General features: G+C 64.7%; 54 protein-coding genes and 5 pseudogenes (1 of these 59 running past the window's edge). 27 read left to right on the top strand and 32 right to left on the bottom strand.

What is annotated here, in order from left to right; genetic code table 11:
• The 6 genes from ACK41U_RS02955 to ACK41U_RS02930 form a co-directional block, all read right to left on the bottom strand.
• A protein-coding gene (locus ACK41U_RS02955; RefSeq protein ID WP_409675887.1) for an ABC transporter ATP-binding protein crosses the window boundary here: on the bottom strand, window positions 1-950 show its 5' portion. 43 nt of this gene lie to the left of the window's left edge; 950 of the gene's 993 nt are visible here — the first part of the coding sequence; it begins with the start codon at window positions 948-950; the stop codon falls past the left edge of the window.
• An 8-nt stretch (window positions 951-958) separates the two neighbouring features.
• Window positions 959-1858, bottom strand: coding sequence for an ABC transporter permease (locus tag ACK41U_RS02950; protein ID WP_409675700.1), 900 nt, complete (start codon window positions 1856-1858; stop codon window positions 959-961).
• Entirely contained in the window at window positions 1830-2744 is a 915-nt protein-coding gene (locus ACK41U_RS02945) for an ABC transporter permease (RefSeq protein ID WP_409675697.1), read from the bottom strand. The genes ACK41U_RS02950 and ACK41U_RS02945 overlap by 29 nt, the downstream gene beginning before the upstream one ends.
• Window positions 2745-2796: 52 nt before the next feature.
• The gene (locus ACK41U_RS02940) at window positions 2797-4392 is read right to left on the bottom strand and encodes an ABC transporter substrate-binding protein (protein ID WP_409675694.1); all 1596 of its coding nucleotides are present in this window, start codon (window positions 4390-4392) and stop codon (window positions 2797-2799) included.
• Window positions 4393-5305: 913 nt separating this feature from the next.
• Window positions 5306-5701: a PIN domain-containing protein gene (locus ACK41U_RS02935; RefSeq protein WP_409675691.1), complete on the bottom strand. Its 396-nt coding sequence runs from the start codon at window positions 5699-5701 to the stop codon at window positions 5306-5308.
• Window positions 5691-5918: an AbrB/MazE/SpoVT family DNA-binding domain-containing protein gene (locus ACK41U_RS02930; RefSeq protein ID WP_409675688.1), complete on the bottom strand. Its 228-nt coding sequence runs from the start codon at window positions 5916-5918 to the stop codon at window positions 5691-5693. Before ACK41U_RS02930 ends, ACK41U_RS02935 begins: the two co-directional genes overlap by 11 nt.
• 217 nt (window positions 5919-6135) lie before the next feature.
• Here ACK41U_RS02930 and repA point away from each other — a divergent pair, with 217 nt between their 5' ends.
• The 3 genes from repA to repC all read left to right on the top strand — a co-directional run bounded on the left by repA (window position 6136) and on the right by repC (window position 9579).
• Window positions 6136-7320, top strand: coding sequence for a plasmid partitioning protein RepA (gene repA / locus ACK41U_RS02925; protein ID WP_409675685.1), 1185 nt, complete (start codon window positions 6136-6138; stop codon window positions 7318-7320).
• Window positions 7320-8231: a plasmid partitioning protein RepB gene (gene repB, locus ACK41U_RS02920; protein ID WP_409675682.1), complete on the top strand. Its 912-nt coding sequence runs from the start codon at window positions 7320-7322 to the stop codon at window positions 8229-8231. Before repA ends, repB begins: the two co-directional genes overlap by 1 nt.
• 184 nt (window positions 8232-8415) lie before the next feature.
• Window positions 8416-9579, top strand: coding sequence for a plasmid replication protein RepC (gene repC / locus ACK41U_RS02915; protein ID WP_409675884.1), 1164 nt, complete (start codon window positions 8416-8418; stop codon window positions 9577-9579).
• A gap of 89 nt (window positions 9580-9668) precedes the next feature.
• On the opposite strand, the gene ACK41U_RS02910 is transcribed toward repC, so the two are convergent.
• Window positions 9669-10631: an AraC family transcriptional regulator gene (locus tag ACK41U_RS02910; protein WP_409675679.1), complete on the bottom strand. Its 963-nt coding sequence runs from the start codon at window positions 10629-10631 to the stop codon at window positions 9669-9671.
• 221 nt (window positions 10632-10852) lie between these two features.
• Between ACK41U_RS02910 and ACK41U_RS02905 the strand changes: the two genes are divergently transcribed.
• The 3 genes from ACK41U_RS02905 to ACK41U_RS02895 all read left to right on the top strand — a co-directional run bounded on the left by ACK41U_RS02905 (window position 10853) and on the right by ACK41U_RS02895 (window position 14311).
• Entirely contained in the window at window positions 10853-12292 is a 1440-nt protein-coding gene (locus ACK41U_RS02905) for an APC family permease (protein WP_409675676.1), read from the top strand.
• Between the two features lie 31 nt (window positions 12293-12323).
• Window positions 12324-13694, top strand: a complete 1371-nt coding sequence (locus ACK41U_RS02900; RefSeq protein ID WP_409675673.1) for an aminotransferase class III-fold pyridoxal phosphate-dependent enzyme — start codon at window positions 12324-12326, stop codon at window positions 13692-13694.
• Between the two features lie 194 nt (window positions 13695-13888).
• On the top strand, window positions 13889-14311 hold the full coding sequence (locus tag ACK41U_RS02895) for a MarR family winged helix-turn-helix transcriptional regulator (RefSeq protein ID WP_409675670.1): 423 nt from the start codon (window positions 13889-13891) through the stop codon (window positions 14309-14311).
• Here the strand turns inward: ACK41U_RS02895 and ACK41U_RS02890 are convergent.
• The 8 genes from ACK41U_RS02890 to ACK41U_RS02855 are packed head-to-tail and all read right to left on the bottom strand — an operon-like array spanning window position 14308 to window position 21018.
• Window positions 14308-14799 carry a flavin reductase gene (locus tag ACK41U_RS02890; protein WP_409675667.1) on the bottom strand — a complete coding sequence of 164 codons (492 nt, stop codon included), beginning with the start codon at window positions 14797-14799 and terminating at the stop codon, window positions 14308-14310. The two genes, ACK41U_RS02895 and ACK41U_RS02890, sit on opposite strands and share 4 nt — an antisense overlap.
• A 16-nt stretch (window positions 14800-14815) precedes the next feature.
• The gene (locus ACK41U_RS02885; protein WP_409675664.1) at window positions 14816-15790 is read right to left on the bottom strand and encodes a PDR/VanB family oxidoreductase; all 975 of its coding nucleotides are present in this window, start codon (window positions 15788-15790) and stop codon (window positions 14816-14818) included.
• The gene (locus tag ACK41U_RS02880; RefSeq protein ID WP_409675661.1) at window positions 15787-16548 is read right to left on the bottom strand and encodes an SDR family NAD(P)-dependent oxidoreductase; all 762 of its coding nucleotides are present in this window, start codon (window positions 16546-16548) and stop codon (window positions 15787-15789) included. Before ACK41U_RS02880 ends, ACK41U_RS02885 begins: the two co-directional genes overlap by 4 nt.
• Window positions 16548-17036, bottom strand: a complete 489-nt coding sequence (locus ACK41U_RS02875; protein ID WP_409675658.1) for an aromatic-ring-hydroxylating dioxygenase subunit beta — start codon at window positions 17034-17036, stop codon at window positions 16548-16550. The genes ACK41U_RS02880 and ACK41U_RS02875 overlap by 1 nt, the downstream gene beginning before the upstream one ends.
• Window positions 17033-18307, bottom strand: coding sequence for an aromatic ring-hydroxylating oxygenase subunit alpha (locus tag ACK41U_RS02870; RefSeq protein ID WP_409675655.1), 1275 nt, complete (start codon window positions 18305-18307; stop codon window positions 17033-17035). The genes ACK41U_RS02875 and ACK41U_RS02870 overlap by 4 nt, the downstream gene beginning before the upstream one ends.
• 38 nt (window positions 18308-18345) lie before the next feature.
• Window positions 18346-18708 carry a hypothetical protein gene (locus ACK41U_RS02865; RefSeq protein ID WP_409675652.1) on the bottom strand — a complete coding sequence of 121 codons (363 nt, stop codon included), beginning with the start codon at window positions 18706-18708 and terminating at the stop codon, window positions 18346-18348.
• A 20-nt stretch (window positions 18709-18728) separates the two neighbouring features.
• The gene (locus ACK41U_RS02860; protein WP_409675649.1) at window positions 18729-19859 is read right to left on the bottom strand and encodes an acyl-CoA dehydrogenase family protein; all 1131 of its coding nucleotides are present in this window, start codon (window positions 19857-19859) and stop codon (window positions 18729-18731) included.
• Window positions 19860-19863: 4 nt separating this feature from the next.
• Window positions 19864-21018, bottom strand: coding sequence for an amidase (locus ACK41U_RS02855; RefSeq protein ID WP_409675646.1), 1155 nt, complete (start codon window positions 21016-21018; stop codon window positions 19864-19866).
• Window positions 21019-21433: 415 nt separating this feature from the next.
• Here ACK41U_RS02855 and ACK41U_RS02850 point away from each other — a divergent pair, with 415 nt between their 5' ends.
• A complete protein-coding gene (locus ACK41U_RS02850) occupies window positions 21434-21994 on the top strand; it encodes a nuclear transport factor 2 family protein (RefSeq protein WP_409675643.1) in 561 nt (186 codons plus the stop codon).
• Between the two features lie 67 nt (window positions 21995-22061).
• On the opposite strand, the gene ACK41U_RS02845 is transcribed toward ACK41U_RS02850, so the two are convergent.
• Genes ACK41U_RS02845 through ACK41U_RS02830 form a run of 4 tightly spaced genes read right to left on the bottom strand, consistent with a single transcriptional unit; the run spans window position 22062 to window position 25848 of the window.
• Window positions 22062-23570, bottom strand: coding sequence for an aldehyde dehydrogenase family protein (locus ACK41U_RS02845; protein WP_409675640.1), 1509 nt, complete (start codon window positions 23568-23570; stop codon window positions 22062-22064).
• A 25-nt stretch (window positions 23571-23595) separates the two neighbouring features.
• Window positions 23596-24453, bottom strand: coding sequence for an intradiol ring-cleavage dioxygenase (locus ACK41U_RS02840; RefSeq protein WP_409675637.1), 858 nt, complete (start codon window positions 24451-24453; stop codon window positions 23596-23598).
• On the bottom strand, window positions 24450-25523 hold the full coding sequence (locus ACK41U_RS02835; protein WP_409675634.1) for a maleylacetate reductase: 1074 nt from the start codon (window positions 25521-25523) through the stop codon (window positions 24450-24452). The genes ACK41U_RS02840 and ACK41U_RS02835 overlap by 4 nt, the downstream gene beginning before the upstream one ends.
• Window positions 25516-25848, bottom strand: coding sequence for a Dabb family protein (locus tag ACK41U_RS02830; protein WP_409675631.1), 333 nt, complete (start codon window positions 25846-25848; stop codon window positions 25516-25518). Before ACK41U_RS02830 ends, ACK41U_RS02835 begins: the two co-directional genes overlap by 8 nt.
• A gap of 187 nt (window positions 25849-26035) precedes the next feature.
• On the opposite strand from ACK41U_RS02830, the gene ACK41U_RS02825 reads away from it, so the two are divergent.
• Entirely contained in the window at window positions 26036-26968 is a 933-nt protein-coding gene (locus ACK41U_RS02825) for a LysR family transcriptional regulator (protein ID WP_409675628.1), read from the top strand.
• 69 nt (window positions 26969-27037) lie between these two features.
• Window positions 27038-27214: pseudogene (locus ACK41U_RS02820) on the top strand (transposase); the annotation flags it as partial.
• 148 nt (window positions 27215-27362) lie between these two features.
• Here the strand turns inward: ACK41U_RS02820 and ACK41U_RS02815 are convergent.
• From ACK41U_RS02815 to ACK41U_RS02790, 6 genes are all read right to left on the bottom strand, one after another.
• Complete coding sequence (locus ACK41U_RS02815) at window positions 27363-27905, bottom strand: murein L,D-transpeptidase family protein (RefSeq protein WP_409675625.1); 543 nt, start codon at window positions 27903-27905, stop codon at window positions 27363-27365.
• A 33-nt stretch (window positions 27906-27938) separates the two neighbouring features.
• Window positions 27939-28418: a DUF411 domain-containing protein gene (locus ACK41U_RS02810; protein WP_409675622.1), complete on the bottom strand. Its 480-nt coding sequence runs from the start codon at window positions 28416-28418 to the stop codon at window positions 27939-27941.
• Between the two features lie 94 nt (window positions 28419-28512).
• Window positions 28513-29097 carry a L,D-transpeptidase gene (locus tag ACK41U_RS02805; RefSeq protein ID WP_409675619.1) on the bottom strand — a complete coding sequence of 195 codons (585 nt, stop codon included), beginning with the start codon at window positions 29095-29097 and terminating at the stop codon, window positions 28513-28515.
• 12 nt (window positions 29098-29109) lie between these two features.
• Window positions 29110-29676, bottom strand: coding sequence for a CAP domain-containing protein (locus ACK41U_RS02800; protein WP_409675616.1), 567 nt, complete (start codon window positions 29674-29676; stop codon window positions 29110-29112).
• A 57-nt stretch (window positions 29677-29733) separates the two neighbouring features.
• The gene (locus ACK41U_RS02795; protein WP_409675613.1) at window positions 29734-30918 is read right to left on the bottom strand and encodes a M23 family metallopeptidase; all 1185 of its coding nucleotides are present in this window, start codon (window positions 30916-30918) and stop codon (window positions 29734-29736) included.
• 513 nt (window positions 30919-31431) lie between these two features.
• Window positions 31432-31869: a MerR family transcriptional regulator gene (locus tag ACK41U_RS02790; RefSeq protein WP_409675611.1), complete on the bottom strand. Its 438-nt coding sequence runs from the start codon at window positions 31867-31869 to the stop codon at window positions 31432-31434.
• An 89-nt stretch (window positions 31870-31958) separates the two neighbouring features.
• Here ACK41U_RS02790 and ACK41U_RS02785 point away from each other — a divergent pair, with 89 nt between their 5' ends.
• From ACK41U_RS02785 to ACK41U_RS02765, 5 genes are read left to right on the top strand one after another with little or no spacing between them, the layout of a single operon-like run.
• Window positions 31959-34199, top strand: a complete 2241-nt coding sequence (locus ACK41U_RS02785; protein WP_409675608.1) for a heavy metal translocating P-type ATPase — start codon at window positions 31959-31961, stop codon at window positions 34197-34199.
• 4 nt (window positions 34200-34203) lie between these two features.
• A complete protein-coding gene (locus ACK41U_RS02780; protein WP_409675605.1) occupies window positions 34204-34827 on the top strand; it encodes a methyltransferase family protein in 624 nt (207 codons plus the stop codon).
• A complete protein-coding gene (gene lspA, locus ACK41U_RS02775) occupies window positions 34824-35309 on the top strand; it encodes a signal peptidase II (protein WP_409675602.1) in 486 nt (161 codons plus the stop codon). Before ACK41U_RS02780 ends, lspA begins: the two co-directional genes overlap by 4 nt.
• A gap of 37 nt (window positions 35310-35346) precedes the next feature.
• Window positions 35347-35733 (top strand): disulfide bond formation protein B, encoded by a 387-nt coding sequence (locus tag ACK41U_RS02770; RefSeq protein ID WP_409675881.1) that lies wholly within the window; start codon window positions 35347-35349, stop codon window positions 35731-35733.
• Window positions 35730-36389, top strand: coding sequence for a DsbA family protein (locus tag ACK41U_RS02765; RefSeq protein WP_409675598.1), 660 nt, complete (start codon window positions 35730-35732; stop codon window positions 36387-36389). Before ACK41U_RS02770 ends, ACK41U_RS02765 begins: the two co-directional genes overlap by 4 nt.
• 38 nt (window positions 36390-36427) lie before the next feature.
• On the opposite strand, the gene mntR is transcribed toward ACK41U_RS02765, so the two are convergent.
• Window positions 36428-36877 carry a manganese-binding transcriptional regulator MntR gene (gene mntR / locus ACK41U_RS02760; RefSeq protein WP_409675595.1) on the bottom strand — a complete coding sequence of 150 codons (450 nt, stop codon included), beginning with the start codon at window positions 36875-36877 and terminating at the stop codon, window positions 36428-36430.
• Window positions 36878-36972: 95 nt separating this feature from the next.
• Between mntR and ACK41U_RS02755 the strand changes: the two genes are divergently transcribed.
• From ACK41U_RS02755 to ACK41U_RS02735, 5 genes and pseudogenes are all read left to right on the top strand, one after another.
• A complete protein-coding gene (locus ACK41U_RS02755; RefSeq protein ID WP_409675592.1) occupies window positions 36973-38298 on the top strand; it encodes an Nramp family divalent metal transporter in 1326 nt (441 codons plus the stop codon).
• Between the two features lie 147 nt (window positions 38299-38445).
• Window positions 38446-38985, top strand: a complete 540-nt coding sequence (locus ACK41U_RS02750; protein ID WP_409675878.1) for an SCO family protein — start codon at window positions 38446-38448, stop codon at window positions 38983-38985.
• Between the two features lie 5 nt (window positions 38986-38990).
• Entirely contained in the window at window positions 38991-39464 is a 474-nt protein-coding gene (locus ACK41U_RS02745) for a copper chaperone PCu(A)C (protein WP_409675589.1), read from the top strand.
• Entirely contained in the window at window positions 39461-40132 is a 672-nt protein-coding gene (locus ACK41U_RS02740; RefSeq protein WP_409675586.1) for an SCO family protein, read from the top strand. The genes ACK41U_RS02745 and ACK41U_RS02740 overlap by 4 nt, the downstream gene beginning before the upstream one ends.
• Window positions 40133-40849: 717 nt before the next feature.
• Window positions 40850-41229, top strand: a pseudogene (locus tag ACK41U_RS02735) (transposase); the annotation flags it as partial.
• Here ACK41U_RS02735 and ACK41U_RS02730 read toward each other — a convergent pair.
• Window positions 41206-42234 (bottom strand): annotated as a pseudogene (locus tag ACK41U_RS02730) (IS110 family transposase); the annotation flags it as partial. The pseudogenes ACK41U_RS02735 and ACK41U_RS02730 sit on opposite strands and share 24 nt — an antisense overlap.
• A 136-nt stretch (window positions 42235-42370) precedes the next feature.
• Between ACK41U_RS02730 and ACK41U_RS02725 the strand changes: the two are divergent.
• Window positions 42371-42753: pseudogene (locus tag ACK41U_RS02725) on the top strand (integrase core domain-containing protein); the annotation flags it as partial.
• A gap of 145 nt (window positions 42754-42898) precedes the next feature.
• On the opposite strand, the gene ACK41U_RS02720 reads toward ACK41U_RS02725, so the two are convergent.
• The 3 genes from ACK41U_RS02720 to denD are packed head-to-tail and all read right to left on the bottom strand — an operon-like array spanning window position 42899 to window position 46544.
• Window positions 42899-44677, bottom strand: coding sequence for an IlvD/Edd family dehydratase (locus tag ACK41U_RS02720; protein WP_409675583.1), 1779 nt, complete (start codon window positions 44675-44677; stop codon window positions 42899-42901).
• Window positions 44674-45564: an NAD(P)-dependent oxidoreductase gene (locus ACK41U_RS02715; RefSeq protein WP_409675580.1), complete on the bottom strand. Its 891-nt coding sequence runs from the start codon at window positions 45562-45564 to the stop codon at window positions 44674-44676. The genes ACK41U_RS02720 and ACK41U_RS02715 overlap by 4 nt, the downstream gene beginning before the upstream one ends.
• Window positions 45561-46544: a D-erythronate dehydrogenase gene (gene denD / locus ACK41U_RS02710; RefSeq protein WP_409675577.1), complete on the bottom strand. Its 984-nt coding sequence runs from the start codon at window positions 46542-46544 to the stop codon at window positions 45561-45563. The genes ACK41U_RS02715 and denD overlap by 4 nt, the downstream gene beginning before the upstream one ends.
• A 113-nt stretch (window positions 46545-46657) precedes the next feature.
• Here denD and ACK41U_RS02705 point away from each other — a divergent pair, with 113 nt between their 5' ends.
• The 7 genes from ACK41U_RS02705 (at window position 46658) to ACK41U_RS02675 (ending at window position 53987) form a co-directional block, all read left to right on the top strand.
• The gene (locus ACK41U_RS02705; RefSeq protein ID WP_409675574.1) at window positions 46658-48109 is read left to right on the top strand and encodes an FAD-binding oxidoreductase; all 1452 of its coding nucleotides are present in this window, start codon (window positions 46658-46660) and stop codon (window positions 48107-48109) included.
• Between the two features lie 12 nt (window positions 48110-48121).
• Window positions 48122-48838, top strand: a complete 717-nt coding sequence (locus tag ACK41U_RS02700; RefSeq protein ID WP_409675571.1) for a FadR/GntR family transcriptional regulator — start codon at window positions 48122-48124, stop codon at window positions 48836-48838.
• 154 nt (window positions 48839-48992) lie between these two features.
• The gene (locus tag ACK41U_RS02695; RefSeq protein ID WP_409675568.1) at window positions 48993-50141 is read left to right on the top strand and encodes a fumarylacetoacetate hydrolase family protein; all 1149 of its coding nucleotides are present in this window, start codon (window positions 48993-48995) and stop codon (window positions 50139-50141) included.
• 2 nt (window positions 50142-50143) lie between these two features.
• Window positions 50144-50704, top strand: coding sequence for a TRAP transporter small permease (locus tag ACK41U_RS02690; RefSeq protein WP_409675565.1), 561 nt, complete (start codon window positions 50144-50146; stop codon window positions 50702-50704).
• Complete coding sequence (locus ACK41U_RS02685) at window positions 50701-51978, top strand: TRAP transporter large permease (RefSeq protein WP_409675562.1); 1278 nt, start codon at window positions 50701-50703, stop codon at window positions 51976-51978. The genes ACK41U_RS02690 and ACK41U_RS02685 overlap by 4 nt, the downstream gene beginning before the upstream one ends.
• Before the next feature lie 25 nt (window positions 51979-52003).
• Window positions 52004-53014, top strand: coding sequence for a DctP family TRAP transporter solute-binding subunit (locus ACK41U_RS02680; protein ID WP_409675559.1), 1011 nt, complete (start codon window positions 52004-52006; stop codon window positions 53012-53014).
• A 61-nt stretch (window positions 53015-53075) separates the two neighbouring features.
• Window positions 53076-53987 carry a DMT family transporter gene (locus ACK41U_RS02675; protein ID WP_409675556.1) on the top strand — a complete coding sequence of 304 codons (912 nt, stop codon included), beginning with the start codon at window positions 53076-53078 and terminating at the stop codon, window positions 53985-53987.
• A 138-nt stretch (window positions 53988-54125) separates the two neighbouring features.
• Here the strand turns inward: ACK41U_RS02675 and ACK41U_RS02670 are convergent.
• Together ACK41U_RS02670 and ACK41U_RS02665 are read right to left on the bottom strand one after the other, a co-directional pair.
• A pseudogene (locus ACK41U_RS02670) lies at window positions 54126-54359 on the bottom strand (ATP-binding protein); the annotation flags it as partial.
• A 163-nt stretch (window positions 54360-54522) separates the two neighbouring features.
• Window positions 54523-54840 (bottom strand): EamA family transporter, encoded by a 318-nt coding sequence (locus ACK41U_RS02665; protein ID WP_409675553.1) that lies wholly within the window; start codon window positions 54838-54840, stop codon window positions 54523-54525.
• Window positions 54841-55055: the final 215 nt, after the last annotated feature.

Here is a 55055-nt window from a genome sequence, read left to right as displayed (position 1 = left end):
CGTCCCTCGCCCCCCAGATGCGTCACCGGAGGTTGCTGGCTGTGGCATCGGTCATTCGCAAAGGGGCAGCGCGGGGCGAAACGGCAGCCTTCAGGCTTGGCCCACAGCGCGGGCGGCTGACCCTCGATGGCGGGCAACCGTCCCTGATGGCCATTGAGCCGGGGCACCGACGCCAAAAGTGCCTGCGTGTAAGGGTGTGAGGGGCGGTCGAACACGCTTTTGACCGGGCCGGTCTCGATCACCTGGCCCGCATACATCACGGCCAGCCGATGGCAGACGCGGGCGATGATCCCGAAATCATGGGTGATGAACAGGATGCCCATCCCCGTCTGTTCCTGCAGCTCGCGCAGCAGGCGCAGATACTGGGCCTGAACCGTGACATCCAGCGAGGTTGTCGGTTCGTCCGCGATGATGACTTTGGGTTGGCACGAAATCGCGATGGCCCCGACTGCGCGTTGCCGCATGCCGCCGCTCATCTGATGGGGATAGGCATGAACGCGCATCTCGGGCGCGGCCACCCGCACCTTGCGCAGCGTGTCGATCGCCATCTGCATGAAGCCCTGCGGTTCGGCTGTGCGGTGCAGACGCATCGCCTCGACGATCTGATCACCGATGGTAAAGGACGGGTTCAGCGATGTCTGTGGGTCCTGCAGGATCATAGCGATGTCGCGCCCACGAACCTTGCGCATTTCGGCGTCGGACACGGTGGTCAGATCCGTGCCCGCCAGATAAACCTGCCCGCCCGAGATGCGGCCGACGTCACGAGGCAAAAGCCGCATCAGCGACAGGCCGGTCAGCGACTTGCCACTGCCGGATTCCCCAACGATGCCCAACGTCTCGGCCGGGTAAAGATCAAAGCTGACGCCATCCACCGCGGCAAATTCTCCGCGCTTTGTCTCGATCATGGTTTCGAGGTTGCGCACCGACAGGATCGGTTGGTTCTCGTTCATGCTCACGGTCAGACTTTCCTTGATTTCGGGTCGATCTTTTCGCGCAGCCAGTCACCGAACAGATTGACAGACAGCACGGTCAGCACGATTGCCACGCCCGGAAAGAACGAGATCCACCACGCGCTGGTCAGCAACTGACGCCCATCTGCCACCATCAGCCCCCACGTCGGGGTCGGTCGCGGAATGCCGATGCCCAGAAAGCTGAGCGATGCCTCCAACGTGATGACGATGCCGACCTGAAGGGTCGCCAGAACGACGATGGTGTTGACGACATTGGGCAGGATATGCCGCCGCAGAATGGCCAGGTGCGAGCTGCCCGCGACCACGGCCCGGGCCACAAAGTCACGTTCGCGCAGTCCCAGCACCTCGGCCCGGACCTGCCGGGCGAAATAGGCCCACAGCACGAAGGCCACGACGATGATGACCGACTGAAAGCTGGGCCCCGACAACGCAGCCAGCGCCAGCGCCAGCAGCATGGCCGGAAGCGCCAGAGAGATATCCACCAGCCGCATGATGATCGTATCCCACCAGCCACGGAAGTATCCCGCGACAAGGCCAAGCGCCGAGCCGATCACCACGCCGACAAAGATCCCCACTGCGGAAATCGACAGCGCATACCATGCGCCGTGCATCGTCCGGCTGAGGATGTCGCGGCCCAGCCTGTCGGTGCCGAACGGGTGATCCCAGCTACCGCCGAAGAACACCGGGGGGCGCAGCCTGGCCCGCAGATCCGTGGCCTCGGGGCCATAGGGCGCCAGCCAGTGCGAAAACAACGCCGGGATGATCAGCGCGATCATCAGGATGGCAATCGGCACGACCGGATAGCCGCCCGGCCGCAGGATCGCCTTGCGCCGCTTGCGGGCTGCCGGGGCCGCGCGGTCAGCGGATGCGGGGGTCAACAAAGGCATAAAGCAGATCCACCAGAAGGTTTGCGAGGATGAAGATGATCGCAAAGACGATCACGACGGACTGGACGACCGGGAAATCACGGGCCTTGATCGCCTCGATGGCAGTCCAGCCCAGTCCCGGCCATGAAAAGACGGTCTCGATCACGACAGAACCGGTCAGCACCGATCCTGCAAGAACCCCGAAATAGGTCAGCGGTACGACAGCGGCGTTCCGCAGCGCATGCTTCCAGACGATCACGGGCTCGGATACGCCCTTGGCGCGCGCCAGCTTGACGTATTCGGCGTCCAGCACCTCCAGCATGGCCGAGCGGGTCAGCCGCGTCAGCGCCGAGATCTGGAACCACGCAATCGAAATCGCGGGCAGGACCAGATGCAGCCATGTCCCGCTGCCCGAAGTCGGGAACATGCCAAGACCTACTGCAAACACCCAGATCAGAATGATCCCCAGCCAGAAGCTGGGCATCGACTGGCCGATCAGCGCGATGCCCTGCGCGATGCTGTCAATCAGCGTGCCCTTGCGCGCCGCCGAGGCGACGCCAAGCGGGATCGCGACCACGACGCTGATCAGCATTGCCACCCCGCCAAGCACCAGTGTCGCGGGCAGCCGGCTGAGCACCACCCCCATTGCGGATTCGCCCGGCCATTTCATCGACATTCCGAAATCGCCCTGCAGGGCGTTGCCCAGAAAGCGCAGATACTGGATGTGGATCGGCTGATCGAGGCCCAGCTTGGCAACCAGAAACGCGATCTGCTCGGGCGAGGCATCATCAGGCAGCAATGCGCCCACCGGGTTGCCGGAGAAATGGGTCAGTCCGAAAACGATCATCGTGATCACCCACAGGGCAATCGCCGCCTCGGCCGACTTGATGAGAAAGAAGCGTTGCATGAGTTGCTCCGTGGCATGCCCGGACCGGTTGGCCTGTCCGGGCAGCGGCGTGTCAGTCTGCGGTGTCAATCAGCTCGAAATGGCTGAAACCACTTGAGGACGATCCCGGAAAGGTCCAACCGGCGACCCGCTCGGGATTGACGACAATCTCGGCCGAGATGGTTGCGATGGGCATGTGGACATGGTTGTCGAAGATATAGGTAAACATGTCACGGATCAGGGTCGCGCGCTCGTCCAGGCTATTCGTCTGGATCAGAGCATCGCCCATCGCGTTCAGTTCGCTGCTGCCGATGCTGTAGGCCGGGCTGAGCTGCTCGGTATACGAGGCCAGCACCCCGATGCCGTTGGGCCGCACGGGCGCATTGCGCATCGGATGCACAAAGTCAGCGGCAAAGCCCAAACGCGCGTTCTGCAGCGTCGGCCAGTCCATCTCACGGATCTCGGTCTGCAGGCCGATATCGGCAAACATCGCCTGCACCAGTTCGGCCATCAGCCCGAATTCGGGGTTGCCGCCCAAAGCGGTCGCGGCGATCGGAATCACGGGGTTCGGAAAGGCCGCAGGGTAATCCGCCTCGGCCAGCAGTTCGCGCGCGCGTTCGGGATCAAACCCGTATTCCGCCTCGAGCCGTCCGGCCAGTTCAGGTACATATCCGTCAAAGCGGGGGTCCATGGAAAAGACGACCAGCGGTTCGGCACGTCCCTCATAGAGAATGTCGATCATCGCTTCGCGGTCCAGCGCCCGGTTCATCGCTTCGCGGATGCGGATATCCTGCCACGGCAGGTTCATCTGCGCGCCTGCACCTTCGGGATCCATGAACAGTCCCGACATCACCAATGCGGTCTGGACCGAAGCTTGGGCCGAACTGATTGTCTGATGCCCCTGCCCTTCTGCCTCGGGCTGCAATTCACGGGGCAAGCTGGCGATATCGGCCTCGCCTGCCAACAGCATGGCCAGCCGGGTGGCGGCCTCACCGACAAAGCGCAGTTCCAGCGTGTCGTAATCCGCGGACATGCCGCTCCAATGGTCCTTGTTGACGGCATAGTTCAAGGTATTGCCAAGATCGCGGCTGACAAATGTGAACGGCCCGCTGCCAGCAGGGTTGCGGACATAGCCGTCAAGTCCCTCGGCGTCATATTGGGCCTTGGAATAGATCACCAGAACCGCGCGTCCGCCATGCAGGAACAGAAAGTCCGGGTCCGGTGCAGGCAGATCGAAATGGACCGTGCGGTCGTCCTCGGCGGTGACGGTGGCAGCCCGAAGGCTCTGGATGCCACTGAGCCGTGAATCGTCCCCGACATGCAGCGCTGCGCTGTGGACGACATCCGCAGCAGTGACGGGTCCCCAATCGCCGCTGAAGACCGCATCCGGCTTGATGCGAAACGTCCAGCGCGTGAAATCGTCGTTATGCTCCCAGGATTCGGCCAGAGCCGAGGTATCATAGACGCCGGTCACGGGATCGTTGCCGACCAGCGACTGCATGTTCGGCGGAATCAGCCCCCCGATTGTTTCCCAATAAAGGTTTGACTCCGCCGAACCGGGATCAATGGCCACGACAACATTCTGCGCGGCGGCGGTTCCGATGCAGATGACGGACGTGATGGCGCAGGCCATCAAAGCCCGGCGAGTGGCCGAACGGATGTGAGACATGTTTGCTCCCTGTTTAGGACGATGGTTTGACCGCTATTCGGTTCTTGGTTCAATGTTCTGGCCGTGCGTTTCGCCGGTCCGATAGATCCAGTTTGCATCTATTCGCGTGCAGCACAAAGACGAACCGGGACTGTCGTAATAAGAAAATTGCATGGCTTATGGCCGACTTCCCGGTGTTTGAACCATTCCTGACGATTGGCAAAGACAAGGCTGCCGCCGCGCGATCCGCGGATGACTTTCGGGTGCCGGGCGCGGACAGCATTCGTCGCTTACTGCGTCCGGGAAGCGGTCGCCGCCCGCCGCATCGGCCTGCCGGCAGTCGGCGGCCTCATCGGGTTCCGTCGCTCCGGGGCCGGGCAGCAGATCCGGTTCGACAGGGGCAAGACGTGGGAACCAGAGGACGTCCAGATCCCCCGGAGGGCTTGTCTTGCGAAACAACCGTTCCTGTCTGATTGTCTATATAATCAAATATATTATCTGCCATATCATCATAATTAACTAATTTTGATTGTTACCTCCGGGTTTCTTAGATGGCATTTTTTGCCCGCCTCCCGAACATCGCGGCGGATGCTCTGCACCGACGCCCTGCGATGCCCAACACCAGCAGGCGCAGGAATCTCGCGTCAGCAAAGCCACAGCACCGGGCCTTGCATCATTTTACAAACGGTCGTTTATTGACGGCATCACAAATTGCAAAGACGCCCTCCCCATGCCCCGGATCGGCTATGCCCGCGTCTCGACCGAGGATCAGCCCCCTGCCCCGGGTGCAGACCCTGAAATCTGCGGGCGATCTGCGCGCGGCTGGAAGCCATGCGAGAACGCACCCCGCGCGGGCGGACAAGCTGGCAGCCCTCGTCCGTCAGGATGCTGCTGGAGAGGGCTGTGAGGCTGGGGCTGCTGGCCGAGACAACCGTCATGCGAAGGGATTGATCAGCCGCAGCTGTCCTTCGACCAGCAGGCCCGCATGCATGTCCTCGGTCCACAGGGTCGTGCATCCGGCGATCAGGGCTGCCGCGACGATCATCGCGTCATAGACCGAAAACCCGTAACGCTCGGCCAGCGCGCGACCGACCTCATGCGTGCGCAGGCTCAGATCCTCGACCGGGCACAGCGCCCGCACCCCGGCCAGAAAGCTTGCGGTTTCATCCCAGTCAAGTCCGGCCTTGCGACGGCAATTCACCATCGCCTCGTTCAGCACCTGCACGCTGATGCGGGGGCCGCGCGCCAGAATTTCCTCGGCGCGGTCGGCCTTGGGGCCGTCGTCCAGCAGATAGAGAACGACATTCGTATCGACGAATTCAGCGCTCATGCGCGGCGTCGCGGCCTAGCCGGTCGGCGGCGGGCAGCCTGCCGCGAAAGCGCCGCAGCCCGTCCAGCACTTCGTCGGCGCGGGGAAGACGCCGGATTCTGAGAGGGCCGTCGTCGGGCAGCAGGTCGATCTGATCGCCCTCCTTCAGACCCATATCCCGGACCAGTTCCGCAGGCAGGCGAACGGCCAGCGAATTGCCCCATTTTGCGACCTGCATCTGCGTCTCCGATGTGGTGTATATCCATTTTGGAATGTAGATCATCGCCGCCGCGAATGCAAGCGCCAGTCTCTGCGCCCCGGGCATGCCATCCGCCTGCCGCGGGTCAGAACACGGAGATGTCAAAATCTATTGCAGGAATCGATGGACTGCGTTTTACTTACGGAACAAACAGAATAAGACGCCGCAAAGCGTAACACCATCGGGCAGATTCGGAATGAGAGTACAAGAACGGATCGACCAGCTGGTCGGCGACCATGCTGCACGCCTGTCAGAGCGTCTGCAAGCCCATCGCGCCCAGCTGTTTCCGCCCGATGCACGGCGGGAATTGCGCAAATTCACCTCGGGCGAGGTGGCTGACCTGCTGGGGGTCAAGGATGCCTATCTGCGCAAGCTGAGCCTTGACGGGCGCGGCCCCTCGCCCGAGACGCGGGCCGGGGGGCGGCGCTATTATTCGCCCGCTGACATTCAGGCGCTGCGCGAAATGCTTGAAAAAGGGGCGAAAAGTCCGGGCACCTATCTGCCGGGGCGGCGCGCGGGCGACCATATGCAGGTCATTGCCGTGATCAACTTCAAGGGCGGCTCGGGCAAGACCACCACGGCGGCCCATCTGGCGCAGAAACTGGCGCTGGACGGCTATCGCGTGCTTGGGATTGATCTGGACCCGCAGGCCAGCCTGTCGGCGCTGCACGGTTTTCAGCCCGAGTTTGACCTGCTGGACGGCGGCACCCTCTATGACGCGATCCGCTATGACGATCCGGTGCCGTTGCGCCGCGTGATCCAGCAGACGTATTTCACCAATCTGGACCTGATTCCCGGCAATCTGGACCTGATGGAGTTTGAACACGACACCCCCCGCGCATTGATGGAACGGTCCGGTCATCTTTTCTTTACCCGGATTGGCGACAAGCTGGCCGAGGTTCAGGATGATTATGATGTGGTCGTGATCGACTGTCCGCCGCAACTGGGGTTTCTGACCATGTCCGCGCTGTCTGCCGCCACCGCCATTCTTGTGACGGTGCATCCGCAGATGCTGGACGTGATGTCGATGTGCCAGTTCCTGCTGATGACCTCGAACCTGCTGGGCGTCGTGGCCGAGGCGGGGGGCGACATGACCTATGACTGGCTGCGCTATGTCGTGACCCGATACGAGCCCGGCGACGGGCCGCAGAACCAGATGGTCAGTTTCATGCGGTCGCTGTTCGGGGATCATGTGCTGAACCATCCGGTGTTGAAATCAACGGCAATTTCGGATGCGGGCATTACCAAGCAGACCCTCTACGAGGTCGAGAAAAGCCAGTTCACGCGCGGCACCTATGAACGCGCGATGGAAAGCCTGAACGCCGTCAACGGCGAGATCGAGGGCCTGATACAGGCCGCATGGGGCCGGGGAGGACGCTGATGGCACGCAAGAATCTGCTCAAGGATCTGATGGCTCAGGCCCCTGCGGGTCAGGAACCCCCGGCTGCCGCCCTGCCCCGCTCGCAGCGCGGCGCGATTGGGGCGGTCAGCCAGTCCATCGCCGATCTGAAGTCGCGCGCGCTGGTCGAGGTTCCGGCCGAGATGATCGACATGGCGGGTCTCAGCGACCGGCTGGACGCCGACCCCGACGGGATCGAGGCGCTGAAGGCCTCGATTTCGGAATACGGCCAGCAGGTTCCGGTGCTGCTGCGCCACAGCGCCACCCAAGACGGGCGGTTCGACATCGTCTTTGGTCGCAGGCGCGTGCAGGCCCTCAAAGAGTTGCGGCTGCCCGTCAAGGCGATGGTGCGCAACCTGAACGACCACGATCTGGTCATCGCGCAGGGTCAGGAAAACAGCGCCCGCAAGGATCTGAGCTTTATCGAAAAGGCCAATTTCGCGGCCCAGATGCAGCAGGGCGGCTATGACCGCAAGGTCATCTGCGATGCCCTGTCGATCGACAAGACGGTGATTTCGCGGATGTTGTCGATTGTTGACGCTCTGCCTGCCGGGTTGATTCGCGCCATCGGCGCCGCACCCGCCGCGGGCCGCGACCGCTGGCTGGCATTGGCCGACAAGGCGCAGGGCCACGCGCCCGAAGCGCTGATCGCGGCGGCCAAGGGGCCGGATTCCGACGCGCGCTTTCTGGCCGTGCTGGCCGCGCTGGCACAGCCCAGGCAAGCGACTGACGCCCGACCGCTGCAGACAGCAGACGGTCGTGCCCTGGGCCATGCCCGGAAATCAAAAGGAAAAACCGTGATCGAGCTGTCCGGCCAGGGTCGGGCCTTTGCCGACTGGCTGGTTGATCACATCGAAGACCTTCACCGCGACTGGTCAGACAAGAACCGGTAACGGCGCGAAGACGAGCAGGAAAAAACAAGGAGGCACGACGGGACAGACCAAAAGAAAAGCCCCTCAGGACATACATCCCGAAGGGCCGCTTCTCGAACTCGCACCTCGAAGATAGCGGCTTTCGTTGACAGCTGTCAACAGCGTCCTGTCGGGCGACCGATGGTTTTTACCCTGTGATGATCACATGAGGCATATTTCAATGACGCCCTTTGGGCGGCAACCGGTGACGGCTGGCCTGTTGGCAACCCACGCGCTGGCCGAGGCCCCTGCCCCGGTGCAGGCTTGCGACAAATGGGCCGTGCTGCGGGATCTGACCGTCGCGCGCCGGTCCTTTGGGGTCAGCGACCGCGATCTGGTTGTGCTGGCGGCGCTGCTGTCCTGTCATCCTGCGGCCCAGCTGTCCGACGACGCGGCTCTGATCGTGTTCCCGTCCAATGCGACCCTGTCGGATCGTGCGCATGGCATGCCCGAAAGCACGTTACGTCGTCACATCGCGGCGCTGGTGCAATCCGGGCTGATCCTGCGGCGCGACAGCCCGAATGGCAAACGCTATGCCCGCCGGGGCGCAGGCGGCAGGATCGACCGCGCCTTTGGGTTTGATCTGCGCCCTCTCGCGCTGCGGGCCGCTGAGATCGCCATGAAGGCTGACGAGGCCCGGAACGCCGCCGATGAACTGCGCGGGCAGCGCGAGACCGTCGTGATCGGTCTGCGCGACCTGACGAAACTGGTGATCTGGGGCACTGAGCAGATCACCGCAGACTGGGCGGACCTGAAGAAGGCCTGCGCGGAGCTCCAACGCTGTCTTCGGCGCAAGCTGGACCTGTCGCAGCTGCAACGGCTGGAGCAGGGCATCCGCCTGCTGACCACCCGTGCACAGGCCCTCATCGCCCCAGCGGAAGCAACCGAAACACCTGAAATGAGCGGCAGTGTCAGCCAAATTGAGCGCCACCATCAGAGTTCAAATAAAGATTGCTTTGAATCTGAAGAAGGCGATGAGGAAAGGAAGGCGGCGGCGCAGAGCATTCCGCTTGGCCTGGTGCTAAAAGCTGCGCCGGATATCTGCGACTATGCCCCTGATGCCATCCGCACATGGGACGATCTGGTAGAGACTGCCGATCTGGTGCGGCCAATGCTGGGGATCACGCTGGACGCGTGGCGACGTGCGTGCCGCATCATGGGGCGGGAAAGTGCTGCGGTCACATTGGCCTGCATCCTGCAACGACACGACACCATCCTGCGTCCCGGCGGATATCTTCGTAGCCTGACGGACAAGGCAGAAGGGCAGGGGTTCTCTCCGGGACCGATGGTCATGGCCTTGCTGCGTTGTGAAAACCGGCGGCAGGTCTGATGGTTGACAGCTGTCAACTCGATGGACGGGCGCGTTCTGCCGCTGAACCAGTGATCGCTGCGAGCCTGCAACCGGCTGGCCCCTGGGCGTCATTCGTCAGTGATGGGTGCGCCCCTGCGCAGGGTGTGCGGCGGGACCGTTCCGTCCTCTGCGGTCCAGCTTCGCATGGCGCGGCGCAGCACTGTGCCGTCCGCATAACCCAGCGCGCTGGCGATGTCGGCGACGCGTTGCCCGCCCTCGCGCATCTGGATCCCGGCCAGCTCTTCGCGATGCGCGCGCAGCAGGGCGCGCAGGCTGGTGCCCTGACCGGCCAGATGGCGCTGCAGGCTGCGCGGCGACATGCGCAGTTCCTGCGCCAGCGCGGTCAGCGTCACCGGACGCTGGCCCAGCATCGGACCGATCAACTGGCGCACCTGACCGACGACGCCTTCGGGGCGGGGGGCGTTGCGGGTCAGATCGGCAATGTGGCGTTCCAGAATGCGGGTCAGCCCGGTATCCTCGCTGCGATGGATGCGGTCGGCAGAGGCGGCGTCCAGCACGATCCGGTTGGCCGATTGCCCGAACAGGACGGGCGCGCGAAAGACGCGGCTCAGCAGGGGGCGGTGGCCTGCCTCGGCATGTTCCAGATGGATCTCCTGTGGGGTCCAGCCGGGCGAAAAGCCGCTGCGGACGAGCTGGCAGACCGCCGCCAGCGTGTATTCCGCATCCTGCCGCCGCGGCCAGATCGACAGATCCGCGATGCGATAGGTCCAGACCAGATCAGAGCCCACCTCGAAGACGCTGCTCTGCGTGCCGCCCTGCAGCGCGCGGACATGAGCCGACAGGCGCGTAAAGCCCTTGCGCAGGGTGGGGGACAGCGAAAACAGCACACCCATCGGCCCCAGATCGGCGGCGCGGATGTTCGTGCCGACGCGCAGCCCCAGATCCGGGAGGTTCAGATGCCGGGCCAGATCTTCGAAGGTGGCGACATAACGCGCCAGAGGCAGCAGCGCATAAGGGTCTGATAAATCTGCTGCCATCAGCCCGTATCTGCCCAGATCATCGGCGCTCATGCCTGCTGATGAGGCAGTAAAGGCGGATAATGGGGCAAGTGCTGCGGCCCTGATCTGCGGGTGGCCTGACTCATCTGCATGCTGCGCTGCGGCGTTCATCGGTCGGCGGCCTTTCTGATCCTCTGGCGTAAATTATCGCAAAAATGGCGCGCTCGGCAATTGGTCAGACGCGCGTTGCTGTCATCCTGCTGTGACAAAAAGACGAAACAGGGAGTTTGGAAATGTCACATGCCCGCAGCGCGGATGAGGGCGGTCTGGCCCGCAACTCGATCGGACTGACGCATATCGTATTTTTCGTTGTCGCTGCTGCCGCGCCCCTGACCGCTGTGGTTGGCGCGTCACCGGTGGCCTTCGCCTTCGGGAATGGCCCCGGCGTGCCGGGCGCCTTCGTGCTGGCGGGGCTGCTCTATGTCATCTTCTCGGCAGGCTTTACCGCCATGAGCCGCCATGTCGGCGGGGCCGGGGCGTTCTACACCTATATCACGCAGGGGATCGGCAAGCCTGCCGGGGTCGGCGGCGCGATGATCGCGCTTCTGACCTATAGTTCGGTGCAATGCGCGGTCTATGCGCTGTTCGGCGTGTTCTCGGCCGGGGCCATGGCCGGGATCGGGGTCGATGCGCCGTGGTTCGTCTGGTCGCTGGCCGCGCTGGTGCTGGTGCATCTGGCGGGGCGGCGCAATATCGGCTTTTCGGGGCGTATCCTCGGCACGGTGATGATCCTTGAGGTGCTGATCCTGCTGGCCCTCAATGTCGCCATCCTGCTGGGCGGTGGCGGCCCCGAGGGGCTTGATCTGTCATCCTTCGCCCCGTCCGTGGTCATCGCGCCGGGTCTTGGCGTGGCGCTGATCTTTGTGATCGGGTCCTTCATCGGCTTTGAATCGACCGCGATCTTCGGAGAAGAGGCCCGCGATCCCGACCGGACCATTCCGCGCGCCACCTTTGCCGCCGTCCTGCTGATCACCGGCTTTTACGCCTTTTCGACCTGGGCCATCGTGCAGTTCTATGGCCCCTCGCAGATTCAGGCGGTGGCCGAAGCGGGGCTCGACACGCTCTATTTCGCCGCAGCCCAGCAGGTGCTGGGTGGATGGTCGGTCACGGCCATGAACGGGCTGCTGCTGCTGTCGCTGTTTGCCTGCGTGCTGTCCTTTCACAACACGCTGAACCGCTATGTCTTTGCCCTCGGCCGCGAGGGGCTGCTGCCCGCGCCGCTGGCCCGCGTACATCCGCGCCACGGCTCTCCGGTGGCGGCGGGTATGGTCCAGTCGTTGTCGGCGGCGGCGCTGCTGACCGCCTTCGCCCTGGCGGGCGCCGACCCTTACGCCGTTGTCTTTGGCTGGATGTCGGGGCTGGCCGTGCTGGGCATTCTGGCGGTGCAGGCGATGGTTTCGCTGGCGGTGATCCTGTATTTCCGCCGCGCGCCGGGCCATGGCCATTCGGTCTTTGTCACGCTGGTCTTTCCCGGCGTCGCGCTGGCCGGGCTGCTGGCTGTGCTGGGGCTGGTGGCACTGAACCTCGATCTGCTGACCGGATCGGACCATCCGCTGGTGCAGGGCCTGCCGCTTCTGGTGGTGCTGACGGGTCTGGGCGGGGTCGCGCTGGCGCGCGGCATCCGGGCGAACCGGCCCGACCTCTATGCCTCTCTTGGCCGCGTCTTTGACTGACGCGCGCCCCCATTCTCTGAAAGGACATCCCATGCTGGACAGCCGCGACAATTTTCTGCGCGAAAACAATGCGCGCCATCAGTTTCACCCGATGATCCACCCGCAGATCTCGGCCGCCCATCCGCCGCAGATCATCACGGGCGGCGAAGGCTGCTATGTCACCGATATCGACGGCAATCGCTTTGTCGATGGCATCGGCGGGCTGTGGAACGTGAACGTGGGTCACAACCGCCCCGAGGTCAAAGAGGCGATCATCGCCCAGATGGACCGCATCAGCTATTACTCCTCGTTCGCGGGGACCACGACTGCGCCGTCGATCGAACTGTCGGCGCGGGTCTGCGCCATGGCCGCCGAGGAAGAGGCCGACAAGGTGCTGTTCAGCGCCAATGGCTCGGATGCGGTGGAAACCGCGCTGAAGCTGGCGCGGCAGTATTTCCAGCTGATCGGTGAGCCGGGCCGCTACAAGTTCATCTCGATGAAGAACGGCTATCACGGGGTGCATTTCGGTGGCGTGTCGGTGAACGGCTCGGCCTATTACCGCAACTCTTATGGTCCGCTGCTGCCGGGCTGCACGCAGATCGACACGCCCTGGACCTATCGCAACCCCTATACCGAAGACCCGGCGGCCCTGTCCGCGCAGATCGCAACGCTGCTGGAGCGCGAGATCCTGCATCAGGGACCGAACAGCGTTGCGGCCTTTATCGCGGAACCCGTGCAGGGCGCAGGTGGCGTCATCGTGCCGCCCGCCTGCTTCTGGCCGCGTATCCGTGAGATCTGTGACCGCTATGGCGTCCTGCTGATCTCGGACGAGGTTGTGACGGGCTTTGGTCGCAGCGGCGCGATGTTCGGGGCGCGGGGCTGGGGCGTCAGGCCCGACATCATGTGTCTGGCGAAGGGCATCACCTCGGGCTACGTGCCGCTGGGTGCGACGGTGCTGAACCGCCGCGTGGCGCAGGCATGGTATCAGGGCATGTCGCCCGAGGGGTTTGTCATGCACGGCTATACCTCGACCGGTCACCCGCTGGCCTGTGCCGCCGCGCTGGCCGCGCTGGAGATTGTCGAGCGCGAGAACCTGCCCGCCAACGCCGCCCGTCAGGGGGCCACGCTGATTGCAGGGCTGGCGCATCTGGCCGAGACGTCCGGCATCGTGGGCGAGGTGCGCGGCAAGGGGCTGATGGTCGGCATTGATCTGGTGGCCGACAAGACCACCCGCCAGCCGCTTGACCCCGCAAACGGTCTGGCCGAGCGTGTGGCCGCCTATGCCCGCGACAAGGGTGCGATGGTCCGGCCCGCCGGATCGACGATCATCCTGTCGCCGCCGCTGGTGATCACCGAGACCGAGATCGGTATCCTGATCGAGGCGCTGACCCATGCCTTTGCCCGGATCGACGCCGAGGCTTAATCTTTGGACCCGGCAGGATGCTGCCGGGTCGCTGACCGCTTGTGCAGCCGGATGAAGATGCGTTAGTTTTCACGCAAATTGCGGGCGTCGGCCGGGCTTGTCCCGCCGCGCCCCTTGCGCATCGGCGGAACAGCATGACGACACGGACGACCTCAGCCTCGCTCGCATCCCAGGTCACCGGGCACGAGCGTTTCATGAAGCAGAACTGGCCCTTTTACTGGGTGTCGCGCATCAATGCCCGCTATGTCGAGGTGCTGGAAAGCCGTCTGAAGCTGATCGGGCTGGACATGCCGCGCTGGCGGGTTCTGGTGTCGCTGCACGAATCCGACCATCTCAGCGTCTCCGAGATTGCCGAATTCGGCGTGATGAAGCTGAACACGGCCACCAAGGTCATCCAGCGCATGATCGCGGACGATCTGGTCGAAACCCGCACGCGCCCCACCGACGGCCGCGTGACCGAGGTCAGGCTGACCGAACGCGGCCGCGACAAATGTGCCAGCGCCATGGCCGAGGCGGAGCAGATCCTTGCGGCGTCCTTTGTCGGCATCACCCCGGCCGAGCTGGCGACACTGAACGCACATCTGGAAAAGGTGCTGACCCGGCTGAACGGGATCTAGCGCGCCTCCAGCGGATGAAAGGCGCGGTCATACCAGATCAGCCCGCCCTCCGAGATTTCGGGCAGATGGGTGGCCGCGATCTCGCAGAACAGCACCGCATGGGTGCCGGTATCGCGGCAATCGGTGATCCGGCAGTCAAAGGCCACGGCGGCGTCTTCCAGCACAGGTGCGCCGGTGGCCAGTGTCTGCCAGCGCGCACCGGCAAAGCGATCCGCCCCGGTCCAGCGGGCAAAGGCCATCGACAGGTCGCGATGCGCGCCGGTCAGAACATTCACGCAGACAACGCCATTGGTGCGCACGGCATCATGGGCAAAGGCATTGCGGTTGATGCAGACCAGCAGCGTGGGCGGGCTGTCGGTGACCGAGCAGACGGCGCTGACGGTAATCCCGTGCCGTCCCGCAGGGCCGTCGGTCGTGACAAGGTTGACGGCGGCGCCAAGGCGGCTCATGCCGTCGCGGAAGCGCTGCTGTTCGGGGGTGGGGCTCATGGGGCGGTCCTTTTCCTCAGATGTCCAGCACAAGGGTGGCGGTCGTGGCGCGCGAACAGCACGCGCAGATCATGCAGCCCTCGTCGCGCTCGTCCTGCGTCAGAAAGCGGTCGCGGTGATCGGGGTCGCCCGCCAGCACGTCGGTCACGCAGGTGCCGCAGACGCCTTCCTCGCATTTCACCTCGATCCTGACACCAGCGCGGGCCAGCGCCTTTGCGATGCTGTCCTGCGGGCCGACCGTGACCGTCACGCCGGACCTCTGTGCCACAACCTGAAAGCTGTCGCCCGAGCCGTCAACATCCGAGGCGAAATATTCCCGATGCACATGAGATACCGGATGGCCCGCCGCTTCGGCGGCTCCGATGATCCAGTCCATGAATCCCTGTGGCCCGCAGACATACAGATGCGTGCCGGGATCGGGTCGGGGCAGGTCGCGGGTCAGATCCAGCCGGGTTTCGGGTGCATCGTCGTGATGAAAGATCACGCGATCCCCCCAGGGGGCGGCGGCGATCATCTGGCGAAAGGCTGTGACGCCGCTGGAACGGGTGCAGTAATGCAGCACGAAATCGCGCCCCAGCCTGTGCAGCCGCGCCGCCATGGACAGCATCGGCGTCACCCCGATGCCACCCGCGAACAGATGTGTCCCGGCCGCATCCTCGGTCAGCGGGAAATGGTTGCGCGGGCCTTCGACAGTCAGCGCCGCCCCGGCAAGTGCCAGGCGATGAACGGCCTCGGACCCGCCGCGCGAGGCCGGATCGCGCAGCACGCCGATTTCATAGAACCCGCCCTGCGCGGGATCGGAACACAGCGAATATTGCCGCCACAGATCCAGCCCGTCGCCGGTCAGATGCAGGTCCAGATGCGCGCCAGCGGTAAAGACGGGCAGGGGCCCGCCATCGGCGGCCTTCAGGCGCAGGCGGATGATGTTGCCCGGCTCTTCGATGCGGTCGGTCACGGTCAGGGTCATGGCCCCGGTCACAGGTTGGGTCATCGCATATATATCCCGCCATTCACGTCCCAGCAGGCGCCGGTGACAAAGCCCGTGCCCGGTCCGGCCAGAAGCACCACAAGATCGGCCACAACGGACGGATCGCCCAGGGCCCCGACCGGGATACCGGCCAGCGCCGCGGCCATCCGCTCGGGGCCGATCACGGCGCGGACCATGGGCGTGTCCATGGGTCCCGGTGCGATCGCATTGCAGGTCACCCCGAACGGCGCCAGATCGCGCGCAAAGACCTTGGTCAGCGTCAGGATCGCCCCTTTCGAGGCCGCGTAATGCGCGCCCGTCGCTGTCCCGCCATTCTGCCCGGCCAGCGAGGCGAGGTTGACGATGCGCCCATAGCCCCGGTCGCGGAAATGGCGCCCGAAGATCTGGCTGCCCGCAAAGGTGCCCCCGGCATTGACGGCCATGACGGCGTTGAATTCGGCCGGGTCGATCTCGAGCACCGGTTGAACGGCGGTTCTGGCGGCGTTGTTGACCAGCACCTCGACCCCGCCCCACCGTTCGGTGCAGCGGTCCAGCACGGTCTGGAAATCGTCCGCGCGCGTCACGTCCAGCGTTGCGGTCACGGCGGTCTCGCCCGCCAGATCAAGGGACGAGGCCAGAGCCGCGCCATCCTCGCCCGGATCAATATCTGCGATCACCACGCGGAATCCCGCCATGTGCAGGGCGCGCACGATCTGTGCACCAAGGCCCCGCGCGCCGCCGGTCACCACGGCGGTCTGGATCCTGTCAGGAAGCGGCCGCATCAGAACAGATAGCTGAACGAATTCAGCATCCCGTCAGAGTTCAGAAGCCGCACGACCTTGTCGCGGATGCGGAAATCGCCGGGACCGCCGGCCAGAGCATGGGTCACGTCGCCGGCCCACAGGCGCTGGCGCCCGAACTTGCTTTCCACCAGATGCAGCGAGCTGCGCACCGTCACCCGGTCGCCCTGCACCTGATCCAGCACGATCCGCGACACCGTGCGCACGGTCAGCGCCGGGGGTGCCGACGAAATCGAGAACCCCTGCTGAAAACGACCGATCCGGTCACGCCGCATCTTGTCGTCGTCATGGCACAGGTTCAGGGCGTTGTCGAAATCCTCGGTGTCGCCGATGGGCATGGTGTAATGCCCCTCGGGCAGCCACAGCGCCAGCCAGCCGTCATAATTCCGGCGGTCCAGCAGGTCCGCCTCGGCCCACAGAAAGGCCTGCACATCCGCCAGAAGGGCGGTCCGGTCGATGGTCATCGTCATGCCGACATCATCCTTTTCCACATGTGATAGGCTGCGCGCATGCCCGTTTCGGCGCTGATATGGCCGCGCGGGCCTGCGGTGCCCGGCTGTTCATCCACCAGCCCGCGATTGACGAGGATGGGCAGGGTGTCGCCACCGCGGGTGCCGCGCTGCACGCGTTCCCACACCTCCGCATCATCGGGCGAGCCAAAGCCCATCGGCCCCTGAAAATGTTCGTGCAGGCGCAGGCGGGCGCGGTTGGCCGCAGCCGGGCCCCCGTCCATCCCCAGTGCGATATGGCGGATGTCGGTCTTGTCCACCGCCACCGGGGTCAGCACGCGAAAGAACGCGAGGCTGAGTGAGACGTTGGGAAACAGGTTCAGGTTGAACCCGGCGCCACCGACGGCGCGCACGATGCGGCGGACCTGATCCTCGGGGTAGCCCTCATCCCGCAATTCCTGCGCGAGAGAGGCAAAGCGGTCGGGCACGGGCGCGTCGGGATTGTCGTCCAGATCGACCAGTTCAGGGATCATCACCATGACCGAATGGCCGTTGCCCAGATCCTCGACGAACCCTTTGCCGGTCTCCAGAAACTCGAACATCTCTTCGGTGGCGCCGTCCAGCGTCTGCATGAACGACTTGTGCACGACCGGAAAGTGATAGGCGTCGGTGGTGTTTTCCAGCTGCACTTTCCAGTTCATCGGCACGCTGAACTGGTGTTCGCCCAACACCTTGACGGGAAAGCCCCCGCCCTGCTTCATGAACAGGTCGATATAGCGGCAGACCTCGGGGCCCAGAAAATCGACCAGTGGTTCGGCATCCTCATTGAACGTCGCAAAGACCATGCCGTGATAGCTTTCGGTCCGCAGGCGCAGCAGCCCGTGCTGGTCCTTGTCGAAATCGTCGCCATATTGTTCGGGGTAGGGCACCGCGCGCAGGCTGCCGTCCAGACCGTAACCCCATCCGTGATAGGGGCACTGGAACGAACTGGTCTTGCCCTTCCGGACTTCGCAGACGGTGGCGGCACGGTGGCGGCAGCGGTTCACCATGACATGGATCGCGCCCTTGCGGTCGCGCACCACGATCACCGGCTCCTGCCCGACCTGTGACAGCCTGAAGTTGCCCTTGTCGGGGAATTCGCTGTCATGTGCGACCCAGACCCATGTGCGGCGGAAGATCTGATCCATTTCGCGGGCGAACAGGTCGGGGTCCTCGTACATCGCCGTCGCCACCTTGGCGTCGGGGGAATAGAGGCTGTCGAGGTCACTGAAGCGTGGCATATCAAGCGACATGGCCGGTCCTTTCTTTGGCTGGTCCGGGTCTGAGGGGATCACAGGTCGGGAATGGTCAGCGCCCGGCCCATCCGGGCCTCGACGCGCATGTATTTCCACAGCCGGTGATCGTCGTCGTCCACGACCGTGCTGCGCAGCAGGTTGCAGGCGGCGATCACCGACTGGCGGTCCGGAAAATCGGCAAGGATATACCAGGTGGCGGGCTGGCCCGTGGACATGCCGACCATGGTCTGGTCGTCGTCCATCGTGCCAAGGATCGCCACGCCCGGCAGACGGGCCACGCCCGACATCAGCGCCTGCGTGGCCTGCCAGACCGGGCCGATCCGGCCAAAGGGCAGGTCAAAGAACGCGGGCTGCATCGAAAAGCACAGCAGCGTGCGGAGGGGGGTGGGTTCGGTCATGGTCGTTCTTTCGGTTGTCGTTACGGATAGCCCGGCGGGGTCTGCTGGCCGAACAGCGCGGCCCCTGCGGCCTGCCAGCTGCCTGCGCCGATGAAGGCGTGCTGGGCCACGCTGGCCGCGTCGATCATGCTGCGCCCCAGCCGGTGGTTGGTGGCGATCGCCTCGGACCCGCCCAGCACAAAGGCCAGACGCGCCGCCTCGGCCCCGTCGCGCGCCGCAAGCGAGGCGGTGTGGCGCAGCCGCAGCCGGGTCTCTGGGGCAACCTCGCCCTGGGTCAGCAACTCATCCCAGCCAGCGCCGATTGCGTCGTAGAAGGCCGCGCGGGCCCCCTCCAGCAGGGCCTCGGCGCGGGCGAATTCGATCTGGACATACGCGCGGGCCGCAGGGCTGGGCGCGCCGGTGACCGAGACGCGGCCAAGCGCATCGCCGCGCAGCCAGTCCAGCGCGCCACGCGCCGCACCCAGAGCCACGACCGCCAGCACCTGCGCCGCCAGCGCCATCGCCGGATAGCGGAAGATCGGGTCGTCCATCTGCGGCGTGCCGCCACGGATAAAGGTCCAGTCCTCGGGGACGATCACGCGGTCGGCCACGATGTCATGGCTGCCTGTGGCCCGCAGGCCGACCGTGTCCCATGTCTGATCGACGGTGATGCTGTCGCGCGGCATGACGGCGGTGCGGGGCAGGGGGCTGTCCTCGCCCGCGATCCTGATGCCGGCGCCCACGATCGAGGCGCCCATCACGCCCGACCCCCAGGGCCAGCGACCCGAGACCTCCAGCCCGCCCGGCACCCGTTGTGCGGGCTGGGGCGGAAACATCGCCCCGGCAAAGACCGTATCGGGATCGGCGCCATAGATCGCGGCATAGGTCTGCGGCGGCAGGGCCGCCAGATAGGTGGCCGAGACACCAAAGCTGGCGACCCATCCCGCCGAGGCGTCAGCGGTCGAAATCTCTTCGATCAGGCGGCAGAACTGCGCGGGGGTCAGGGCGTCGCCGCCGAACCGCTCTGGCACGAAGGCGCGATAGACGCCGATCTGCTGGAACTGCCGCACGATGTCCTTCGGAATGTGGCGCAGGCTCTGAAATTCGGCCGCGCGGTCGGAAAGCTGCTGTTTCAGCGCGTCGAGGCCGGATGGCCGGGGGTGCATGTTCATCTGATCAGTCCTTTGTCGAAAGGCGTGGAACGGTGTCGGTCAGCCAGCGGGCAATGGCGCAAAGACGTGCCTCCTGTCCTTTGCGGGCGACGATCTGCAGCCCGGCGGGCAGGCCGGTGGTCGTCAGCATGGGCAATACGATGGCGGGGTGGCCCGACAGGTTAAAGGGGCGCAGATAGCGGGTCAGCGGCAGGATGCGCGCCGGGTCACCGGCCTGCGACAGCTGCGGCGCGACCTCGGGCAGGGCCGGGGTCACCAGCGCGTCGCAATCGTCCAGAACGGCATCGACCTGCGCTGTAAAGGCGCGTCTGACGGCTTCGGCCCCGGCCAGATCCTGCGGCGTCACCCGGCTGGCCGCGATCAGGCGGTCGCGCACATCGGCGCCCAGCAGCCCGGTGTCCAGCAGGTCGCCAAAGGCCAGGCGGGTCTCGTGGGCGATGATGGTCATGGCGGCGCGGAAGGCGTCGTCCATCAGCGGCAGGTCGATCCGGGGCAGGGGATAGCCCTGTTCCATCAGCGGCAGGATCAGGTCGTGCCCCAGATCGCGCGCCAGATCGGTGCGCAGCCGGACCAGCCGTGGCGCATCCGGCAGGCGTTCGGGCACAAAATCCGGATCGAGGGCCTGCATGGCGCGTTCGATCCCGTCCATGCTCCGTGCCATCGGGCCGATGCAGTCCAGAGAGCTGTCGGCGGGATACGCGCCCTGCCGGGGAATGCGGCCAAATCCGGGCTTGAAGCCGATGACGCCGCAGCAGATCGCGGGCTGGCGGACCGAGCCGCCGGTATCCGTGCCGATGGCGATATCGGCCAGCCCGGCCGCCACTGCCACTGCTGATCCCGACGACGACCCGCCCGGAATGCGGTCCGGCCAGCGTGGGTTGACCGGTGTGCCGTCATGGGCGTTCACGCCGGTCATACCAAAGGCCAGCTCGTGCATCCGCGTCTTGCCGACGATCCGGAAGCCGTGGTCCAGCAGACGGGCAACGACCGTGGCATGGACCTGCGCGGGTGCCGCATCTGCCCGCGCCGCCGTGCCGCAGCGCGTCGGCAGCCCGGCGATGTCCAGACAATCCTTCACGGCAACACGGAGGCCCGTGGGATCGCCCAGATCGAGGTGCACGAGGATGCCCGGAACAGAGCTGACGGTTGCGGTGATCATGGCGGCGTCCTGAGCTTGGGCGTGGCGGTGAATGTACATGAATATTACTGTAATAAAGCGATTCGTCAATCATCATCATTCTGGGTTGGTATAAAAATGATTTTGAATCAGTGTGTTGCGGGATCTCAGGCGACGTCCTCTGCCAAAGCAGACGAGTCATCCCGGTTGACAAAAGGGCCGTTGCAGCCTGAACGGTCAGGTTAGCATGGCCGCAGCCCGCCATTTTTGCAGCTTTGACAAGACTCTTTCGCGGGCAGGGTTCCAGAAGGAAAATCAATAAATATCAGATGCTTGAAAGGAGTATCGGCGCGCAGGCTACATTTACAGTAATATTACTGTATATATTGGACCCGCTGAGGCTTAGCCTTGGCGCAGGCTGTCATCTGGCAGTCAGCAGTGACCCGCAGGAGGACCGATGAGCGACATAATCACAGATCTGACCCGCAGAATCGCACGGCTGGAGGCCGAGGCCGAAATCCGCCGCATTCAGGCCCGCTACATGTTTTTGTGCGACACGCCGATGCCCGAATTCGGCGTGACCAGCGATGCCCAACGCATCGACCTGATCATGCAGCTTTACACGCAGGATGCGGTCTGGGAGGGGGTCGGTGAATATTACGACAACCAGTTCGGCCGTGCCGAGGGGGCCGACGCAATCCGCCGCCATTTCGAGGGGTTCTGGGGCGGCAAGACCGATCCGGCGCTGATCCTGAACTGTCACTACCTGACATCCGAGCAGATCCATGTTCACCCCGAGGGCACGACCGCGGACGGGCAATGGGTGCATATGCAGCCCTGGCTGTTTTCGGACGGGCGCGCGCTGCTGCGATCCTCGCGGTTGAACAACACATTCCGGCAAGAGGACGATGGCCAGTGGCGCATCACCCGCACCCGGACCGAGAATGTCTTTGTGGCGCCTTTGCCCGCGACCTGGGCCTCGGATTTCCCCAAAGCCTCGGTCCTGATGCGGCCCTGAGCCGTCGCCACAGACACGACACCGGGAGGCCCAAGGCCCGCCGCGCAAACGCGGCGGGCCTTTCTGATCAGCGATAGGCGATGCAGACGGATTTCGTTTCCAGATAATTGTCCAGCGCGCCACGCCCGTGCTCGCGCCCGATGCCCGACTGTTTGCGCCCGCCGAAAGGCATGTTCTGGTCGGGAATGTTATGGCTGTTGACCCAGACCGTCCCCGCCTGAATGCGCGGGACAGTGCGCATGACCTTGTTCAGGTCCTGCGTCCAGATCGAGGCGCCCAGCCCATAGCGCGTGTCATTGGCCAGCCGGATCGCCTCGTCTTCAGTCTCAAAGGGCGTGATCGTGACGACGGGGCCGAAAATCTCATCCTGCATCAGCGCCATGTCCTGGGTGGCGCCGGTGAACAGTTCGGGGGCTACGAAAAAGCCCGTCTCCGGGGCGGTGGCGTTGATCAGCGGCACCGCGCCCTCGTCCCGCGCCCGCGCGATGGCGCGGGTGACATGGGCCTGATGGCGGGCCGAGACCATCGGGTTGATCTGATGCGCCGGGTCCAGCCCCGGTCCGACCGAAAGGCCCGATGCCAGCCCGGTCAGGGCCCCGACGACCTCGTCATGAATGGCGCGCTGGACATAGATGCGCGTGCCCGCACAGCATGTCTGGCCGCTGTTGAAAAAGCAGCCGATCCCGGCGGCGGTGCCAAGAAGATCCAGATCCATATCTGCGAACATGACCATCGGCGCCTTGCCGCCCAGCTCCAGCGTGACCCGCTTCATGTCGGCCATGGCCTGCTGGCCGATCCGCTTGCCCGTCCCGGTCGAGCCTGTGAAGGTGATCTTGGCGATGCCGGGATGGGCCACCAGCGCCGCTCCGGCAGCCGCCCCGGTGCCGGTCACGACATTGACCACACCCTCGGGGATGCCCGCCTCAAGGCACAGCTGCGCCAGCCGGATCGCGGTCAGCGGTGTCTCTTCTGCGGGCTTCAGCACGATGGTACAGCCCGCCGCAAGCGCGGGCGCGATTTTCCAGACGGCCATGTTCAGCGGAAAATTCCACGGCGTGATGGCGGCCACCACGCCCACCGGCTCTTTGCGGGTATAGGCCTGATACTGCGTTCCGGGCGGGATCGGGATCGACACGTCCAGCGTCGCGCCTTCGATCTTGGTGGCCCAGCCTGCCATATAGCGCAGGTATTCGGCCGAGGATTGCACCTCGATCAGGCGCGACAGCATGATCGACTTGCCCTGATTCAGAGTCTCGATCTGAGCCAGTTCCTCGCCGTTCGCCTCGATCAGATCGGCCAGATCCAGCATCAGCCGCTGACGCTGCGCGGGCAGCAGGCGCGACCACGGCCCCTCGAACGCCGCCTGCGCCGTGCGTACGGCGCGGTCCACATCGGCGGCACCGCCTGCGGGAACACGGGCCAGAACCTTGCCGGTGGCGGGGTCGTAGACCTCAAAGGCCGATCCGTCCAGCGCGGCGCAGGCATCGGCCCCGATCTGCATCAGCGGCGCTGTCAGAAAGCTGGCCACGGCGGGCAGGATCGCGGTGACGGGGCTGTCGGGGGGCATGATCTTCATGGCGGCTTTCCTTTTGGGGATGGCGTCAGGCGGGGTTCCGGCACAGGATGAAATCGAACTGAACCTGCCATTTCGTATCGGGCCAGACCTCGTCGGGTCGGTCAGCGGCGCGGAAACCGGCGATCAGCGAGGGCTTGACGCCAAAGACCGCATCGCTGTCCAGAAACGGGTCTTCTGCCACGAACAGATGGGTGATCAGCGTCCGGCAACCGGGTGCGTCGATCTTGAAATGCGTGTGCGCGGGCCGCCACGGATGACGGTCCAGCCGCGTCAGCATCTGCCCCACCGGTCCGTCATCCGGGATCGGATACGAGACCGGCCTGATGCCCCGGAACGCATAGCGCCCGTCCGGCCCGGTGCGGAAGACGCCGCGATTGTTCCAGGCCGGTTGCAGGTCGGGCTGCTGCACATCATAGAACCCGTCCGCATTGTCGGACCAGACATCCACGCGCGCATCTTCCACGGGCTGTCCGTCCAGATCCAGCACGCGGCCGTGAAACAGGCAGACCTCTCCCTTTCCGTCGAGACTGATCAGCGCGCCCATCGGGCGTTCGGGGGCGTCATCGACATGGAAGGGGCCAAAGACGGTGGTCTCGGTCGCGCCCTGCGGCAGGCGGTTGTTGATCGCATCGACCAGCATCGACACGCCCAGGGCATCCGACAGCAGGATGAATTCCTGTCGCGTCTCGGTGCTGATCTGGCCGGTGCGGGTCAGAAAGTCGATGGCCGCACTCCATTCCGTTTCGGTCGGCTCGACCTCACGCACCAGCGCATGCAGGTGACGGACGAGGGCCGCGACGATCTGCGCCAGCCGGGGGTCGGCGTCGGGGCCGGTGCGGGCGTTGACCACATCGACCGAGTTCGCTTCGTTGAGATGTGTCATGGCGTCACCACAGCAGGGGGACGACCGGCATGCGCGTCGCGGATCAGCGCCGTCAGCCAGTCGCGCGCCAGCGGGCGCGGGTTGGGATAGGGGTTGCTCAGCGCAAGTTCCACGGCGGATTCGATGCCGCTCTCATCCATGCCCAGATCCGACAGCGCGGCAGGCGCGCCCACGGCGCGGGCCAGATCGAACAGCGCCCGTGCCGGGTCGGGACCCAGCACCGGGCGCAACCGCGCCATCGCCCCGGGCACGGCGGGCGCATTGGCGGCCAGCGCATGGGGCAGGATGACGGCATGGGTGTCCGCATGCGGCAGATCAAAGCTGCCGCCAAGCGTGTGGCACAGCTTGTGATGCAGGGCCATGCCGACCGAACCCAGACAGATGCCGCACAGCCACGCCCCGTACAGCGCATCCGCCCGTGCGGACCGGTCCTGCGGCGCCGTCGCGATCACCGGCAGAGCGCGGGTCAGCGCGGCGATCCCTTCGACGGCCATCAGCGCAATGACCGGGTTGGTGTCGCGGGCATAGAGCGCCTCGACCGCATGGGCGATGGCGTTCAGCCCGCTGGTGCCCGACATGCCCGAGGGCAGGTCAAGCGTGCTGTCGATGTCATAGATCACCACTTCGGGCAGCACCTTGGGCGTGGTCTGCGTGCGCTTCTGTCCGCCCGAGGTCTCGCCGATGATCGGTGTCACCTCGGACCCCGCATAGGTCGTGGGCAGCACGATCTGGGGCAGGTCGGTGCGCAAGGCGATGGCCTTGGCCAGCCCCGTGGTCGAGCCGCCCCCCACGGCAATCACCACATCCGCCCGCAGCGCCCGCGCCCGGTCTGCGGCCAGATCGCTGATCTCGACCGGGGTGTGCATCGCCGCCCCGGCGAAGACGCCTGCCGCCCGCGCGCCCAGCATGGCGGCCAGTGCTTCGGCCTGCGCGGCCTGAGCGGGGGTGGACAGCACCAGCGCGCGCCGCGCGCCAAGGCGGTCAACCTCGTCGGGCAGCCGGGCCGTGGTGCCCGCGCCAAAGATCACGCGCGCGGCAAGGCCGGTATAGGTGAAATCCCGGTCACGCATGGCTGCCTCCGATCGGGTAATCGACCTGATGCCGGGCGATCCGCAGCCCCTCCAGCCGCTGGCGGACGGCCAGATGCTCGGGGTGGCCGGCATAGGCGGCAAGCGCGTCAGGGCTGTCGAAGTCGCTGACCAGAACCATGTCGCAGGCATAGGCGACCCGGCTGACATCGACGCCGATCTCCAGCCGCAAGAGGCCGGGAATACGCCCGCGCAGAGATTCGAATTCGCTGCGGACGCGGTCGATGGCCGCGCGGCGGTCGGGTTCGGTCTCTGCCGCGACGCGCCACAACACGATGTGACGAATCGGGTGGCTTGTGTCGGTCATCCTGCCGGTCCCCCCTGATGATGGCCTGTTCCGGCGATCCTGCCACGGGTGAACTGCTTCATAAATCACGTATTCTGCGAAATACTTTTGCAAGCCATGCAAAGGCTGTCGCGGGATTGACACAATTCTTGACAGATGCACTCCATTTGCATGATTATTACTGTAATCGCGTGGTGGGGGACGAGGAATGGATCGGGTCGCGGAACTGGAGGTTTTTCTGAGTATCGCCGATGAGGCGAACCTGACGCGCGCCTCTGAGGTGCTTGGCATGTCCGTTTCGGGCGTCAGCCGCGCGCTGTCGGGGCTGGAGCGGCGGCTGGGCGTGCGGCTGATCCAGCGCACCACGCGACAGCTTGCCCTGACCTCGGAAGGATCGGAATTCGCGCGCAGCGCGCGCGAGATCCTCAGCCGCATGCGCGAGGCCGAGGACAGCGTCAGCCGCGGCGCGGCCGAGCCGCACGGCCTGCTGCGCATCGGGGCGTCGCTGTCCTTTGCGATGCTGCATCTGGTGCCGGTCATCCGCGACTTCAGCGCCCGCTATCCGCTGGTGCAGATCGACCTGCAGGCGTCCAACCGGTATCAGGACATCGTCGAAAGCGGGCTGGATCTGGCCATCCGCACCAAGGTATCAGAGCCCGACAGCAGCATCACGATCCGCAGGCTGGCCGAGGTGCCGCGCGTTCTGGCCGCCTCGCCCGGCTATCTGGCCCGCCACGGCCTGCCTGCGTCACCCGAGGATCTGACCCGCCACAGCCTGCTGCTGTATACGCTGGCCGACGATTTTGAAACCATGGTGCTGAGCCGGGGCACTGACACGCGGCGTTTCGCGGTCAAGGGCAGTTTTGTCGGCAATGACGGCCAGCTGATCAGGCAGGCGGCGCAGCAGGACATGGGCATCCTTTTGCAACCGGCCTATATCCTGCACGACGATCTGGCGGCGGGGCGTCTGGTCCGGGTGCTGGAGGACTGGTGCCCGACCGGGCTGACGATGAATGTGGCCTATCCGACGCGCAGCTATCTGCCGCTGCGCTCGCGCTTGTTCATCGACGCATTGGTGACGCATTTTGCCGAGAATGCGCTGGAGGCACGGTGGCACCGTGGCGCCACCACGCGGCACTGAACGGCAGCTCAGACCTGCGTTGCTGATCTCGACCCGGATCTGGAAAATCCGGTGGTGGTTCCTGATGAAGGCTATGCCCTGTCCCTGCGGCATCGGAAGCGCATCGAGGAGCTTTTCGGCTGGTCCAAGACTGTGGGAGGGGCTGCGCAGACGGTCTGTCGAGGCGTCGAAAGGGTGCGGTCGCGCTTCATCCTCACGCTCGCAGCGGCAAACCTTGCCCGGCTGCCAAGGCTACTGGTCGCCTGAGGACCAGGACCACCGGGCCACCCATGCCGAAAGGCCAGGAAAGGCCGGAAAATCACGCCACCCCGCCCAGAACGGCGGAAACCGCTCTGCTCGTACGACTATTTCAGCACCCTGCTAATGGGTCGCGGCTATAGAAGATGAGGGGCAACTAGGCGTAGATCATCACCGGCACGCCCGGCTCAAGCATCGCGTAAACGTCCTCGATCTCCTGATCGGTCAGGGCCAGACAGCCGGCGGTCCAGTCCCGGTTCTTCACGGCCAGTCTGTTGCCCTCCGGACCACGTCCGTGGAACATGATGTCGCCGCCTGCGCTGCGGCCAAACTGCGCTGCGAATGCACGGTCCTGCGCGTTCGGGTAGGAAATCCCGACTGACAGGTGATAGCGACTGCGCGGGTTGAAGCGATCGACGAAATACAGACCTTCGGGTGTTTTCCCGTCGCCTTCAAACTGCTTGGGGCCGACAGGCTGATTGCCCAGACCAAAGTCATAGGACCGCAACACTGTCTGCCCGTTCAGCAGAAACATCCGTCGCGCGGCCTTCTGAACCACGACCTGCGTGACGGGCGGACCGGAATATCGCTTGAACTGAGGTGTGGTGGTGCGGCCAGGAGCCGTCGGCCCCGATTGACCGCAGGCCGCCAAAGCCGCAAGCAACCCCAGTGAAGCATGGCGCCGGGTGAGATGTGACATGGATTTGTTTCCTGCTCGGGTCGTCGTTTTTTTTTATGCAGCGGGGTAGTGGTTAAAAACGTCACTGCTGCCATCCTTGTGGACCAGCAGGACATCATAGGCTTCGCGGCGGCTTTCAGGTCCCATTCCGGGGCTGCCAAATGGCATCCCGGGAACGGTCAGCCCAAGGGCGTCAGGCTTTTCGGTCAGCAGTCTGCGGATATCGGCGACAGGGACATGCCCCTCAAGAAAATAGCCGTCAATGGTCCCGGTATGACAGGATGTCAGGCTCATCGGGACGCCCATATCAATCTTGTGCTGCATGAGCAGCGTGCCGAACCGCTGTTCACTGGTGACATCAAAGCCGCTTTCCTTCAGATAGGCGGTCCATTGCATGCAACACTCGCAGCCTCGTCCTTCGACGACATGAATCGCCATCGGACCGTCAGCCGCCGCGACGGCGGGCAAGGCGCTGGCGGGCAAGGCGCTGGCGGCGGCAGCCAACAGCACCCGACGGCGCGTCATCCTGATCATGATCTACTCCCTCGATTTGTCTTCTGACGGGCGTTCAAGAAAGACACTGCGCCAGCGGTTCTTGTCCAGCGCAAGATCTGGTGCGCACCTGCGGTCAAAGGAAGCGGACCTGCGTTCCGATCTCGACCAGATCAAACAACCGCTCTGCATTCGGGTTATACAGGCCGACGCATCCGTTCGAGGCAGGTCGTCCGATCTTGCTTAGCAGGTCGATCCCGTGAATGCGGTAATACTGCCAGCCGAGGTTCAGGGCCCGGCTGCCCAGGGGATTGTCCGGTCCCGGACCGATAAAATCAGGCAAGCTGGGATCGTTCGCCCGCATGTTCGGCGTCGGGATCCAGGTCGGGTTTCTGCGCTTCAGAACGACTTCGGTATAGCCGCGCTTGGTCAAGGCCTCGCTCATCGGCACCGACGAGGGATAGACCAGATAGATGCTCTGGTCTTCGGACCAGTAATGGAGGGCGCGGGACTGCAGGTCACACAGGATCGCCCCCTTCCTCAGTGACGTGAAATGCTCTTGCCAGCTCTGGTTCGTGAAGCTTGCCGTATTGTGGCGAAGCGCTGCGGGTGCGGGCAATATGGTGCGTGCGGGCGTATCTTGTGCCCGCAGCAGGCCGGGAAAGGCAATCCCGGCAGCGGCCATCTGAATGAGGCCACGACGGTTCAGGGGTGGGGACATGGTGCTCTCCTCTCAGGACAGATCAGGGTGTGCGGCGACGGTCAGCGTCCACCATTTTTTCAGACTGGCGTCCTGTGCGACCCCGAGGCCCATGGCGCGCGCGTCGGGATCCATCAAGATCGCGCGCTGCGCCGGGTCGGACATCCAGGCGTCGATCGCCAGAACCTCGCTTTCATAGGTTTCCGAGACGACCTCGCCGATCACACGTCCGGGAAAGCCTGCAAGGCGTGCGCGCTGGGGCGGGGTTTCCCCATTCGGGCCGAAAGGCCAGGCACGTCCCTGCGCCATCATCGCACCCGACTGTTCGCCAGCAGCTGCGTTCAGGCGCGGGTCCATCTGGACGGGGGCCAGACCGCTTCTGGCACGCCGGACGTTCAGGGTTTCGGCGGCCCGTTGCCGTATCGGATCGACATTGGCCGCAGTGACCGTGTAAATGCCTGCGGTCGAACGTCCGTCCTCGGTCAGTTTCGGTGCGCGACGTCCGTCGAACTGCGCACAGCCCGCCAGAGGGGCCAGCATCAGCAGGACGACAGCGATGCGGAATTCTCTTGATGTCGGCACAAGCCGGAAGGTGGGCATCACATGTGGTCCTTCGTTATAACGCCAGGTCGGATCGCGAGGAATGCGGCCGGGCCGCTAAATGCCGGTGGCATTGGTATCCCTGCGGATAAAGAACCCCGTCACGGCTCTTGCCGCTGCAAGCAGGACGCGGTCGCCCGTCCGGGGGACGATGACGCGGGGCGCGGGTGACGTGTCGCTTGGATCCGTCGGCTCACCGTTGACACGAACTTCGTAATGCAGGTTCGGCCCGCTCACGAGACCTGTCGCTCCGACATCGCCGATCCGGTCGCCGGCGCCCAGCCTGACCCCACTGGTCATGCCCGGGGCAAAGCGGGACAGATGCGCATAGCGGGTGACCACGCCGCTTCCATGGTCGATGTCGATCACCCGGCCATATCCGCGCATGGTTCCGGCAAAGAGAACCTTGCCTGCTCCGGTTGCGCGGACAGGGGTGCCGATCGGTGCCGCATAGTCGACCCCTGTATGCAGCCGCTGAACACCGAGGACCGGATGCTTGCGCTTGCCGAAGACCGAGGACAGGCGTGCGCCCGGCACGGGCTGGGCACTTTGCTGCACGGGCAGGCCGTCCTTGAACAGGATGAACGGATCCTCGGGGGAGGCTGCCACCAGTTCGTAGATCGCTGTGCGCAATTCCAGCCGTGCATAGGACAGCCGCGGCTCCGCGACCATCGTCCCATCCGGCAGCACGCTTTCCTGCCAGATGAGCGCCAGGCGTTCTCCGCCCGTCAGGTCGCGGCGGAAATCAACCTCGCTGGCCAGCAACGCGCTCAGATCGACGGCAAAGCGTTCGGGCGCGTTCTGACTGATCAGCGTATCATAGAGCGATCTCTCCAGCACCAGAACCTCGCGACGATCCCGAAGCCGGGTCTCTGCCCTGATCACGGTCGCCGACAGCGGTTTGCTGAAATCGAGGATGATGTCGGTTCCATCCTCGATCAGCAGCGACAGGTGATCCAGCTTTGTCGGATCAGCCTCGGAGACAGTCCAGCTCAGGCTCTGACCGGGGCTGAGCGTTGACAGATCGAACACATCCGCGATGGCCAGCGCGGCTTCGTTGCGGGTCGCGGCTGAGATGCCTGCATGCGACAGGATCGCGTCCAGCGTGTCTCCGGGCATGACCTCATGCGTGGAAACCACGCTGCTTGCCTGCGCCGGAAGGGCGGACCCGAAAGGGGTCTGGGCGTGCAGGGGGCCGGTGAGAGCAAGAGAGCCGGCAAGTAGCAAGATTCGCAAAATCATCAGTTCAGATATCCCGTCAGGAAAACAACATCGTATCGGCCGCAGACGGCACAGCGGACGGCGGCAGGGTTCTGATTCATGGCGTCAACAGACGCCCCAGAAAAATGCCGGCAAAGGTCCCCACCAATCCGAATGCAAGCGCGTAAACGGACGCATACTGGATCATGTCCAGCCTGCGCCCTCCCAGCTTTCTTGCCCGGTATGCCCCGCGACAGGCGCCGAGCAGCGCCGCAAGGATGCTCAGCATCCGGACACAAGGTGATCAATCGGCATCGGTTCTTCTCTCTGCCCGTTGCGGCCTACGGGGACCTTTTGCGATCTCAAGCCACTAGAGGTTCAAGCCGGAATGCCCAGGGATCACGGATTTGTCAGAGAGGTCCGAGACAATCGGGACGATTCCCGGTCATGCGCGGCCCGCCGCCCGTGGCGACGAGCGAGGGCTGGCCGCCGATCCATGGCAGGCGCACAGACCCGCCGCAAAGGGCCGGAATTTATCTCTCGGGCCTGCCAGCCTTACAGACCGGAATCGTCGTGCAGGCTGTGGTCGGTGATGCAAAGCGAGTGATTGCCAAGCACTTCGATGACCCGGCAGCGCGAGATCCTGTCGCCTGCACATTCCACCACCATGCGCTCCAGCTCTGCCTTCAGGGCGGTCAGCCGGGAAAGACGGCTTTCGACCTCGGCCAGTTGCGCCCTGGCGATGGCATCGGCCCCCGCGCAGGGCTGATCGGGATTGTCCGACAGGCTGAGCAGGTCACGGATCGCCTCAAGCGAGAATCCCAGTTCCCGTGCATGGCGGATGAAGGACAGACGCTCATGTGCCTCGCGGGTGTATAGTCTTTGGTTGCCGGAACTGCGCTCGGGCTCGGGCAGAAGGCCGATCTGCTCGTAATAGCGGATCGTGGGGACCTTTACGCCGGTCGATGATCCAAGCTTGCCGATGGTCAGCATCAAGATTCTCCTTGAACCTATAGTTGCTAGAGACATTAAACATCCGAATCGATGACGGCAACTGCCCTGCTTCGGCGGAGGGGAAGATGATGACGAAACTGAGTCTGCCTGGTGAAACGACCTGCGACTGGACTGTCACCGGCATGGATTGCGGCTCTTGTGCAACAAAGGTCAGAAACGCAGTGGGTCGCCTGAAAGGCGTCAGCGGGGTCGAGGTCGGTATCATCTCGGGACGCCTGCGACTGACGCTGGACGAAACGCAGACCGGACGCGACAAGATCGAGCGGACCGTGCGCGCCTTCGGATACCAGATCGTGGCGCGCGACGCCGACGGGGCCGGGTTCAACCAGCCCGATACAGCATCCGGCGATCCACACGATCACGCACAGCACCGAAAGGCAGAACACCCGGGGCATGGCAGTCCCGGCCATGTCCATGACGATCCCGCCGACCGGGGCAAAAGCTGGTATCGGACCGGCAAGGGCCGGCTGGTGATCTTTACCGGCCTGCTGCTGGCGGCAGCCTGGATGGCAGAGCTTGTCGCGCCCCGTATCGGCGCATGGGCCTTTGTCGCCGCCTGCCTGATCGGCGTGGCGCCCGTCGCCCGCCGTGCCTTTACCGCCGCGCGTCTGGGGCAGGTCTTCACCATCGAGGGGCTGATGACCATCGCCGCCCTCGGCGCGCTTTTCATCAATGCGGCGGAGGAGGCGGCGCTGGTCGTGTTCCTGTTCGCCGTGGGCGAGGTTCTTGAGGGTGTCGCGGCAGGCAAGGCCCGTGACGGCATCCGCGCGCTGGCCGATCTGGTCCCGAAAACCGCCCTGCTGGAACAAGACGGCACCACCCGCGAGGTCGCCGCCGCCAGCCTGCAGGTCGGTCAGACCGTATTGGTCCGTCCCGGTGACCGGATCCCCGCCGATGGGCAAATTTCCGAAGGGATCTCGGGCATCGACGAGAGCCCGGTGACCGGCGAAAGCGTGCCCAGTACCCGTGGTCCGGGGGACGCGGTTTTCGCGGGTTCGATCAATACCGAAGCGGTCCTGCGCGTCACCGTCACAAAGGCGGCAGAGGACAACACCATCGCGCGGATCATCCGCCTTGTCGAAGAGGCCGAGGAGGCGCGCGCGCCAACCGAGCGGTTCATTGATCGCTTCAGCCGCTGGTATATGCCCGCCATCGTCGCGCTGTCGGCATTGGTGGTGCTGGTGCCGCCGCTCGTCTTTGGTCAGGCTTGGGACATCTGGATCTATCGCGGGCTGGCGCTGCTGCTGATCGGCTGCCCCTGCGCACTGGTCATCTCGGTTCCCGCGTCGATCGCCTCGGCGCTGTCTACGGGCGCGCGCCGGGGTCTGCTGATGAAGGGTGGCGCGGTGATCGAGGCGGCGGCCAGGGTCTCGCAGGTGGCGTTTGACAAGACCGGCACACTGACCCATGGCCGCCCGCAGGTCACCGATCTGGTGGTCTTCGGCTCCACGACCGAGGCGCAGCTGCTGGCGGTTGCCGCCGCTGTCGAACGCGGCTCCAGCCATCCGCTGGCCAAGGCCATCGGGGCACGGGCCGAGGCCGCCGGCGTCACGGCTCTGCCTGCGTACGATGCCCGTGCCCTGCCCGGCCGGGGCGTGGTGGCGACCGTCGGGGATGCGCCGGTCTGGGTGACCTCGCCCCGCCATGCATCCGGGGCCGGCGGGCTGGACGGACCCGGCCTGCATCAGGCCACCCTCTTCGAAAACGAAGGCAAGACGACCGTCGCCGTCTATCGCGAGGGGACACCTCTGGGCCTGATTGCCATGCGGGACGAACCCCGTGCCGACGCCGCCGACGCGATACGCCAGCTGACGGCGATGGGCATCTCGTCGGTGATCCTGACCGGCGATAATCCCCGCACCGCGGCCGCCATTGCCGAGGGTCTGGGCATGCAGGTCCAGGCCGACATGATGCCCGAGGACAAGCTGCAGGCGATCCGCGACATGCACGAACAGGGCGGCGTGATGATGATCGGGGATGGCATCAATGACGCCCCCGCACTCAAACAGGCCAGCATTGGCGTGGCGATGGGCTCGGGCACCGATGTGGCATTGGAGACCGCAGACGCGGCGATCCTGCGCGACCGGGTCACGGATGTGCCGGCGCAGATCCGGCTGGCCCGCGCGGCCATGGCCAATATCCGCCAGAACGTCACCATCGCGCTTGGGCTGAAGGCGGTCTTTCTGGTGACGACAGTTCTGGGGATGACCGGCCTGTGGATCGCCATTCTGGCCGATACCGGGGCGACAGTGCTGGTCACGCTGAACGCGCTGCGTCTGCTGCGGTTTGATCCCGAGCGGGAGGGCTGAGCGAATGGTGACCGGTTTTGGTGGGGCGGCGCTGGCGGTGCTCTCGGGCTATCTGCTGCTTTTCCTCTGGGGCGGCACCTTGGCGGCCCGGGCTGCGGGCAGGCCGATCTGGCTGTTCGGCCGTGCCCGGGGTCCTGACCGTTGGGCCGCGCGGGGGTTCAGGGCTGCTTTCGCACTGCCTTTTCTGGGGGCCCTGCTCTGGGGGATCTGGCCCTCGCTGCAAGAATTGGACCCGTTCCGGATCGAAGAAGGTGCCATGGCGCGTGGCCTGACCGGCATATTCCTTGCCGGGCTTGGTGCCATGCTGGCCTTTGCGGCGCAGATGTCGATGGGCAGCTCGTGGCGCGTCGGTGTTGCCGAAGGAGCGACGGGCACGCTTGTCCCGGGCGGGCTGTACCGCTTCAGCCGCAACCCGACCTTCATGGGCCAATGCCTTCTGCTGGTCGGTGTCGCCTTGGCAGTCCCGGCTGTTCCAGCGATTCTCGCGCCATTGCTTTTCTTCTGGGCGGCTTCCACGCAGGTGCGGTCAGAGGAAGCTGAACTGACGCGGGCCCTGGGTGCAGAGTATCGACGCTATCTGGAAACCGTGCCGCGCTGGATCGGCCCTGACAGACGGAATGTGCGATGAAGGCCCCCCTTACCATAGGCCTGACCGGCGTCGTCGTGCTGGTCGATCAGATCACCAAGGCCGTCGCATTGTCGCGGCTTTCGCCGGGGCAGATCCTGCCCGTCAGCCCGGGCTTCAATCTGACTCTGAGCTTCAACGAAGGCGCCAGCTTTGGCATGATGTCGGGGCTGATGGCGGGCCGGCCCTTGCTGATGGCGGCATTGACCGGGGCGCTGGCACTGATGTTCGCCTACATGGCCCTGCGCGCCAGAACCCTGCGCGAGCGGATCGGGCTTGCGCTGATCGTGGGCGGTGCGCTTGGCAATATCGTCGACCGGCTGCGGCAGGGGGCGGTCACCGATTTTCTCGATCTCTATTGGCGGGACGCGCACTGGCCCACGTTCAACGCCGCCGACATTGCGATCAGTCTTGGCGCTCTGCTGATCCTGACCGGCACGCTGCGCCCGACCATATCCAGGGGGCCTGCCAGTGACCAAAGCTGACACAGGCGGCGTCAGCCGCCACGAGCCAGCCATTTTCATGGCCTTTCTGATCGCCCTGACGGCGACGCTTGGCGCCTTGTTCATCGGCGAGGTTCTGGGACAGATGCCCTGCACCCTGTGCTGGTATCAACGCATTGCGATGTTCCCGCTGGTGCCGGTCCTGGGCCTGTCGCTGTGGCGAGGTGACGGGCTGGCGCGGGTCTATGCCCTGCCGCTGGCCGTGCCGGGACTGGTGCTGGCCGGCTGGCATTCGGGCCTTTACGCCGGCCTGATCCCGCAAGGCATCGCCCCCTGCACCAGAGACGGGCCGTCCTGCACCGATCAGGCGCAGACAATTCTGGGCCTGCCGATCCCCTTTCTGGCGCTGATCGCCTTTGCCGCGATCCTTGCCTGCCTCATGTCATCAAAAGGAAAACGCAGATGAACCGCCGCACCCTTCTGATCGGAGCCTCGGCCCTCGGGCTGGCCGCCTTTGGCGGCGGCGCAATCCTCACCACCCGTACCCGGCAGGCCGAGGCCGAGGCGCAGGCCGCCGCCGCTCCGGTGGCGGACGGGCGGGTGCTGGTGCGCGGCCACGCCCCCAGCTTTGGCCCCCCGGATGCCCCGGTCACGCTGGTCGAGTTCTTCGATCCCTCATGCGAGGCATGCCGCGCCTATCATCCTGTCGTGCAGGACATCCGCACGCAATTCCCCGATCAGGTTCGGATCGTCATGCGCTATACGGTCTTTCATCAGGGATCGGACGAGGCCGTGCGCATTCTTGAGACCGCACGCATGCAGGGCCGGTTCGAGCCGGTCCTGAACGCGCTGCTGGACCGGCAGCCGGAATGGGCGGTCCATGGCACACCCCGGATGGACCTGGCATGGCAGATCGCCGGGGCGGCCGGTCTGGACCTCGGAAAGGCGCAGACCGCGCGCCTGTCGCCCGACATTGTCGGCATTCTCAATCAGGACGCGGCCGATGTGGCGACACTGGATGTCCGCCAGACCCCGACCTTTTTTCTGGATGGCCGCCAGCTGAGGGATCTGTCATTCGATCGCCTGATCTGGGAGGTGCGCCGCGCCGTCGAGATGTCCTGAACCCCGCCCCCGCCCCTGCCCTGGCCCCCGCCCTGGCCCTAGCCCTTGTCCGCATAGGCCGCAAACAGCGCCAGCGTCCGTTCGCTGACATGGTGTTCGATGCCTTCGGCATCCCGCTCTGCCGTCTCGGCATCCAGCCCGAGGCGGATCAGGAAGCGCAGGACGATCTCGTGGCGGCGGCGGCAGTCGCGGGCCAGGGCGCGTCCCTTTTCGGTCAGAAACACGGATCTGTACCGCTCGCGGGTGATCAGCCCCTCGCGGGACAGCCGGTCCAGCGCCTTGGTCACGGTCGGCGCGCGCACCCCCAGACGTGCGGCGATGGCGACGGGCCGGGCCTCTCCGTGCTCGTGGATCAGCTCGGCGATCAGCTCGACATAATCCTCGGCCAGTTCGTTGCGCCGCGCCTCGCGCACACCCTGAAACGCCTCTGCGCGACTGGCTGAGGTCGAAGGGTCGGTCGGGGCAGCGGCAGAAGGATCATGGGTCATCGGGATAGTGTGGCACATCGCGGATTGACAGGCAAAGGCCAAGGCTAAATTGTTAGCATCAGCTAATTTTTAAAGATCATGGAAAGTTCTGACAAATGCCAACCAATGCCTGGCGCCATAAACGCGAAACGCCGTCCCTGTCCGAGGTTTTCCGCACGATTGCCGTCGCAGGCGGCGGCAAGACACGGTTCCGTCGCTTTCTGTCCTTCATCGGACCCGGCTATCTGGTTGCTGTCGGCTATATGGATCCGGGCAACTGGGCGACCTCGTTGGCCGGCGGGGCGGCCTTTGGATATACGCTGCTGTTCGTCGCGCTTTTGTCCAATATCATGGCGATCCTGCTGCAATCGCTGTGTGCCCGTCTCGCTGTGGCGTCGGGGCGGGATCTGGCGCAGGCCTGCCGCGACGCCTATCCGGGGTGGGTGTCCTTTCCGCTGTGGATCTTTGCCGAACTGGCCATTGTTGCCACCGATCTGGCCGAGGTCATCGGCACCGCCATCGGTCTGAACCTGCTGTTCGGCATTCCGCTGGAGATCGGCATCTTCATCACGGCGGGCGACGTGTTTCTGATCCTCTGGCTTCAGAACAAGGGGTTCAGATGGGTCGAGGCCTTCATCATCGGGCTGCTGGCCATCATCACCGCCTGCTTTGCCGTGCTGATCGCGCAGGCCGATCCGGTCTGGGGCGAGGTGATCGCAGGCTTTGCGCCTGATCGGCAGATTCTCGGGAATCCCGACATGCTGTATCTGGCGCTTGGGATCATCGGCGCCACGGTCATGCCGCATAACCTGTATCTGCATTCCGGGATCGTGCAGACCCGCGCCTATGGGCTGGACCTGTCGTCAAAGCGCGAAGCCCTGCGCCTTGCGACCTGGGATTCGACCATCGCCCTGATGTTCGCGCTGACCATCAACGCGTCGATCCTGATCCTTGCGGCGGCAGCCTTTCATACAGTCGGCCAGACAGACGTGGCCGAGATCGACAAGGCGCATCTGCTGCTGCAGCCTTTGCTGGGCTCATCCGTCGCGCCGGTGCTGTTCGGTCTGGCGCTGCTGTGTTCGGGCCTGAATTCCACCGTCACCGCGACGATGGCCGGACAGATCGTGATGGAGGGCTTCATCCGCTTGCGGCTGAAGCCGTGGTTGCGACGTCTGATCACCCGAGGCTTTGCGATCCTGCCCGCGACAGCGGTGATCCTGATCTATGGCAGCGAAGGCACCGGACAGCTTCTGATCCTCAGCCAGGTCGTGCTGTCCTTCCAGCTGCCCTTCGCCATCGTGCCGCTTGTCATGTTCACGGCCAGCCGCGCCAGGATGGGGGCCATGGTCTCACCCCGATGGCTGACCGGGCTTTGCGCATTGATCGCCGTCACGATCATCGTGCTGAACGTGAACCTGCTGTCGACGGTGCTGATCGGATAAGTGCTCACCATCGCGTGACCACCGGATTTTTTCCTTGAAGCTCATGTGACTAGAGGTGTTAGGCCACCAAAAAAGACAAGGGATGCGCGCGCGATGCGACTGACAGGTTTGCAAAAACGACTTTGGGCGGCGGTCGCAGCGGCACTTGTGGCGGCGACCGCCGTCGTCATATGGGCGGATCGCACCCCCCCTGTCACAGAGCAGGCCGCGTTCCGTCCGAGCTTCACGCTTCCGGATGCCGGGGGGCGTCTGCGGACCGTGGCAGAATTTCAGGGCAAGTATCTGCTGGTCTTCTTTGGTTTCACCAATTGCCCCGACATCTGCCCGACAACGCTGGCCGAGGTTGCGCAGGTGATGGACGATCTTGGGGATCAGGCCGGTCAGGTGCAGCCGCTGTTCATCTCGATCGACCCGGAGCGTGATCGCAGGCTCGGGATTGCGGACTATGCCTCGGCGTTTCATCCCACGATCCTTGGGCTGGCCGGGGATGCGGCGCAAACCCGCGCGGCGGCAGACAGTTTTCACATCTATTATGAGCGTGAAGACACGGCCACCGCACCCGACGGCTACACCATGTCTCATACATCCGGACTGTTCCTGATCGGTCCCGAGGGGGACTGGTTGCGACAGTTCACCTACGGCACCCCCGCCGACGACATCCTTGCAGACCTCCAGACAAGATTGTGAGAACCATGAAACGTCTTCTTGCCACAGCCGCCCTGATCATCGCCTCAGGCCCCGCGCTGGCCTGCGAAACCGCGACTGTCGGATCGCTTGAGATCTCGCAGGCCTGGTCCCGGGCCTCGAACGGAACGTCGCGTCCGGGCGTGGTCTATCTGACCATCCGCAATGCCGGCGCCGCCGCCGATGCGCTGACGGGCATTGCCACGCCTGTCTCGGGCATGCCGATGCTGCACCAGACGGTGATGACGCAGGGCGTGGCCTCGATGCAGCACGCGATGCAGGTTCCCGTCCCCGCAGGCGGGTCCGTGGCTTTGGCGCCGGGCGGGTACCATGCCATGCTGATGGATCTGACCGAGAGCCTGAAAGAGGGCGAGACGTTTCCCGTCACCCTGTCCTTCCGCGACGCGGGCGAGGTGACGATCCCCGTGATGGTGCAGAGCACCGGCGCGAGCGGGCCCGGCTGCGCTGACGACGGACAATGAACCGCAAAAAACTGTTGGGCGCTTGTGTCCTGATCGTGTTCGCCGTGGTCTTCATGCTGGGGGTTGGCTGGTGGCAGTCCCGTAGCAGAACGGAACAGGTGGCAGGCGTCCTGCCCCTGCCGCTGGACCAGATGTCGTTCACGCTCAGCGATCACCGCGGAAACACGGTCCGGCCCGAGGACTGGATCGGCCAGCCGACGCTGGTTTTCTTCGGCTTCACATGGTGTCCCGACATCTGCCCCACGACGCTGAGCGACATCTCGGACTGGTTGGAACAGATCGGTTCTGACGCCGACCGGCTGAACGCGGTCCTGATCTCGGTCGATCCTGCGCGCGATACGCCCGAGGTGCTGGACGATTACCTGTCGAACTTCGACCCCCGGATCATCGGGCTGACCGGCGCGCTGCCGCAGATCCGCAAAGCGGCCGATGGGTTTCGCGCGTCATTCAGGAAAGTGCCGCGCGATGACGGCGACTATACGATGGACCACACTGCCGGCGTGTTTCTATTCAATGCCGACGGAGGCTTTGCCAGCATCATTGATTATCACGAGGATCCCCGCTACGCCGTGCCCAAGATCCGTCGCGTGCTGTGCAGCGCCTCACCTCCAGCAGATGCAGACTGCCATGAGGGGGATGAACCCGCCGCTTTGTCACGCGGTCTCTGACATCGGGGAAAGCGACTGACGCGATCACCCGATGTCATTCATGCGGCAGGTCCTGCGCTTGAGGTCGGTCGCCCCGCGCGCTGGACCAGCATGACGCCAGCCAGCGCCCTGACATGCCAACCGCGACGCGCAGGGCCATTTTATCCCCCATCACCAACACTCCGATGGCCACCGACATGACCGGCATCGCCAGCGTCAGCGGCATCCCCCCGCCAGCGAGGCCGCCAGCTGGCGCGTCTCCGTCAGGGCTGACAACCCCCCGAGCGGCATCACGGAAACGAGCGAGACCCACCCTGATCAACCTGCCTGGCCCCCTGCCCCTTGACGCGCGCCAAAGCCTGACTTCGATCGCGCACTGGAGTTTGCCTCCCGGCGCGCGCAGGAAAAAGGGCCGGGAGCGCAGGCATGGCTTTGCGATCCGCAGGCGCCGTGGCAGAGGCCCACCGTCGAGAATACCAACCGGCGCATCCGGCGCTGGCTTCCGCGCGACACGGCGCTGCTGACAACGCTGGCGCGTGACTTTGTCCAGCTGTCGAAACGGATGAACACCACCCCGCGCCGATGCCTGGCCTGCCGACCTCCGGCCGAGGTCTTCCGCGAGCGCCTGGCATGAGCTCGGGGCGTGCAGCAGCTTCCGCAATGCGGAAAGGGTGTGTGGAAACTCGCCTCTTTTCGGTGAGTTATGGTGTGATTTCCGTGTTCGATGCGGAGGTTTTCATGACGCGATTTATCGAAGGTCTGGACCGCCGGCAGTCGATGTTATTGCCTGAACATCTGGACGACTATGTTGATGAGAACAGTCCGGTCCGCGCCGTTGATGCCTTTGTCGACATTCTTGATCTCGCAGCAACCGGCTTCGACGTGCTGCCTGCGCCCACCGGTCGACTAAGCTATCATCCGGGGGTGTTGCTGCGGATTTATGTATATGGTATCTGAACCAGATACAGTCATCACGGCGGCTGGAACGAGAGTGCGGCCGTAATCTGGAGCTCATCTGACTGACTGGCCGGTTGAAGCCAGACTTCAAGACAATTGCGGATTTCCGCAAAAATAACGGGCCTGCAATCCGCAAAACGTGCCGGCAGTTTGCCATACTTCGATATCTTGCTCCGACCGCGGAACATGCCGGACTGGACGGTGGCCAGATCCATGCCGCAGAACTTCAGAAACTGACGGTGATGGTGGAACCGGCGCACGTCACCCGTCTCGGCCAAGATCGTCAGAGCGTTGATCGGCCCGATGCCGGGAATGGTGTGCAGCAGTTGATAGTCAGGGCGCTCGGCCAGCAATTCGACCGCCCGATCTTCGATGGCATTGCGTTGGCGGATCAGGTTTCGCCCTTCGGCCAGCATCATGCGGAACATTCGGATGGCGTCTGAATCTGGCGATACGGGCAGCCCGGTAGACACCTTTGCCGTCTCGTAAATATCTGACAACAGGAGAGACTTCTCGACCTTGCGCCCGACCACCTGCCAAGCAGCCCTGGTGAACTCCTCCTTGGTCATGGCGCTGATCATGTGCGGAGAGGGGAACATCTCGAGAAAGGCTAGGAACCAATCCGTGCGTGAGCTGCGATGGAAACGGTCGGCTTCCGGAAAGTAGAGTGGCAGGTAATGGGTCAGGATGCGGTGCCACAGCTCGGTCTTGGTCCGCGACACGGCATCATGGGTCTTGGATAATTCCTGAATGTCGTTCGTGCCGGCCACCATCGGGTCCTGGAAGATCTGCACCGCACCGATTTGCAGCATGTGCAAAATTACCTGCGCGTCCTTGGGGTCATTCTTGTCCCAGCTGTTGTGCAGCGCCTCCCGCGTGCGGGCGAGCGCGACCGAGGATACGAGCTTCAGATCGAACCCGGCCAGGCCAAGGTGATACATCAGAACCCGATGGTAATTGCCGGTGGCCTCAAAACCGATGCGCACAGGCAGGCCGTATTCCCGCAAGATCGCGATCAAGCGCATGAAGTCATCCGTGCTGTTGGTGATCGTCAGGCGCCGGCGGCGCGTCTTGCCCGGAACGGAAATCAGCACCTCGTGCCGGTGCTTGGAAATGTCGATGCCTACCAGAACACGGGCATCCGAAGTATGCTCAACCTTGGCCATGGCCGGTCTCCTCGGTGGTGTGGTTCGCAAAACCACCATAGAGACCCGCGACCCGGTTATGGCCGCCTGCTGCGCAATTTTGGAGGCTGCGCAGGCGGCCATAACCTTCAACAGCGCGTCATTCCCAACATGCTACGGAACCGAGTTCACCTCGAACGCGATCCTGAAGTTCGTGGATGACCGCAAGTTTGACTGGCATTACATCGCACCCGGAAAGCCGACCCGAGACATGCCTTCATCGAGAGCTTCAACGGGCGTCTGCGCGATGAGCTGTTGAACGAAACCCTGTTCCCGTCCCTGCACCATGCCCGCGTCACGCTGGCCGCCTGGCGCACGGACTATAACACCGAACGCCCCCATTCGCGCCTCGGCTGGCAGACGCCTGCCGCGTTCGCCCAACCCTTCGCCCCGCAACTGGGCCCGACGCTGCGCAATCCGCAAAGCTCCGCGCCAGCCCCCGTTGCCCAACCCGCCCGAATGGACAAAGCTCAAACCCGGAGTCCCGCTCACGCTGTATAAAAGTTGGGGGCAACGTCACATGCGCTACCGGTAAAGCTTTGCCACCTGAACGTCACGGGCGACCGTTTTGTGGGAACGGCCATCCCCGGGGGCGGCCTTTGTCATTCAGCGGACCCGCCCTGCATATCAGTGCCCGCCCTGCATATCAGTGATTGTGGCGCGGCAGGTTGTCCGAGATGCGCACAAACTGATCGGCGCCCTCAATGGTGGCGCCTTCGGAAAGCTGCGTGACCGTGGCGCGATAGATCTTCTGCCAGGGCGTTGCCGAGGCGGGCGTGGCGGGGATGCCATCGGTTTTCCTGCGGGCGATTTCCGCTTCGTCCACCAGCATGTCGCAGCGGCCCTCGTTGAGGTCGATGCGGATGCGATCGCCCGTTCGCAGCCAGGCCAGCCCGCCGCCCGCCGCACTTTCGGGCGAGGCGTTCAGGATCGAGGGGCTGTCGGCCGTGCCCGACTGCCGACCGTCGCCGATGGTGGGCAGGCTGGAGATGCCCTGCCGGATCAGGCGGTCGGGCGGCTGCATATTGACCACCTCGGCCGAGCCGGGCCAGCCAAGCGGACCCGCGCCCCGGATGACCAGAATCGAATCCGCGTTGATGTCCAGCGCGGGATCGTTGATGCGGGCGTGGTAATCCCCCGAGCCGTCAAAGACAAAGGCCGTGCCTTCGAACACCCCTTCGTGGCCCGGAGCGGACAGATAGCGGGCGCGGAACGCCTGTGAAATGACGCTGGTTTTCATAATGGCAAAGTCGAACAGATTGCCGCGCAGCACCAGAAAGCCCGCGCGCGACATCATCGGCGCATCATAGGGCTTGATCACCTCGCGGTCGGTGCTTTCGCGGCCCTTGAGGTTTTCGGCCATGGTCCGGCCCGTCACGGTCGGGCAGTCGCCATCCAGCACGCCCGCCTGCAGCAATTCCCACATGACGGCGGGCACGCCGCCCGCGCGGTGAAACCGCTCTCCCAGCCATTCGCCCGCAGGCTGAACATTGGCAAGCAGGGGCACGTCATAGCCATGTGCCTGCCAGTCGCCGGGATGCAGCTCAACCCCGGCATGGCGCGCCATGGCCATCAGATGCGGCTGCGCATTGGTCGATCCGCCAATGGCCGAATTGACCCGGATCGCGTTCAGAAACGCCGCCCGCGTCAGGATCTGCGAGGGGCGGATATCCTCGCGCACCAGCTCGACCGCCCGCAACCCGGTGCGATAGGCGATCTGGCCACGTTCCCGGTAGGCGGCAGGAATGGCGGCGCAGCCGGTCAGCGACAGCCCCAGCGCCTCGGCCATCGCGTTCATCGTCGAGGCCGTGCCCATCGTGTTGCAATGCCCGATCGAGGGGGCGCTGTCCAAGGCGGTTTCCAGAAACTCGTCGCGGGTGATCTCGCCCGCGGCCAGTTTGCGGCGCGATTGCCAGATGACGGTGCCCGAGCCGACCAGCCGGCCCTCGTGCCAGCCATCCAGCATCGGGCCGCCCGACAGCACGATGGCGGGAATGTCCACCGTCGCCGCCGCCATGATCGCCGAGGGCGTGGTCTTGTCGCAGCCCGTGGTCAGCACGACCCCGTCGAACGGGTAGCCATAGAGCAGTTCGACCAGCCCCAGATAAGCCAGATTGCGGTCCAGCGCGGCGGTCGGGCGTTTGCAGTTCTCGAACAGCGGATGGCTGGGAAACTCGATCGCGATGCCGCCCGCGTCGCGGATGCCGTCGCGGACCCGCTTTGCCAGATCCAGATGGTGACGGTTGCAGGGATTGAGGTCGCTGCCCGATTGCGCGATCCCGATGATGGGCCGGCCCGAGCGCAACTCTTCCGGCGTGGTGCCGTAATTCATGAACCGCTCCAGATAGAGGGCGGTCATGTCGGCGTGATCGGGATTGTCGAACCAGTCCTGCGAGCGAAGGCGGCGTCTCGGCGTGTCGGTCATGGCCTGTCCTTGTGCGGGGGTGCGGGGTTTTGCTGTTCCAGATGCAGAAGCAGCCCGCTGTGATCGGTGTCACCATGGCCCGAGGCCACGAATTCGGTGAATTCCGCGCGCACAGCCTGTGTCAGCGGCAGGCTGAGACCCGCCGCGCGGGCCAGATCGGCGACGGCGTCCAGATCCTTCAGTTGCAGCCGCGAGGGGCCGCCGGGGGCAAAATCGCGCCGGACCATCCGTCCGCCATGCAAGTCCAGGATGCGGCTTTCAGCAAAGCCGCCGCGAATGGCGTCGCGGAAGCGGGCCGGGTCGGCGCCGCCCGCCTGAACCAGGATCATCGCCTCGGCCACCGCGCCGATGGTGACGGCCACGATCTGCTGGTTGGCCAGCTTGCAGACCTGACCGGCACCCGACGGACCGACATGGGTCAACCGTCCGAGGGGCGCCATCACATCGGCAATCCGGTCGATCACCCGGTCCTCGCCCCCGGCCATCAGCGCCAGTGTTCCCTCTTGCGCCCCGACCACGCCGCCCGAGACAGGGCAGTCGACATGGCTGATCCCCATGCCGCGCAGGCGCTGCGCATGATCGCGCGCCTGCGCGGGCGCGATCGAGGAGGTGTCGATCACCACCGCGCCGCCGGGTATCGCCGCAGCGACACCGCGTTCGAACAGCACCTGCGTGACGGCGGCACCGTCCGAAAGCATGGTAAAGACGACCCCGGCACCCGCAACGGCCTGTACCGGATCGCAGGCCAGCTTTGCGCCATCGGCCTGCAGCGCGCGGGCCTTTTCCGGGTCGCGGTTCCAGACCGTGACGGCATGGCCCGCGCCCAGCAGGCGCCGCACCATCGGCGCGCCCATCAGCCCGGTGCCCAGAAAAGCGATTGCGGTCATATCTGGCCCCCCAGCTCATCCTCGATATGCGCGCGGATGATGTCGTCGAAGCTGCCTTCGGCGGCAAAGCCAAGAGCGCGGGCGCGGGTGGCCTCGAAGCCGGGGGCCCAGCCCTCGCACATGGCCGTGATGGCGGCGTCAGGCTCGCGCCGGATCAGGGCCACGGCGGCATCGCCCGCCACGCGGCGCAGCGCCTCGATCTGTTCGGCCACGGTGGCGCTGAGGCCGGGCATCGACAGGTTGCGGCGGGGGCCGACCGCCGTCAGATCCATGCTTGCCGCGTGGATCATGAACCCCACGGCGGACCTGGGCGAGGTGTGCCAGTGCCGGATACTGTCCGGCACTGGCAGAATGGCAGGCTTGCCCACCAGCGGCTCTCGCAGAATGTTCGAGAAAAAGCCCGAGGCCGCCTTGTTGGGCGTGCCGGGGCGGATGCAGACCGTGGGCAGGCGGATGCCGATGCCGTCAAACAACCCGCGGCGGGTGTAATCGGCCAGCAGCAATTCGCAGATCGCCTTTTGCGTGCCATAGCTGGTCAGCGGCGTGGTGTGAAACTCGTCCGGGATCAGACAGGGCAGCGGCGCGCCGACCACGGCGATCGAGGACGCAAACACAACGCGCGGATGGTAGCCATCGGCCTCATGGGCCAGCCGGATCGCCTCGAACAGATCGCGCGTGCTGTCCAGATTGATTCTGTAGCCCATTGCGAAATCCGCCTCGGCCTCGCCCGAGACGATGGCGGCCAGATGAAAGATCACATCCGGGCGGGACGCGGCCAGCCGCTGACCCGCGCCCGGCGCGGACAGGTCCAGACCGAGGCAGGAAACCCGACCCGAAAACCCCTCGGGCGCCTCAGGGGGCAGGACATCAATCAGCGTGAACGCATCAATCTGCCGACCGCCAAGACCGCCATCGCGCGCCAGACGCGCCGCCACCTTGCGGCCCAGCATGCCCGCCGCGCCAGTGATCAGGATATGCATCGAGTCCCTCCCAGAATTCGAGGTGGCCTTCCGCCACGCTTGGATTAGTATGTTGGATTAGTATGATTGTCTGATAACCTGTAAACTTCAAGCCGTGAGAGAGCCGACCGATGATGAGCGGGGCGCATAGCTTTGTAACCGATGGCGAAACCGTGGTGGACCGGCAGTCCCGGATGCTGGCCCGGATGCTGGGCGCTGATCTGGTGCTGACGGGGGATGATGTGCTGCCCTATTGCCGCGACTGGCACGGGGACGTTCAGGGGGCGGCCGTTGCGGTCCTGCGCCCGCGCAGCACCACGCAGGTGCAGGATTGCGTACGCGCGGCAGTCGCGCTGGATCTTGGGATCGTGCCGCAGGGAGGCAATACCGGGCTGGTGCTGGGTGCCATGCCCGATGCGCCACAGCGCCAGGTGGTTTTGTCACTGGAACGGATGACCCGGATCCGTGAACTGGACGGCGACAATTTTTCCGCCGTGATCGAGGCGGGGGCGGTTCTGCAACAGGTCAAGGAAGCCGTCGCCGCACAAGGCCTGTTCTTTCCGCTGACGCTTGGCGCGCAGGGCTCTTGCCGGATCGGGGGCAATGTCTCGACCAATGCGGGGGGCGTGAATGTCCTGCGCTATGGCATGATGCGCGAGCTGGTGCTGGGGCTGGAGGTCGTGCTGCCCGACGGGGAGTTGTTCGACGGGTTGTCATCGCTGCGCAAGGACAATCGCGGCATCGACCTGAAACAGCTGTTCATCGGCGCCGAGGGGACGCTGGGGATCATCACCGCCGTCTCGGTCAAGCTGCTTCCGGCGCCGGATCAGGTGGCCACGGCGCTGGTGGCGCTGCCCCGGCTGGCGGATGTGATCGCGCTTTACCGTCGCGCGCGGCGTGAGTGCTGCGACCTGATGTCCGCCTTTGAATTCATGCCGCCACTGGCCTTCCGGCTTGCACGCGAGGCCAGACCCGATCTGACCCTGCCGATGGAGGCCACCCATCCGGCCTATGCCCTGATCGAGATTTCGGGCTCGGGTCTGGTCGATATTGGCAGCCTGATGCAGCGGTTTCTGGAGGGTGTCTTTGACAGCGGTCTGGCGCTGGACGGGGTGATTGCGCAATCGCAGGCGCAGGCCGCATCCCTCTGGGCGATCCGCGAGGGGATGAACGAGGGGCAGGCCCGGCGCGGGCGACATCTGCGCACCGATATCTCGGTGCCGCTGTCCCGGCTGGCCGATTTCGTGGCCGAGGCCGAGGCGGCGGTCACGGCGCAGCTGCCGGGGTGCACCTGTGTCTCCTACGGGCATGTGGGCGACGGCAATGTGCATCTGAACGTGCTGCCGGATCATGCCGGTGGCCCCGGCTCTGTTGACGCCCAGATCCTGACCGCCAAGAAGATCGTGAACGAGGTTCTGGACCGCTATGCCGGCTCGATCAGTGCCGAGCATGGTATCGGGCGTCTGAAAAAGCCCGACTTCGAGGCGCGCCTGCCCGGCGCGCAGCGAAGGATGCTGACAGCGATAAAACGCGCACTGGACCCGGCGATGACGATGAACCAAGGGTGCCAGTTCGACCCCGAGTGAAGGAGCTGAAAAATGAGCGGCGCGCCCACCCAGATCCCCCGCACCGAGCATCTGCCCGCACGTATTGCGGCCCGTTTTGCGCAGCAGATCCAGCAGGGCGAGCTGAAAGCCGGTGACAAACTGCCCACCGAGAACGCCATGTCCAAGACATTCGGCGTCAGCCGCACCGTCATCCGCGAGGCGATCGCCCAGCTGCGAAACGAAGGTATGATCGAGACGCGACAGGGTGTCGGCGCCTTTGTGATTGACCGGCCGACGCGGCATATCCGTCTGGCGGACCACGAGGATCTGGACAGCCACGCCTTCCGCGACCTGTTCCAGCTGCGCGTGCCGCTGGAAATCGAGGCGGCGGGACTGGCCGCGACCTATCACCGCCCCGACCATCTGCACCAGCTGGACGCCGCGCTTGAACGGATGCGCGTCATCGATGACACCGCGGGCGACGGCATTCTGGCCGATCTGGATTTTCACCGCACCATCGCCGCAGCCACCGGCAACGACTATTTCGGGCAGTTTCTGGGCGCCGTATCTGACCGCATTCTGCAAACCATCGTCGCATCGCGCGAGCGTATCCGGCTGGAAGAGATCGTCGCCATCGTGGATCGCGAGCATACCGAGCTGCGCGACGCCATTGCCGCCCGCGATCCGGTACGGGCCCGCGCGGCGATGCGGGCGCATATGATCAGATCGGCCGACCGGATCGCGCTGCGGCTGGAATTCTACCGCTGACAGGTCAGCTGGGGTTGCGGGCGATAATTTCTGTAGACAGGCCGCCGCGACCGCCGTTAGGGTCATGTCATCTTGTTGTCTGACATCATCAGGCGACGCGGCGTTGGGGGCGCCGCCATATCCGGGGGGACAGGATTTGACGTCACGACAGCCTTTGACCGCTGCCGCGGTTCTGCCGGTCGATGCCGAAGGCGCGACCCTTCTGGGGCGGGTCTGGTCGGACCGGCAAGGCGGGCCTTGCCCGGTGGTGCTGCGGCAGGGCCGGCTGTCTGACCTGTCGGCTGTTTCGGCCACGATGTCGGGTCTGCTTGAGCGCCCCGACCTGCATGCCGCCATCCAGGGGCAGGACCTGCCCGATCTTGGCCCGCTGGACGGGTTTCTGGAGGGCAGTGCCGGGCGGCTGCTGGCGCCGGTCGACCTGCAGGCGGTCAAGGCGGCAGGCGTTACCTTTGCCGACAGCATGCTGGAACGCGTGATTGAGGAACAGGCGCGCGGTGACAGCGCGCGGGCCGCCGAGATCCGCACCCGTCTGGCCCCGGTGATCGGCGACAGCCTGCGCGGCGTGCAGGCGGGCTCGGACAAGGCCGCCGGGGTCAAGGCGCTGCTGCAGCAGATGGACCTTTGGTCGCAATATCTGGAGGTGGGCATCGGCCCCGACGCCGAGATCTTTACCAAGGCGCAGCCCATGTCCGCCGTCGGTTGCGGCGATCTGGTGGGCATCCACCCCATCTCGGACTGGAACAACCCCGAACCCGAGGTGGTGCTGATCATCCGCTCGGACGGCACCATTCTGGGCGCCTCGCTTGGCAATGATGTGAACCTGCGCGATGTCGAGGGGCGGTCGGCCCTGCTGCTGGGCAAGGCCAAGGACAACAACGCCTCTTGCGCCATCGGGCCCTTCATCCGGCTGTTCGATGATGGCTTCACCCAGAGCGATCTGGAACAGGTGACCGTCTCACTGCGGGTCGAGGGGCAGGACGGGTTCGTGATGACCGGCGAAAGCCCGATGGCCGCGATCAGCCGAAGCCCCTCGGATCTTGCGGGCCAGTTGCTGAACCGCTCGCATCAATATCCCGACGGCGCGGTTCTGTTCCTTGGCACCATGTTCGCCCCGGTCAAGGACCGTCGCGGCGCGGGGCAGGGCTTTACCCACGAACCGGGCGACCGGGTCGAGATCGCCTCGCCCCGGCTTGGACGGCTGGTGAACTGGGTCGAGCGGACCGACCGCTGCCCGGAATGGCGCTTTGGCACGGTCGCGCTGATGCGCAACCTTGTGGCACGCGGCCTTGGCGAGAGGATCTGAGGATGTCGCGGTTCTCGCGGGTCTTTTTCCGCTTCCTTGACCTGCTGCTGGCGCTGCTGCTGGGGGCGATGGCGCTGATGGTCTTTGTCAATGTGCTCATGCGCTATTTGCTGAATTCCGGTCTGCCCCTGTCGGATGAGCTGTCGCGCTTTGCCTTTGTCTGGCTGACATTCATCGGCGCGGTCGTGGTCTATCATCACCGCCAGCATATGGGGATGGAAACGGTCGTGGCGCAGTTCGGCCCGCGCGGACGGCGGGTGCTGATGGGCATGTCCGACATGATGATCCTGGGCTGCGCGGGGGTGCTGACGCATGGCACATGGAAGCAGCTGCCGATCAATGCCTCGATGAGCGCGCCGGTCTCGGGCGTGTCGATGGCATGGGTCTATGGCATCGGGTTGTTCACCGGCACGGGCATCATCCTGATCACGCTGGAGCGTCTGGTCCGGCTGGTCACGGGCCGGATCACCGAAGCCGAAATCCGCGGTTTCGGCGGTGAGATGGATGACCTCTATGGCAGCCCTGCCGCAGAAAAGGTCAAGGCGGGGGATCGCGCGGAATGACCCTTCTGGTCTTTATTGTCTCGCTTCTGGGGGCCATGGCGCTTGGCGTGCCGGTCGCTTTCGCGCTGATCTTCTGCGGCGTGATCCTGATGTCCTTCATGGGCATGTTCAACACTCAGATCATCGCGCAGAACATGCTGATCGGCGCGGATACGTTCACGCTGCTGGCGATCCCCTTCTTTATTCTGGCGGGCGAGCTGATGAACGCGGGCGGGTTGTCCAAGCGCATTATCGAATTCGCCATCACCTGCGTGGGCCATATCCGGGGCGGGCTGGGGCTGGTCGCGATCATCGCCGCCGTGATCATGGCTTCTATCTCGGGCTCGGCTGCTGCCGATACGGCGGCGCTGGCGGCGATCCTGATCCCGATGATGGCGCGGGCGGGCTATAACGTGCCGCGCTCTGCCGGGTTGATCGCGGCGGGGGGGGTGATTGCGCCGGTCATCCCGCCCTCGATGGCCTTCATCATCTTTGGCGTGGCGGCCAATGTGTCGATCAGCCAGCTGTTCATGGCAGGCATCGTGCCGGGGCTTATAATGGCGCTGTCGCTGGTCGTCACCTGGATGATCGTGGCGGGCCGCGACAACGTTCAGACGCTGCCGCGCGCGCCATGGACCGACCGCCGCCGCGCGATCGGCCGCGCCGCCTGGGCGCTTGGCATGCCGGTCATCATCCTGGGCGGTATTCGCATGGGCATCGTCACGCCCACCGAGGCCGCCGTCATCGCCGCATTCTATGCGCTGTTCGTGGGCATGGTGGTGTATCGCGAACTCAAGCCGCGCGATCTGGTGCATGTGCTGATTTCGGCCGGGCGGACCACGGCGGCGATCATGTTTCTGGTCTGTGCGGCGCTTGTGTCGGCCTGGCTGATCACGGCGGCCAATATTCCCAACGAGATTGCGGGCTATATCGCGCCGCTGATCGAGAACCCCAAGCTGCTGATGCTGGTCATCATGCTGCTGATCCTTGTCGTCGGCACGGCACTGGACCTGACGCCGACGATCCTGATCCTGACGCCGGTGCTGATGCCCATCATCGCCAAGGCCGGGATCGACCCGGTCTATTTCGGGGTCATGTTCATCATGAACTGCTGCATCGGGTTGCTGACGCCGCCGGTGGGGGTGGTGCTGAACGTGGTCAGCGGCGTGGGCCGGGTACCGCTTGGAAAGGTGATCCGCGGCGTCTGGCCGTTCCTGATCGCACAGATTCTGGTGATCCTGCTGCTGGTGGCATTCCCCGGCATCGTGATCGTGCCGGCACGCTGGTTCTACTGACGTCATATTTCCACGGGAGGAAACCATGAGACAATCCATACTGAAAACCGCGCTGTGCCTGACCACGGCCATCGCCGTTGCAGGCCCCGCCTTCGCCCAGTTCAGCGAACGCACATTCCGCGTGTCGAACGGCATCAACGAGGATCATCCCGTCGCCACCGGCATGGCCGCGATGCAGGAATGTCTGGACGAGGCAACCGGCGGCGCGATGAAGATGCAGGGCTATTGGGGCGGTGCGCTTGGCGGCGACCTGCAGGCCACGCAGGCCGTGCGCTCGGGTCTGCAAGAGGCGGTCGTGACCTCATCCTCGCCGCTGGTCGGCATGGTGCCCGCGCTCGGCGTCTTTGATCTGCCCTTCCTGTTCCGCACCCCGGAAGAGGCCTATGCCGTCATGGATGGCGAATTCGGCGACATGCTGAACGAAAAGCTGGACGCGGTCGGGCTGGTCAATCTGGCCTATTGGGAAAACGGCTTCCGCAATATGTCGAACTCGCAGCGCCCCATCGAGACATGGGAGGATTTTCAGGGGATGAAGGTCCGCGTCATGCAGAACAACATCTTCCTCGACACGTTCTCGAACTTTGGCGCGAATGCCACGCCCATGTCCTTTGGTGAGGTGTTCTCGGCGCTGGAGACGCGGGCCATCGACGCGCAGGAAAACCCCTATGTCACCATCGACACCTCGAAATTCTACGAGGTGCAGTCCTATCTGTCCGAGACGCGGCATGCCTATACGCCGTTTCTGTTCCTGTTCTCGAAGGCGATCCTGAACAGCTATTCCGCCGAGGAACAGCAGGCGCTGCGTGACTGCGCCATCGTCGGTCGCGATGTCGAACGCGAGGCCATTCAGGAACTGAACCTGCAATCGCTGGCCCGGATGGAAGAGGCGGGGCTTGCCTTCAACACCCTGACGCCCGCAGCCCAGGAAGAGATGCTGGAAAAATCGCAGGTCGTCTATGACACCCACCGCGCCGCCATCGGCGAGGATGTCGTCGATCAGGTCCAGCAGATCCTGGCCGAACTGCGCAGCCAGTAATCTTTCGTGCAGGGCGCGCGCGTACAGTGTCGCGCGCTCCTTTCCATCACGGGACCGGGACATGAGAACAGGGATGACCGGCAATATGGCCGGGGCGCTGCTGATGCTGCTGGGCATGGCGGCATTTGCGGCGAATGACGCCATCGGCAAATGGCTGGTGGCCGATTACGGTGTCGCGCAGGTGATCCTGCTGCGCTCGCTTGCGGCGGGGCTGATGATGGCGCCGCTGCTGTTGCGGGGTGGCCGCGTGGTCGCGCGGATCAGATCGGCCCCGCGCCCGCGCCTGCAGGCGCTGCGCGCCGTCTGTGCCACGGCCGAGGTGTTCTGCTTCTACCTTGCGGTGTCCTATATGCCGCTGGCCGATGTCATGGCCTTCTGGATGGCCGCACCGATCTATGTCGTCGCAATCTCTCCGTTCCTGCTGGGTGAGCGTGTGGGCGCGCGGACATGGGTCGCGGTTGCGATGGGCTTTGCGGGAGTGCTGATCCTGTTGGCGCCCTCATTGCAGATCTCGGGCGCGGGGGCGGTTTTTGCGCTGTTGGGGACCGTGGCCTTTGCCGCGATCATGGTGCTGGGCCGCTCTCTGCGCGAGACACCCGACCGCGATCTGGTCCTGTTCCAGCTGGTGGCGGCGGCGCTGGCCGGGCTGGCTCTGGCCCCGTTCGACTGGCAGCCGCTGCAATCGGGTGGCGATCTGGCGCTGCTGTTCCTGCTGGGCGTTGTGGCGACGGCGGCCCATATGCTGGTCACCCGCGCGCTGAAACTGGCCGATGCCTCAGTGGTGGCGCCGCTGCAATACTCGCTGCTGGTCTGGGGCGCAGTCCTTGGTTTTCTGGTCTTTGGCGACATTCCGGCACCGGCGATGCTGCTGGGGGCGGCGCTGATCGTGGGGTCGGGTCTGATCGTCCTGCGCCGTTCGGCAAAGGCCACCGATCCCGCCCCGCTTGCCCCGCAGGCTGCGTCGCAACCCTGACGTGACGCGGGGCCGGAGGTGTCCGGCCTCTTTATCCGGGGCGTTCGTCCCTTTGGCCGGTATGAGATCCGCGGGTTGGGTTCAAACCATCAGAACGAACTCAAGGCTCTCCATATGACACTGATTGTTGGGTGTCATTCAGAACTGACCCAGCATTGTCACCGAGATCTGACCCGCCCGGTCGTTATGCATGCTGGTACATGATGTGGTCGATGCAGCTGTCTCCTTCCGTTTCTTTTTCGCTGTCTCGGAGCTTGCCTTGAAGCGGTAGCTGTCGTTGCCGGTCTCGATGATGTGGCAGCGATGGGTGAAGCGCTCGGCCAGCGCCGTCGTCATCTTGGCATCACCGAAGGCGCTCGAGGATGGGGTGAAACAGCCCCTGCTGCTCAACGATCCGCGCCAGCCCTTCGGCCCACATAGGGTCAAGATCGCGTGCGCGGTCTGTGCCCACGGCAATTGATGCCAGCGGGATCTCAATAATGTTCGACATGTGATGCCCGATGCTGGTGATTGATTTCCCGGATTTCGCTCCGGGTCAGGCTTGGTCGGCTGAGTTGGGCGCCGTCTGGCGCACGATCTCGATCTGTTGCAACGCCAGCGCCGTCAGCAGCGGAAAGCCGATGACCACGCCGAGCGCGACGATGGCCAGCGGCGCCAGGTCGTGACGCCGGGGCCGCGCCTGCCGCCAGATCAGCAATGCGCTGCATCCCAGGGCCGCCGCGATGACGGCACGGGCCGAGGTCAGGAACAGCGGCGAAAACCCCTCGACCGCCACCCGCGTCGCGGGCAGCGAGCCGCTGAAGATGATCACCCCGATCAGGCCGCTGCCCCAGCCCTTATGTGCAGATTGCATGTCGTCCCCTTCGGTTTCCGCGCAATCTGGACGAAAGCCTCTGGCCCGGACAGGGACGAAACCCCTACAATCTGAACAGACTGTATTGATGACAGAACCCACACGGCTGGTGCCCATGACCAAGGCGACCCTGACGACACAGGTGATGCAGACGATCCGCCAGCAGATCGCCACGGGGCAGGTGCTGCCGGGCGAACGGCTGCCCTCGATCCGGG

The organism is Paracoccus sp. (in: a-proteobacteria), assembly GCF_046289755.1.
Lineage (GTDB): Bacteria > Pseudomonadota > Alphaproteobacteria > Rhodobacterales > Rhodobacteraceae > Paracoccus.
Note: the sequence above shows the minus strand (reverse complement) of the source record. Positions and strands in the feature narration are given on the sequence as shown.

Bases quoted from the DNA above. Each gene is read 5' to 3' on its own strand.
- ACK41U_RS02950 (WP_409675700.1), bottom strand. From the start codon at position 1,858: ATGCCTTTGTTGACCCCCGCATCCGCTGACCGCGCGGCCCCGGCAGCC.
- ACK41U_RS02945 (WP_409675697.1), bottom strand. From the start codon at position 2,744: ATGCAACGCTTCTTTCTCATCAAGTCGGCCGAGGCGGCGATTGCCCTG.
- ACK41U_RS02940 (WP_409675694.1), bottom strand. From the start codon at position 4,392: ATGTCTCACATCCGTTCGGCCACTCGCCGGGCTTTGATGGCCTGCGCC.
- ACK41U_RS02935 (WP_409675691.1), bottom strand. From the start codon at position 5,701: ATGAGCGCTGAATTCGTCGATACGAATGTCGTTCTCTATCTGCTGGAC.
- ACK41U_RS02930 (WP_409675688.1), bottom strand. From the start codon at position 5,918: ATGCAGGTCGCAAAATGGGGCAATTCGCTGGCCGTTCGCCTGCCTGCG.
- repA (WP_409675685.1), top strand. From the start codon at position 6,136: ATGAGAGTACAAGAACGGATCGACCAGCTGGTCGGCGACCATGCTGCA.
- repB (WP_409675682.1), top strand. From the start codon at position 7,320: ATGGCACGCAAGAATCTGCTCAAGGATCTGATGGCTCAGGCCCCTGCG.
- repC (WP_409675884.1), top strand. From the start codon at position 8,416: ATGAGGCATATTTCAATGACGCCCTTTGGGCGGCAACCGGTGACGGCT.
- ACK41U_RS02910 (WP_409675679.1), bottom strand. From the start codon at position 10,631: ATGAGCGCCGATGATCTGGGCAGATACGGGCTGATGGCAGCAGATTTA.
- ACK41U_RS02905 (WP_409675676.1), top strand. From the start codon at position 10,853: ATGTCACATGCCCGCAGCGCGGATGAGGGCGGTCTGGCCCGCAACTCG.
- ACK41U_RS02900 (WP_409675673.1), top strand. From the start codon at position 12,324: ATGCTGGACAGCCGCGACAATTTTCTGCGCGAAAACAATGCGCGCCAT.
- ACK41U_RS02895 (WP_409675670.1), top strand. From the start codon at position 13,889: ATGAAGCAGAACTGGCCCTTTTACTGGGTGTCGCGCATCAATGCCCGC.
- ACK41U_RS02890 (WP_409675667.1), bottom strand. From the start codon at position 14,799: ATGAGCCCCACCCCCGAACAGCAGCGCTTCCGCGACGGCATGAGCCGC.
- ACK41U_RS02885 (WP_409675664.1), bottom strand. From the start codon at position 15,790: ATGACCCAACCTGTGACCGGGGCCATGACCCTGACCGTGACCGACCGC.
- ACK41U_RS02880 (WP_409675661.1), bottom strand. From the start codon at position 16,548: ATGCGGCCGCTTCCTGACAGGATCCAGACCGCCGTGGTGACCGGCGGC.
- ACK41U_RS02875 (WP_409675658.1), bottom strand. From the start codon at position 17,036: ATGACGATGACCATCGACCGGACCGCCCTTCTGGCGGATGTGCAGGCC.
- ACK41U_RS02870 (WP_409675655.1), bottom strand. From the start codon at position 18,307: ATGTCGCTTGATATGCCACGCTTCAGTGACCTCGACAGCCTCTATTCC.
- ACK41U_RS02865 (WP_409675652.1), bottom strand. From the start codon at position 18,708: ATGACCGAACCCACCCCCCTCCGCACGCTGCTGTGCTTTTCGATGCAG.
- ACK41U_RS02860 (WP_409675649.1), bottom strand. From the start codon at position 19,859: ATGAACATGCACCCCCGGCCATCCGGCCTCGACGCGCTGAAACAGCAG.
- ACK41U_RS02855 (WP_409675646.1), bottom strand. From the start codon at position 21,018: ATGATCACCGCAACCGTCAGCTCTGTTCCGGGCATCCTCGTGCACCTC.
- ACK41U_RS02850 (WP_409675643.1), top strand. From the start codon at position 21,434: ATGAGCGACATAATCACAGATCTGACCCGCAGAATCGCACGGCTGGAG.
- ACK41U_RS02845 (WP_409675640.1), bottom strand. From the start codon at position 23,570: ATGAAGATCATGCCCCCCGACAGCCCCGTCACCGCGATCCTGCCCGCC.
- ACK41U_RS02840 (WP_409675637.1), bottom strand. From the start codon at position 24,453: ATGACACATCTCAACGAAGCGAACTCGGTCGATGTGGTCAACGCCCGC.
- ACK41U_RS02835 (WP_409675634.1), bottom strand. From the start codon at position 25,523: ATGCGTGACCGGGATTTCACCTATACCGGCCTTGCCGCGCGCGTGATC.
- ACK41U_RS02830 (WP_409675631.1), bottom strand. From the start codon at position 25,848: ATGACCGACACAAGCCACCCGATTCGTCACATCGTGTTGTGGCGCGTC.
- ACK41U_RS02825 (WP_409675628.1), top strand. From the start codon at position 26,036: ATGGATCGGGTCGCGGAACTGGAGGTTTTTCTGAGTATCGCCGATGAG.
- ACK41U_RS02815 (WP_409675625.1), bottom strand. From the start codon at position 27,905: ATGTCACATCTCACCCGGCGCCATGCTTCACTGGGGTTGCTTGCGGCT.
- ACK41U_RS02810 (WP_409675622.1), bottom strand. From the start codon at position 28,418: ATGATCAGGATGACGCGCCGTCGGGTGCTGTTGGCTGCCGCCGCCAGC.
- ACK41U_RS02805 (WP_409675619.1), bottom strand. From the start codon at position 29,097: ATGTCCCCACCCCTGAACCGTCGTGGCCTCATTCAGATGGCCGCTGCC.
- ACK41U_RS02800 (WP_409675616.1), bottom strand. From the start codon at position 29,676: ATGCCCACCTTCCGGCTTGTGCCGACATCAAGAGAATTCCGCATCGCT.
- ACK41U_RS02795 (WP_409675613.1), bottom strand. From the start codon at position 30,918: ATGATTTTGCGAATCTTGCTACTTGCCGGCTCTCTTGCTCTCACCGGC.
- ACK41U_RS02790 (WP_409675611.1), bottom strand. From the start codon at position 31,869: ATGCTGACCATCGGCAAGCTTGGATCATCGACCGGCGTAAAGGTCCCC.
- ACK41U_RS02785 (WP_409675608.1), top strand. From the start codon at position 31,959: ATGACGAAACTGAGTCTGCCTGGTGAAACGACCTGCGACTGGACTGTC.
- ACK41U_RS02780 (WP_409675605.1), top strand. From the start codon at position 34,204: ATGGTGACCGGTTTTGGTGGGGCGGCGCTGGCGGTGCTCTCGGGCTAT.
- lspA (WP_409675602.1), top strand. From the start codon at position 34,824: ATGAAGGCCCCCCTTACCATAGGCCTGACCGGCGTCGTCGTGCTGGTC.
- ACK41U_RS02770 (WP_409675881.1), top strand. From the start codon at position 35,347: ATGGCCTTTCTGATCGCCCTGACGGCGACGCTTGGCGCCTTGTTCATC.
- ACK41U_RS02765 (WP_409675598.1), top strand. From the start codon at position 35,730: ATGAACCGCCGCACCCTTCTGATCGGAGCCTCGGCCCTCGGGCTGGCC.
- mntR (WP_409675595.1), bottom strand. From the start codon at position 36,877: ATGACCCATGATCCTTCTGCCGCTGCCCCGACCGACCCTTCGACCTCA.
- ACK41U_RS02755 (WP_409675592.1), top strand. From the start codon at position 36,973: ATGCCAACCAATGCCTGGCGCCATAAACGCGAAACGCCGTCCCTGTCC.
- ACK41U_RS02745 (WP_409675589.1), top strand. From the start codon at position 38,991: ATGAAACGTCTTCTTGCCACAGCCGCCCTGATCATCGCCTCAGGCCCC.
- ACK41U_RS02740 (WP_409675586.1), top strand. From the start codon at position 39,461: ATGAACCGCAAAAAACTGTTGGGCGCTTGTGTCCTGATCGTGTTCGCC.
- ACK41U_RS02720 (WP_409675583.1), bottom strand. From the start codon at position 44,677: ATGACCGACACGCCGAGACGCCGCCTTCGCTCGCAGGACTGGTTCGAC.
- ACK41U_RS02715 (WP_409675580.1), bottom strand. From the start codon at position 45,564: ATGACCGCAATCGCTTTTCTGGGCACCGGGCTGATGGGCGCGCCGATG.
- denD (WP_409675577.1), bottom strand. From the start codon at position 46,544: ATGCATATCCTGATCACTGGCGCGGCGGGCATGCTGGGCCGCAAGGTG.
- ACK41U_RS02705 (WP_409675574.1), top strand. From the start codon at position 46,658: ATGAGCGGGGCGCATAGCTTTGTAACCGATGGCGAAACCGTGGTGGAC.
- ACK41U_RS02700 (WP_409675571.1), top strand. From the start codon at position 48,122: ATGAGCGGCGCGCCCACCCAGATCCCCCGCACCGAGCATCTGCCCGCA.
- ACK41U_RS02690 (WP_409675565.1), top strand. From the start codon at position 50,144: ATGTCGCGGTTCTCGCGGGTCTTTTTCCGCTTCCTTGACCTGCTGCTG.
- ACK41U_RS02685 (WP_409675562.1), top strand. From the start codon at position 50,701: ATGACCCTTCTGGTCTTTATTGTCTCGCTTCTGGGGGCCATGGCGCTT.
- ACK41U_RS02680 (WP_409675559.1), top strand. From the start codon at position 52,004: ATGAGACAATCCATACTGAAAACCGCGCTGTGCCTGACCACGGCCATC.
- ACK41U_RS02675 (WP_409675556.1), top strand. From the start codon at position 53,076: ATGAGAACAGGGATGACCGGCAATATGGCCGGGGCGCTGCTGATGCTG.
- ACK41U_RS02665 (WP_409675553.1), bottom strand. From the start codon at position 54,840: ATGCAATCTGCACATAAGGGCTGGGGCAGCGGCCTGATCGGGGTGATC.